This window comes from Paenibacillus sp. NPDC093718 (genome assembly GCF_050279985.1).
In the GTDB taxonomy this organism is placed as follows: domain Bacteria; phylum Bacillota; class Bacilli; order Paenibacillales; family Paenibacillaceae; genus Paenibacillus_AQ.
Genome location: NZ_JBNNUS010000007.1, coordinates 403,700 through 461,370, shown reverse-complemented (window position 1 = coordinate 461,370; position 57,671 = coordinate 403,700). Strand labels below are relative to the sequence as shown.

At 48.3% G+C, this 57,671-nt stretch carries 47 protein-coding genes and 1 pseudogene (1 of these 48 cut by a window edge); 45 read left to right on the top strand and 3 right to left on the bottom strand.

Going from position 1 to position 57,671, the window contains the following annotated elements; genetic code table 11:
• Positions 1–952 precede the first annotated feature (952 nt).
• From ACQKPA_RS22760 to ACQKPA_RS22600, 33 genes and pseudogenes are all read left to right on the top strand, one after another.
• Positions 953–2,092, top strand: coding sequence for a hypothetical protein (locus ACQKPA_RS22760; RefSeq protein ID WP_427494781.1), 1,140 nt, complete (start codon positions 953–955; stop codon positions 2,090–2,092).
• Position 2,093: 1 nt separating this feature from the next.
• A complete protein-coding gene (locus ACQKPA_RS22755) occupies positions 2,094–2,717 on the top strand; it encodes a hypothetical protein (RefSeq protein WP_326098876.1) in 624 nt (207 codons plus the stop codon).
• A gap of 909 nt (positions 2,718–3,626) precedes the next feature.
• Positions 3,627–4,229, top strand: coding sequence for a histidine phosphatase family protein (locus ACQKPA_RS22750; RefSeq protein ID WP_427494780.1), 603 nt, complete (start codon positions 3,627–3,629; stop codon positions 4,227–4,229).
• Positions 4,230–4,305: 76 nt separating this feature from the next.
• Complete coding sequence (locus ACQKPA_RS22745) at positions 4,306–6,900, top strand: LuxR C-terminal-related transcriptional regulator (RefSeq protein ID WP_427494778.1); 2,595 nt, start codon at positions 4,306–4,308, stop codon at positions 6,898–6,900.
• A gap of 158 nt (positions 6,901–7,058) precedes the next feature.
• Positions 7,059–11,501, top strand: coding sequence for an S-layer homology domain-containing protein (locus tag ACQKPA_RS22740; protein WP_427494777.1), 4,443 nt, complete (start codon positions 7,059–7,061; stop codon positions 11,499–11,501).
• A 189-nt stretch (positions 11,502–11,690) separates the two neighbouring features.
• Entirely contained in the window at positions 11,691–12,515 is an 825-nt protein-coding gene (locus ACQKPA_RS22735) for a GNAT family N-acetyltransferase (RefSeq protein WP_427494776.1), read from the top strand.
• Positions 12,516–12,659: 144 nt separating this feature from the next.
• Entirely contained in the window at positions 12,660–13,604 is a 945-nt protein-coding gene (locus ACQKPA_RS22730) for a copper amine oxidase N-terminal domain-containing protein (RefSeq protein ID WP_427494775.1), read from the top strand.
• A gap of 200 nt (positions 13,605–13,804) precedes the next feature.
• Positions 13,805–15,109 (top strand): ABC transporter substrate-binding protein, encoded by a 1,305-nt coding sequence (locus ACQKPA_RS22725; protein ID WP_427494774.1) that lies wholly within the window; start codon positions 13,805–13,807, stop codon positions 15,107–15,109.
• A 33-nt stretch (positions 15,110–15,142) separates the two neighbouring features.
• A complete protein-coding gene (locus ACQKPA_RS22720; protein WP_427494773.1) occupies positions 15,143–16,879 on the top strand; it encodes a histidine kinase in 1,737 nt (578 codons plus the stop codon).
• The gene (locus ACQKPA_RS22715) at positions 16,857–18,503 is read left to right on the top strand and encodes a response regulator transcription factor (RefSeq protein WP_427494772.1); all 1,647 of its coding nucleotides are present in this window, start codon (positions 16,857–16,859) and stop codon (positions 18,501–18,503) included. Before ACQKPA_RS22720 ends, ACQKPA_RS22715 begins: the two co-directional genes overlap by 23 nt.
• A 200-nt stretch (positions 18,504–18,703) precedes the next feature.
• Entirely contained in the window at positions 18,704–20,032 is a 1,329-nt protein-coding gene (locus ACQKPA_RS22710) for an ABC transporter substrate-binding protein (protein WP_427494771.1), read from the top strand.
• 106 nt (positions 20,033–20,138) lie between these two features.
• Complete coding sequence (locus tag ACQKPA_RS22705) at positions 20,139–21,065, top strand: carbohydrate ABC transporter permease (protein ID WP_427494770.1); 927 nt, start codon at positions 20,139–20,141, stop codon at positions 21,063–21,065.
• Positions 21,066–21,077: 12 nt separating this feature from the next.
• Entirely contained in the window at positions 21,078–21,905 is an 828-nt protein-coding gene (locus tag ACQKPA_RS22700) for a carbohydrate ABC transporter permease (RefSeq protein ID WP_127593092.1), read from the top strand.
• Positions 21,905–22,873, top strand: coding sequence for a phosphoglycerate dehydrogenase (locus ACQKPA_RS22695; protein WP_427494769.1), 969 nt, complete (start codon positions 21,905–21,907; stop codon positions 22,871–22,873). Before ACQKPA_RS22700 ends, ACQKPA_RS22695 begins: the two co-directional genes overlap by 1 nt.
• A 40-nt stretch (positions 22,874–22,913) precedes the next feature.
• Positions 22,914–23,843, top strand: coding sequence for a dihydrodipicolinate synthase family protein (locus ACQKPA_RS22690; RefSeq protein ID WP_427494768.1), 930 nt, complete (start codon positions 22,914–22,916; stop codon positions 23,841–23,843).
• Positions 23,844–24,059: 216 nt separating this feature from the next.
• Positions 24,060–24,977: a hypothetical protein gene (locus tag ACQKPA_RS22685; RefSeq protein ID WP_427494767.1), complete on the top strand. Its 918-nt coding sequence runs from the start codon at positions 24,060–24,062 to the stop codon at positions 24,975–24,977.
• 299 nt (positions 24,978–25,276) lie between these two features.
• Positions 25,277–26,307, top strand: a pseudogene (locus tag ACQKPA_RS22680) (alpha/beta fold hydrolase).
• Between the two features lie 314 nt (positions 26,308–26,621).
• Positions 26,622–27,167 carry a helix-turn-helix domain-containing protein gene (locus ACQKPA_RS22675; RefSeq protein WP_216532298.1) on the top strand — a complete coding sequence of 182 codons (546 nt, stop codon included), beginning with the start codon at positions 26,622–26,624 and terminating at the stop codon, positions 27,165–27,167.
• Positions 27,168–27,299: 132 nt separating this feature from the next.
• A complete protein-coding gene (locus ACQKPA_RS22670) occupies positions 27,300–28,817 on the top strand; it encodes a response regulator transcription factor (RefSeq protein WP_427494766.1) in 1,518 nt (505 codons plus the stop codon).
• 17 nt (positions 28,818–28,834) lie between these two features.
• Positions 28,835–30,658 carry a sensor histidine kinase gene (locus tag ACQKPA_RS22665; RefSeq protein WP_427494765.1) on the top strand — a complete coding sequence of 608 codons (1,824 nt, stop codon included), beginning with the start codon at positions 28,835–28,837 and terminating at the stop codon, positions 30,656–30,658.
• 99 nt (positions 30,659–30,757) lie between these two features.
• Entirely contained in the window at positions 30,758–32,134 is a 1,377-nt protein-coding gene (locus ACQKPA_RS22660) for an ABC transporter substrate-binding protein (RefSeq protein WP_427494764.1), read from the top strand.
• A 148-nt stretch (positions 32,135–32,282) separates the two neighbouring features.
• Positions 32,283–33,104: a carbohydrate ABC transporter permease gene (locus tag ACQKPA_RS22655; RefSeq protein ID WP_427494763.1), complete on the top strand. Its 822-nt coding sequence runs from the start codon at positions 32,283–32,285 to the stop codon at positions 33,102–33,104.
• A 6-nt stretch (positions 33,105–33,110) separates the two neighbouring features.
• Positions 33,111–33,941 (top strand): carbohydrate ABC transporter permease, encoded by an 831-nt coding sequence (locus ACQKPA_RS22650; RefSeq protein ID WP_427494762.1) that lies wholly within the window; start codon positions 33,111–33,113, stop codon positions 33,939–33,941.
• A 121-nt stretch (positions 33,942–34,062) separates the two neighbouring features.
• Positions 34,063–35,133, top strand: coding sequence for a M24 family metallopeptidase (locus ACQKPA_RS22645; RefSeq protein ID WP_427494761.1), 1,071 nt, complete (start codon positions 34,063–34,065; stop codon positions 35,131–35,133).
• Positions 35,134–35,155: 22 nt separating this feature from the next.
• Positions 35,156–36,352 carry an NAD(P)/FAD-dependent oxidoreductase gene (locus ACQKPA_RS22640; RefSeq protein ID WP_427494760.1) on the top strand — a complete coding sequence of 399 codons (1,197 nt, stop codon included), beginning with the start codon at positions 35,156–35,158 and terminating at the stop codon, positions 36,350–36,352.
• Positions 36,349–37,350, top strand: coding sequence for a proline racemase family protein (locus ACQKPA_RS22635; protein WP_427494759.1), 1,002 nt, complete (start codon positions 36,349–36,351; stop codon positions 37,348–37,350). The genes ACQKPA_RS22640 and ACQKPA_RS22635 overlap by 4 nt, the downstream gene beginning before the upstream one ends.
• A gap of 24 nt (positions 37,351–37,374) precedes the next feature.
• Entirely contained in the window at positions 37,375–38,394 is a 1,020-nt protein-coding gene (locus tag ACQKPA_RS22630) for a proline racemase family protein (protein ID WP_427494757.1), read from the top strand.
• 41 nt (positions 38,395–38,435) lie between these two features.
• The gene (locus tag ACQKPA_RS22625) at positions 38,436–39,329 is read left to right on the top strand and encodes a dihydrodipicolinate synthase family protein (protein ID WP_427494756.1); all 894 of its coding nucleotides are present in this window, start codon (positions 38,436–38,438) and stop codon (positions 39,327–39,329) included.
• Positions 39,330–39,373: 44 nt separating this feature from the next.
• Positions 39,374–40,810 carry an aldehyde dehydrogenase family protein gene (locus ACQKPA_RS22620; RefSeq protein WP_427494801.1) on the top strand — a complete coding sequence of 479 codons (1,437 nt, stop codon included), beginning with the start codon at positions 39,374–39,376 and terminating at the stop codon, positions 40,808–40,810.
• A gap of 11 nt (positions 40,811–40,821) precedes the next feature.
• Positions 40,822–41,094 carry a (2Fe-2S)-binding protein gene (locus ACQKPA_RS22615; protein WP_427494755.1) on the top strand — a complete coding sequence of 91 codons (273 nt, stop codon included), beginning with the start codon at positions 40,822–40,824 and terminating at the stop codon, positions 41,092–41,094.
• Positions 41,094–41,426 carry a (2Fe-2S)-binding protein gene (locus ACQKPA_RS22610; protein ID WP_427494754.1) on the top strand — a complete coding sequence of 111 codons (333 nt, stop codon included), beginning with the start codon at positions 41,094–41,096 and terminating at the stop codon, positions 41,424–41,426. The genes ACQKPA_RS22615 and ACQKPA_RS22610 overlap by 1 nt, the downstream gene beginning before the upstream one ends.
• The gene (locus ACQKPA_RS22605) at positions 41,423–42,646 is read left to right on the top strand and encodes an NAD(P)/FAD-dependent oxidoreductase (RefSeq protein WP_427494753.1); all 1,224 of its coding nucleotides are present in this window, start codon (positions 41,423–41,425) and stop codon (positions 42,644–42,646) included. Before ACQKPA_RS22610 ends, ACQKPA_RS22605 begins: the two co-directional genes overlap by 4 nt.
• Positions 42,647–42,795: 149 nt before the next feature.
• Positions 42,796–45,090, top strand: a complete 2,295-nt coding sequence (locus ACQKPA_RS22600; protein ID WP_427494752.1) for a beta-L-arabinofuranosidase domain-containing protein — start codon at positions 42,796–42,798, stop codon at positions 45,088–45,090.
• Positions 45,091–45,193: 103 nt separating this feature from the next.
• Here the strand turns inward: ACQKPA_RS22600 and ACQKPA_RS22595 are convergent, their stop codons facing one another.
• A complete protein-coding gene (locus ACQKPA_RS22595; RefSeq protein WP_427494751.1) occupies positions 45,194–46,066 on the bottom strand; it encodes an AraC family transcriptional regulator in 873 nt (290 codons plus the stop codon).
• A 274-nt stretch (positions 46,067–46,340) separates the two neighbouring features.
• Here ACQKPA_RS22595 and ACQKPA_RS22590 point away from each other — a divergent pair, with 274 nt between their 5' ends.
• The 11 genes from ACQKPA_RS22590 (at position 46,341) to ACQKPA_RS22540 (ending at position 56,376) form a co-directional block, all read left to right on the top strand.
• Positions 46,341–46,940, top strand: a complete 600-nt coding sequence (locus tag ACQKPA_RS22590) for a short chain dehydrogenase (RefSeq protein WP_427494750.1) — start codon at positions 46,341–46,343, stop codon at positions 46,938–46,940.
• Between the two features lie 400 nt (positions 46,941–47,340).
• On the top strand, positions 47,341–48,210 hold the full coding sequence (locus ACQKPA_RS22585; RefSeq protein ID WP_427494749.1) for a hypothetical protein: 870 nt from the start codon (positions 47,341–47,343) through the stop codon (positions 48,208–48,210).
• A 109-nt stretch (positions 48,211–48,319) separates the two neighbouring features.
• On the top strand, positions 48,320–48,793 hold the full coding sequence (locus tag ACQKPA_RS22580; protein ID WP_427494800.1) for a GlcG/HbpS family heme-binding protein: 474 nt from the start codon (positions 48,320–48,322) through the stop codon (positions 48,791–48,793).
• 236 nt (positions 48,794–49,029) lie between these two features.
• Complete coding sequence (locus tag ACQKPA_RS22575) at positions 49,030–49,809, top strand: DeoR/GlpR family DNA-binding transcription regulator (RefSeq protein WP_427494748.1); 780 nt, start codon at positions 49,030–49,032, stop codon at positions 49,807–49,809.
• A gap of 6 nt (positions 49,810–49,815) precedes the next feature.
• Positions 49,816–50,997: an N-acetylglucosamine-6-phosphate deacetylase gene (gene nagA / locus ACQKPA_RS22570; protein ID WP_427494747.1), complete on the top strand. Its 1,182-nt coding sequence runs from the start codon at positions 49,816–49,818 to the stop codon at positions 50,995–50,997.
• Between the two features lie 117 nt (positions 50,998–51,114).
• A complete protein-coding gene (locus tag ACQKPA_RS22565) occupies positions 51,115–51,819 on the top strand; it encodes a hypothetical protein (RefSeq protein WP_427494746.1) in 705 nt (234 codons plus the stop codon).
• A gap of 11 nt (positions 51,820–51,830) precedes the next feature.
• Positions 51,831–52,520 (top strand): CD3324 family protein, encoded by a 690-nt coding sequence (locus ACQKPA_RS22560; RefSeq protein ID WP_427494745.1) that lies wholly within the window; start codon positions 51,831–51,833, stop codon positions 52,518–52,520.
• Positions 52,521–52,611: 91 nt separating this feature from the next.
• Positions 52,612–52,986 carry a hypothetical protein gene (locus tag ACQKPA_RS22555; RefSeq protein ID WP_427494744.1) on the top strand — a complete coding sequence of 125 codons (375 nt, stop codon included), beginning with the start codon at positions 52,612–52,614 and terminating at the stop codon, positions 52,984–52,986.
• 277 nt (positions 52,987–53,263) lie between these two features.
• Positions 53,264–53,857, top strand: a complete 594-nt coding sequence (locus ACQKPA_RS22550) for an RNA polymerase sigma factor (protein WP_427494743.1) — start codon at positions 53,264–53,266, stop codon at positions 53,855–53,857.
• The gene (locus ACQKPA_RS22545) at positions 53,817–54,770 is read left to right on the top strand and encodes a hypothetical protein (protein WP_427494742.1); all 954 of its coding nucleotides are present in this window, start codon (positions 53,817–53,819) and stop codon (positions 54,768–54,770) included. Before ACQKPA_RS22550 ends, ACQKPA_RS22545 begins: the two co-directional genes overlap by 41 nt.
• Before the next feature lie 199 nt (positions 54,771–54,969).
• Positions 54,970–56,376 carry a PQQ-binding-like beta-propeller repeat protein gene (locus tag ACQKPA_RS22540; RefSeq protein WP_427494741.1) on the top strand — a complete coding sequence of 469 codons (1,407 nt, stop codon included), beginning with the start codon at positions 54,970–54,972 and terminating at the stop codon, positions 56,374–56,376.
• Positions 56,377–56,492: 116 nt separating this feature from the next.
• Here the strand turns inward: ACQKPA_RS22540 and ACQKPA_RS22535 are convergent, their stop codons facing one another.
• Entirely contained in the window at positions 56,493–56,672 is a 180-nt protein-coding gene (locus ACQKPA_RS22535; RefSeq protein WP_076321652.1) for an H-type small acid-soluble spore protein, read from the bottom strand.
• An 11-nt stretch (positions 56,673–56,683) separates the two neighbouring features.
• Complete coding sequence (locus tag ACQKPA_RS22530) at positions 56,684–56,854, bottom strand: hypothetical protein (protein WP_427494740.1); 171 nt, start codon at positions 56,852–56,854, stop codon at positions 56,684–56,686.
• 307 nt (positions 56,855–57,161) lie between these two features.
• Here ACQKPA_RS22530 and ACQKPA_RS22525 point away from each other — a divergent pair, with 307 nt between their 5' ends.
• Positions 57,162–57,671, top strand: partial view of a phosphotransferase enzyme family protein gene (locus ACQKPA_RS22525; RefSeq protein WP_427494739.1) — the 5' portion only. The gene runs 498 nt beyond the window's last position; the window shows 510 of its 1,008 coding nt (coding positions 1–510); the start codon lies at positions 57,162–57,164; the stop codon falls past the right edge of the window.

Sequence of the window (57,671 nt, the reverse complement as noted above, 5' to 3'; positions counted from 1 at the left end):
ATCCATGGCCTCCGATGTAATCGTTATAAGCAGTTACATCTTTTTACTGGTGTAAAGTGGATTTTTGGCTCGTTAACAGTCACCTGAGACAATAATTCTTTTCAATTCCTAAACTCGGTGCTTGATATCCGAAGATAAACCAAAATCCAAAGTCGTCTATCCGAATATCTTTTGGGTAGAGGATCTTTTCACGACGTAAAGCCTCAATACATTTATTTTGTTAAAGATACTCTTGTCCTCCTCATTTAATCTTTCCGCTACTCCACCAATCTCTAATAAAGATCCGTTAATTTATCAGGGTTTCTTTCCCATAAAAAGCCATTCAATTAATAAGAAGGCTGTATCAAACTCAACTTCTACCCCAAGACTTGTTTTTTTATTTTCATAAACCTTTAAACCATTCAATGGTCGATCATTACATTTGTCAGTTCTGAAGTTTTCACATCTGATCGAGAAAGTTGAGCACGATCGTTCTCAAGGATATCGAGTAGAAGCGGGAGTAGTATATAATCCTTCACTAATTTGGTTTCGTTTAACTTTAATCCGACACTCATATCTTATTACACCTCATATAAGGGAACGTTTGTTTGTTTCATCATCAAACATACGCTCCCTAATCAATGGATGAATTTTGTTATAATTTGCGATGCGTAATTGAGATGCTCAGAGATGCTGTAAAATCATAAAGGAACCAATGAATAATTTCCCTAAAAAATGATTTGGCAATTAGAATAAGCCTATTCTTGTCCAATTTATATGAACACCGAAAAGAATGAATTACTCGGATAATCACGATTGAATTAATATGGTACATAAACACCGAAAAATACTTTTTTATCCAAATTTTATTTTTTGTGTAACTTTTTTGCTTTATTGGTGTTTATTAATATGAATACAATTACTTCCATACCAGGAAAGGGGACCATAACACACATGGAGAAATGAACGCGGCATGGTTGCACCACAAAAAATAAAAATCAAGGGAGAAGTGAAGATGTCTAAGTATCTGAAGGCCATGACTTTAAGCACGGCTATGCTCCTGACCTTATCTACAGGTGTTGTTGTTGCTTATCCAGACGTGTTGCAAAGTTATACCGCAAAAACCGAGATAGAAATTCAAAATGAATTAAAGAAACTTGATAAGCAGGAATTCGTGGCTGAATTTGACGAGGTCTCTAAAAAAATTGATCCCGTGACAAATGTTGATGAATTAATTCCTTTTGCAGCCGAACTTTTTGATCGAGATGATGAATTTTCAAATGAAGAGCTTTTATCTCTAATTAAAGATACGGAAAAAACTACGGTAACAAGAAATGCTATGTTGGAATTGTATCAAGCGAAGAACAAAAACAATGGAAATAATGTATTGAAGGAGCTGTTGAAAGATAAATCTTTTGACAGAGAAATACAGGAAAAAATCATCGCAACAACCCATTTTGAAAAAGCGGATGTTCCTTTATTAGAATCTTTAGTACAGGACCAAGAGGAAATGCTTTCGTTTCAAGCCATGAAACAACTTAGGTCTTTAGACAAAGAGCTGGCGTTAAGCCTTTCGCAGGATATCCTTAACGAATATAAAAATTATCCTGAGGAAAAAATCTCTGCTGCACTGAAGGCAACCTCTCACTATATTAAGAGCAACAACAGTGGAAAGGCCAGCCTATCTCAAAACTCACAAGAAACTGAACTGATTAATATTAGCCTTGATATTATCAATTCAGAAAATTATAGTCCTAAATTGAAAGATTCAGCGTTCTTTGCGACATCGGATTTGAGATCAAAAGAGGCAATTTTAACGATCCTCAAACAAAGCAATGTCGATCATGAGTTAATTGTTTACGCAATTGACCAGAACTTTTATGTTTTAAATGAGATTTTGTTAAATAATCCTAGCTTAGAAGAGATTGAATTAATCATCAATGCTATGGAGATGCACCCTATAACCGATCTCTATGATTCTTTAAATAATGTGATATCGACCGTTGAAGATGATAACTTGCGCGAACATGGAGAAAAGGTGCTTGCTCACATTAAAGAAGAAGGTACCAAAGGAAATCATAAATGGTTGGATAGCGTAGGAGGTGGGAAGTAATATGAAAAAAACAAAATGGGGAATTAAGATTGCTTTGGCTGCATCTTTCATGATTTCTGCTGCAGTTGGTCTCGGATCAAATAATGTCGATGCAGCAACGGGCAATCAAGGTTATGCTATCTATAGAGATGGTGTTTTCTTTAATGCAACAGACCATGCCGGCATTATGAATAAGCCAGATACAAATTCCTACACTAATCCAATCATTCATCATTCGGGCTCAGGTTATGTGGATTTCACCACATATGTAGGTTTTTTAAATGGTAAAAACTTTATTGGGGTATATCGCCCAAATGGAACTGTAACTTCAGCCAACAGAGATACATTTGTTGGAACTGCTAGAACATTGCAAACTGAAAATATCACGTACAGTCTTGCGTTCCAAGTCAACTACAAAGACTTTGAAGTCGGAACTTATGTTGAACCGAGCGAAATCACAGAAATGAGATGTGATGGCGTTGTAGAATACATTTATGAATGGGCAAACTTTAAAGTATTTGGAAGCAGCACAAATTGGGATGTTTCAAAAGCTACACTTGCTAATAAAGATGAGCATAGAGCGACTCAAGTGACCCCACGTACTCAGAAAAATTACCTCACCCTAGTTCAGACAAGTAAACCATGATTTTAAAATTATTTTTAGCGTTACTCCTTAGCGTACCATTCACAATCATTAATTTCAGTGCTTACTTAAAAGGCAATCCACCATCAACTCTGCATTTAGTGAGCACATTACTCTTTTTGCTTTTGTGGATGTTATGGGGTTTTTACATTAATTTTAGGGACAAAGAGAGCACTAGTTTTATGAAGTTTAGCTCCGTTTACTGTCTTGTCTCTATTGCTTGTGTTTTTGTAATGTATCTCATAGATTCAATCCTTTTTTCAATACCTGTAGGAATAATTATCTTAGGACCTGTTTATGGGCTAAGATATTTCTTGCCCTCGGTTTCATATGAAGCATTTGGATACATTTGTGTAATAGTCGTATATGCTGTCAGTCTGATTGGTTCTTTTATAGGATATGTATCAAGCAAAAAAGTCGTGAAATAGTTAAAGCAATAAACGAGCACGTGCCGATTAAGTATCGGCACGTGCTTTTTAAGTTTGGCCTGAAGAACAATGATTTTGGGAGTCATAATTTAATACTTATGTGGGAACTCTTTTAAGTAATTTCAAGCTTTCATCCCGCTCCGCTGTATAACGAAATTCTTGGTAGGGAATGATATTAATCACCTGAAATCCAGGTATTATCAGAGGGCAGTCCGAAAGATGAACGGGCTCGAAGAAACTGAACAGAATGTGTTAACATGGACGTAAACAAGCAGCTGAGATCTGGCCAAACGAAACGAATTAAGGTCAATAACAAAAACTTTTGCAAGCTCGAGCCGCCAATTTGGCGGTTTTTTTGTTTATTATCCGTTAACCGCGGCGTTGTGTCTTTCCATGTAATCCAAAAGAATGTAATATCTAATTAGATGTTGGTTTAATTTAATGATCATCTAATCGATGGATGTATGGAAAGGAATGATGATATATGAGCACAGAGTTTTATCTTGTCAGACATGCTGAGAAAGAAAAGAATGTTGGAGATGTTTCCATCTCACCCGAAGGGATAAAACAGGCTCGTAAAACGGCAAATCATTTTAGTAAAATGCCCATTGATAAAATGATTAGCAGCCCGCTGAATAGAGCCAAGCAGACCGCTCAGATTGTGGCTGAAGCAATTCATTTAACCGTATCAGAGGACAGTCGGTTACGGGAACGTGCGAATTGGGGAGACTCGCCTGGTCAAACGTTTGAGGAGTTTGTTGAGATGTGGAATCGCTGCACAAAGGAACGAGACTATATGCCTCCAGTTGGAGATTCCGCAAGAAGAGCCGGTGAGCGGTTGGCTTCCTGCTTATTAGAGCTGTCCCATCAACATCCATACGAATTCATTGTTATTGTGACTCATGGCGGTTTGATCACAGACTTTATGGTAAACGAATTTGCCGAGGAAGAGTTGAACCGTAAACAACCGAACTTTATCATTGCACAAAGCAATCTGGTTCCAGAATGTTCTGTAACGCATATCAGGTGTTGGGATGGGCGCTTTACATTAATCGATTTTGCCAATTCAGCTCACTTAACCCGTTGACAATAATTCGAATTTCGGGTTTTATCATGAATAAAACCAAATATACGGCCCACAGAGGCTAACGAAAAGAGGTTGCATGATACAAGAGAGAGATGAAAGCCATTTCTTGCTTCTAACTAAATTGAAACTGCCCCAGCCCCATGATCAAACCGTTCCGCGTCCCCGTCTGCATGCGCGATTGAATGCAGGACTAAACCACAGGGCGACATTCGTTACGGCTCCCGCCGGATACGGTAAAACGACGCTGGTCAGTGATTGGGCCAGACAACTGGACCGAGCCGTCGGGTGGTTATCGCTGGATGACAAGGATAATGACCTCATCAGATTTTGGAACTACTTCATGAAAGCGATCGAGCAGGCAATCGGTAGTTTGTCAGACTCCGTCCGTACTTCAAACGCAATGCTGAGCCCGGGCCAATACGAGCCATTTATGGTTGCTCTGTTAAACGAATTGAACGGATTGAATGAGCCGGTTATCCTGATATTGGATGACTGGCATGTCATACATAATACGGATATCCAGGCGTCCGTTTCGTATTTTATAGAGTATTTGCCTTCCCGCGTGCATCTATGTTTCTCAAGTCGAAGCATCCATGGATTTCTGAAGTCGAGATGGATTAGTCGGGACTGGATCCATGAAATCCATACCCAGCAGCTGAGTTTCAATTTGCAGGAGACGGTGAATTTTTTCCAAATCGTTGAAAAGAGCGGGCTGCAAAGGGAGCAGATTGAACAAATCCATATCCAGACCGAGGGCTGGGTGACAGGACTTAGGCTGATCTCGTTGTCTATCCATGATGAAGAGTGGAAGGGAGCTTACAAGCACGTACAGTCTAACCCTGAACGCGTCGAGCTATATTTATTCGAGGAAGTGTTTGAATCGTTGGACGAGCCAACGAGGCAATTTCTGTTGAACGTCTCCATTTTACAGCGGATGAACGGGCAGCTATGTAAGGCTGTAGCAGGCGAACAGGGTGCACAGCTGCTCGCGGAGCTGGAAAAAGGCAACATGTTCCTCATCCCGCTGGATGAAGATAGGGAATGGTACCGATTTCATCATTCATTCAGCGAGTTTTTACTGAAGCGGCAGCGACGCCTGGATCCGGCTAAGACGAATGTGCTCTTTCAATCGGCTGCTGCCTGGTGTGAATCGCAGGGACTGCTCGAAGAAGCGATAGATTACTACTTGGCCGGAACTTGTTATTCGGAAGCGATACGTCTGCTGGAACAGATGAGAAGCTTGATGATCCGCAGAGAATTTTCGACCATGAAGGTTTGGTTGTCGGCGATTCCCGAGGAACTGCTTATGCAGTATCCTTACCTTTATTTTTCTTACATTTTTTCGTTATTGTGGTCCCAGGAACTGGAGCTGTCGGAACGGTATTTACAGCTAGCGGAGAAGCATTATGCTGCTTCCTCGGCAAGCTGGAGTCCGGAAGAGAATGATCGCTATTTGGGATATTTGTATTATGTCAGGAACTTTAAAGCGACCCAATATGACATGGACATGATCAAAGGGCTGGAGTATATCCGTCTGTCACTTCAGCATAGTCCTACAGGAACGGATCTGATCTTTGCATCTCCCCATATGCCTCTATCTCCTTCTATATACAGGTCATACAATGGCAAGCGGGGCCAGCATTTGCCTCGGGGCCTTTCGGATACTTTCTTTTTGAGCATGATCGAATTCATGAAACCAATGGGTCTGCAGGACTCGGTCGTGGTTTGTTATGGCGAATTACTCTACGAACGCAACGAGCTGGAGCAGGCGGAGGATTACTTGAGACTGGGATTACATGGGACGAGCCAGGCGCATTACCAACCAGAGAAGGTATACGTTCCCGCGAGTCTTTTTCTGGCACGGATCAGCACATCCAGGCAGGACATCAGTCAGGCCGAAAAATGGCTGGAAGAAGCCTATAGAAGGGCGATTGAGGATGGTGCTAAGGCAGCCCCTATCTTGCTCGATGTCGAAATGGCTCGTCTGCGAATGGAATCCGGAGACTTGTCCGCAGCTGTGGAATGGAGGGATCGTTACAAGGTCTCGTCGGATGATCCGGTATCCGTTTATCAGCTATTCGTCTATATCTTCCTCGTTAGGGTGTTGATGGAGACCGGCAAGAGCCAGGAGGCGTGGGCGTTATCTGAGAAATTGCTGCAAATCGCGGTGAAAGGCCATCGTCCGATGGACGCCCTGGAGCTCCAAGTGCTTCAGGCGATGATGCTGCAGATGATGGATAAGCCGCAACAAGCGCTGCTCAAGCTGGAAGAGGCGCTTATATTTGCGAAACCCGATGATTATATCCGTGTGTTTGTCGATAAAGGACATCTGGTGGCACAGCTGTTAGGGGAATATGTCCAACATCGTCAAAAAGGGAACATTCGAGACAAAAACGCGCCTTCACTGGCCTATGTGCGAAGAATATTGTCCGCTTTCGGAGGAACAGCCGAATCCTCGGTACAAGGCAAAGCAACATTAGAAAAGCTTCTGACACCGCGCGAATACGCGATATTTCGTTATATGGAGGAAGGGATGGACAATCCGGCGATCGTTGAAACGCTCGGTATCGGAATGGGGACCTTGAAGGCGCACATCAACCGCATTTACAGCAAGCTGCAGGCGAAAAACCGAGTCGAGGCGATTACAAGAGGTAAAGAGTTTCAGGGTTAAACATCATAGGTTGTAACAGCAGGCTCGCCCGCACGGCGGGTCTCTTTTTATGGTGTGATCTATAACCGGGCCTATAACCGGGGTTAGATTCGAACTCGCGAAAAATCCAATATAATGTTCATCGTGGCAACTGAATAACGAAAGGAAGAAAAGACCAGATGAGACGCATCTTCTCTATTTTGATGGCATTATTGCTCGTGATCGGCATCATTCCGTTTCAAGCATTCGCCCTTCCGAATGATCCCATGTCCGGTGATGGGACGGCGAACAATCCTTACGTCATTACAACGTTAAGTCAATTAAACGCCGTGCGTAATGATTTGAACGCTCATTACAAGCTCGGAGCGGATGTCGATGCTTCGGAGACGGCAAATTGGAGCAATGGGGCTGGCTTTGTACCTATCGGCTACGACGGAAACGGGAATAACCCGTTCACCGGTGTCTTCGATGGAGCGGGTTATGCCATCCGCAATCTGACCATTAATCAGCCCAAGATGGACATTGTCGGCCTATTCGGGATGGTAGGCTCCAACGGGGTGATAGAACATATCGCTCTCGAAGGAGGTTCAATCATAGGAAACAACCATGTGGGCGGGCTGGCAGGACGTAGCGATGGAACCATTCACCTATCCTACGTTACCGGAACGGTTAGAAGCCATATGGCCACCGTCGGAGGGTTGGCAGGATACAATGGCGTTCACGGTAAAATAACCTCCTCCTACACTACGAATGCCGTCACCGGAATCGATTATGTCGGTGGTTTGGTAGGGCGTAATGACGGGACGGTGAGTGATTCCTATGCTGCCGGCAGGATCAGTGGCGCCTCTATAGTCGGTGGGTTAGTAGGGGACAATGAAGGTGGGGAAATCATCCGTTCATACGCCACGGGTGCCGTCAGCGGGAGCGCTGGACACGTCGGCGGACTGGTCGGTTATAATATTTCTGCTCTTATTAGTCAGTCATATGCCACGGGAGCTGTCCATGGTGAAAGTGCTGTCGGCGGTCTTGTGGGCAGCACGGGCCACGGATCGATTGTTCAGTCATACGCCACCGGCTACGTTAGCGGGCGCGATCAATCTGTGGGCGGTCTGGTTGGGAGTAATAGTGGGATATTGAGCGGCAGTTTCTGGGATGCTGAAACTGTCGGCTTGAATAGCGCCTGTGGATACGATACATACGGAACATGTACCGCGAGCAGCCTCACGACTGCACAGGCACTAACCCAATCGAGCTATTCCGGCTGGGATTTCAAGAATGACTGGTTTATGGTCGAGAACTCGACGCGACCATTCCTTCGCTCCGAATGGTCGGCGGCAATCTGGAACTCGCATCAACTGCAGTTGATGGCCATGGATCTGTCGACGAACTACAAACTGACGCGGAATATTGATTTTGACACGGCATTCACTGACAACACCCGCTCCGATATGTGGGGGACGAGCACAGGGAACGGTTTTGGCTTTGAACCTATCGGTAATGGCAGCACTCCGTTCACAGGTACACTTGACGGCCAAGGATATGATATTACGGGCTTATATATCAACAGGAGCAGTTTAATGAGTGTCGGGATGTTCGGTAATATTTCTAGTGGTGAGGTTCGAGACGTTCATTTGAAGAACGGGAATGTCACCGGCGGCCTTCAAACAGGCATGCTGTCGGGACAAAACGGGCCCAGCAGTCAGATTATGAAGGTCCATGTTACAGGGAATGTTACCGGAGCAGGCATGACAGGCGGTCTGGTCGGGAATAACGACGGAACGATTGGCCGTTCTAGCTCGAGTGCTACTGTCGGTGGAGTGGACGAAGTAGGCGGCTTGGTCGGAAGGAACGGCACGGGGAGTGTTACTGAGGCTGTGTATGCTACCGGGAGCGTTAGCGGAAACAGCCACATCGGCGGATTGATCGGCTCGAATACGGGCCTGGTATATAACGCATATGCAATGGGCCAAGTCGATGGTCAATTCAATATCGGCGGATTGGTCGGACACAATGATATGAATAGCCAAGTTAACCTGTCCTTCGCCGCCGGGAGCATTACCGGTATGGATTTTGTCGGAGGCCTCGTGGGTCGGAATGAGAGCGGCAAGGTGAATGATTCGTACGCAATCGGTTCCGCTTCCGGTCGTTACGATGTTGGAGGCCTTGTGGGAAGGAATGTCGGTGACATCAAGACTGCTTATGCCGTCGGCAGGGTAACCGGCAGCGGCGAAGTCGGCGGCCTGGTCGGACGGGAATTCGGCACGGTTACCGCGAGCTTCTATAATAAGGAAACGACCGGGCAATCTGATACGGGCAAAGGTGAACCGCGGGTTACGTCAGAAATGAAACAGTATGCACTCTTTGGTACCGAGTGGGACTTCAGCGGAATCTGGGTGTTAAAGGAAGGAGCTATGTTTCCTGTTTTACAAGGAATTGCAGCTAATCTCGAATGGGATGCTGCTCCACCAACCATCTCCAGTGCGAAGATTGAAAGCGGGCATCCGAACAGCGTCATTGTGACCTTTGATGAAGAAGTCAGCCTCACAGACGCCGGGGGAATTGCAATTACAACGGACGGGAAGCCTTCTACTATTACTCGGGTGAACGGATCGGGAACGCATACGCTTGTTTTTAACGTAGAGAAAGCAATTGAAGAAGACCAACAAGTTCTCCTGTCCTACGATCAACCATCCGGAAACATTTCCGACCTAGCAAATAATGCGTTGCTCGGTTTAACGGATCGAACGGTCGATAACCTGACTGGTCCCGTTGACCATACACCGCCATCCATCGCTATTACGATGACCACAGCGGATGGAATGGAATACGTTGATCGCACATGGAGCCATCAAACGGTTAACGTAAGTGCAGCAGCATCTGACGAGTCTGGCGTCACTTCATTTACGTATTCGCTAAATAACGGAGTGTCGTGGAGCCCTTATTTAGCTGATATCACACTCCGCGATGAAGGTGTTCATAACATCTCGTTCAAAGCCGTTGATACAGCGGGCAATGAAACGATTGAAGGGCGCACAGTCTGCATTAGCACGACAGGTATAAACTTGACGCCTACACTAGTGAAGGCTGACGGAGGTGAATATACGAGCGGCGAATGGAGTAGCTCGAGCGTAACCTTGAGCGTCTATGCCGAATCGGCAGTCAGCGATATCACCAATCTGACCTATGCTTTGAACGGGGGGCTTTCGCAAGTTTACGAGAACAAAGCACCCATCGAAATTTCGAGCGAAGGCGAGACGAACATTCGATTTGAGGCGTCCAATCAAGCAGGCAATACGTTATTCCTCGACATCACGGTGAAGATTGACAATACGCCGCCATGGATTACGATTTACCCTAATGGAAGCGAAATGCAGGTTACATCGGTAACACCGAGGGTAACGGTCATTGATTCTGGAAGCAGCGTAGATACAGCCTCGCTGGAGTTTCAGTGGACGACCGATTCGTCCAGGCCAGCCACAGGCTGGAGACCGTTTGCGAACGAGGCCGCGCTTATGAAAAATGGCGTTGACGGTGATTGGTACTTGCATGTAAGAGCACAAGACCAAACAGGTAATGCCGTTGACGTGACGTCCAGCCGGTATCGTTTGATAACCCCGAAGGCGAGTGAAGCAAGCGATTCAAATCTCACTAACGGTAGCCATGGTTATCCGCTGCCGAACAACGCCTTTCTTGTAGGCTTGGAGGGGAGAACCATTGCTTTTGAAGGGGGACAGATTCTCATCCCTGCTAAAGCACTGAATCGACCATTTTATTTATCCATAAATCTAACACTTCCAGAAGGTGATAAATTTTTTCTATCTGAAGGAGAACGAGCAGTTAGTAAAGTCGTTGAGTTTAAGAAAGATGTGCCCGGAAAATTCGATCAAGACGTAACCATCAGCCTGAAATTTGACGCCAACACCATACAAAAAGACAGTCATGAGCTCCTACTTCGTCAGTTTAACGAAGAAACGAAGGAATGGGTAGCGCTGAATAATGTCAACATAGACTGGAATGCGGGGACAATAAGTGGTACTACCGACCACTTTACTCCATTTGCGATTTTTGCGAGAACGATTGTGCCTGTTGAAATCGGTGTTGCGTTTACCGATATAAAAGGTCATTGGGCGCAAAAGAACATTGAGAATCTCGCAGAAAAAGGCGTTGTGAACGGTTATACAGACGGAAGCTTCAGACCTGACCGTATGATTAGTCGAGCAGAATTCGCTGCAATCTTGGTTCAAGCATTGGGTCTCACTAGTAAAGGTAATAAGGAATTCGCTGATACAACGGATCATTGGGCGAGGCAAGCCATTTCAACAGCGTATGCTTACGGAATTATTCACGGATACGATTCGGTTTCCTTTGGCCCCGACGATTTCATTACACGCGAAGAAATGGCACAAATGGTGGTTCAAGCCTATCAATTGGATCATCCCCTTACCAACAAAACCTTTATCGATCAGAATAAGATTGCGGCTTGGGCGCAGAAAGCGATGATGATTGCAGTAGATCATGGAATTATGAAGGGTTATCCCAACAACATGTTAAAACCCAAATCTCATGCTAGCCGTGCAGAAGCGATTACCGTGATTTGGCGCTCCATGGAAGGCATGAATTAACGAGTGCTGAAAAAGAGAAGGACTTGTTGGCATTTAGCCACAAGTTCTTTTTGCTGTGAGCAGTCAGTCAACGCCCCTCATCATGTAAGTATGATAAAGTAGAACTCAGCAGACAAATATGTTGTCTCCCGGCTAGTGTATGAATATATATATCTGAGTTTATTGATGCGACCGTTAAAAGGAGGAAACATGTTAACGACACAACAACTACAAGATATTGAACAATTGCAAAAAGAGTGTGAACTTCATGATCATGTACAACTGAAGCTTAACTGGGAAATGCTAAGAGAACGCAATACGGAGAATCTGGATTTTTTTCATTATGAGGAAAACGAACTTGTAGCATTTCTAGGTTTATACCCTTTTGGTTCTACTGTCGAAGTATGCGGCATGGTAAAGCCTAATGAACGTCGAAAGGGGAATTTCGGGCAATTGTTTCACCTTGCAATGGAACAAGTAGGATCCAATGGATACAAGAAAATCTTGTTGAACGCGCCTGCGGGATCCGAGGCGGCAGCATTCTTTTTGAATAAACAAGGTGCCGAGTATGCATTCTCGGAACATCAAATGGAATGGCACGAAACGCCTCTGGAGGAGACAACCGATATTCTTCTGAGACAGGCAACCAAGGAAGATTACGAAATGAGCGTTCGTTTGTCCGTGACGGCGTTCGGATTGGACGAAGAAGATGCTAGAGCGATGGAGAGCCAAAATTTCGCGGATCATACGGATATGCTCATGATTGACGTGAACGAAGAAACGGTTGGGAAACTTCGGGTGAGCCGTGAAGAGGGGCAGGCGTGGATCTATGGTTTCTCCATATTGCCTGAATATCAGGGCAGAGGGATAGGCAGAAAAGCGCTTCGCCAAGTCGTTAAAGAGCAAAGCTCTGCCGGATTTACGGTACACTTAGAAGTCGAAACAAAAAATGACCATGCTCTGAGGTTATATGAGTCGGTTGGATTCCAATCCGTACATGTACAAGATTATTATAAATATGAATGCAGAAGATAAAAATCGAAATTTGTGCGAAAAAAGTCGCCATCAGGGCGACTTTTTCTTTCAACTGGGATTATTTAATTTAACGTATATCTATTGAAGTCTATTTATTCTGCCGATAATGAAGGTGCGTATATTTTTGATCATTCAGGAGGAATTATGATGAAAAAAACAGTTGTTCTGCTAACCAGTGCGGCACTGATGTTTGCGACCGCCGCTGGCACGATCTCAGCCAAACCGGGTAACACCCCACCTGGCAAGACGAGTAACGTAGCATCGCCAAAGGGACCTAAAGAAAAAGAAACTCGAAATGAAGAGCATCAAATCGAGGAAGTCGAGGCATCGGATACGACCAGCAAAGAAGAAGACCAAGTTGATGATTCCGCACCTTCAGAAACAGAGAGCACAAACGACAGCTCCACCGATAAAGCGGACGCCAAGAACAAAGGACACCAAGGATACAAAGGTTTGCTAAATGCCATACAAAACGTGGGAGATAAACCGGCAGGCGCCGTTTTAGCGAATATTTTGCTTACCGAATATGCGGCCAAGCTGACGGACGAACAACAACAACAGCTGGAAGCCATTATTGAAAAGGACAAGGCGTTAGAAGCGGCTGCGGGCATGCTTGAAACAAACGGCAGCGTGACTGACGCTGTGTATTTGCAAGAAGAAGCCATTCAAGCAAATTTTAAAAATCTGGATTTATACAAAACCATGGGCAAGCTCAACAAAAAGGCAGGTAAAAAGAATGGGGTTAAGCTGTATGTGAACGGCGAAGCTTCTGACACCGAACCTTTTGTCAAAAAAGGCAATACATATGTTCCTTTTCGCGCTATTGCCGAGGCTTTGGAAGCCGAGGTAATCTGGGATCCTGAAAAGCGTTCCATCACCGTCACGAAGGACGGGGTGAGCATTCAACTCCTCATCGGCAGTAAAACAGCAACCGTTAATGGTAAGAAGGTCTCGTTGGATGCCCCGGCTACCGTTACCAAGGGCAATACGTATGTACCCGTACGCTTCATAAGTGAGGCATTGAATGCAACCGTCAAATGGGAATCAGAAAGTCAGACCGTTGTTGTTTATGAAGAGGAAGCAAAATAGGTGAATTTCTTAGCCGTTGATCTGGAATGAGATCAGCGGCTTTTTGAATTAATAAGGTTTTTGTTAAAGATGGGGCCTATCTGCTGTCCTTTATGCATGAAACGCTAAATATGTGTACCATATGTTAAATTTTTTCAGTGTCTTCTTTATTGTAAACGCTTTAATATCGATTTATGACCGACTGAACAGGAGGGGGAGTAATGAAGGTTGCAGGACGTTTCTGTAGGGTTTTATGGATTGTCGTCATCATGGTGTCGGCAGCAGGATGCGTGGCGGGGAGGAACGGAGCTGACAGCGGAATGTCGCAGTCGGAACGCCCGTTTGACAACGTGCGGATTACCGCATATATGGCCAAAAACCCGGTTGCGGATATCCTTCGCGCCCATCTTCCCGAATTCGAGAAGGAGACGGGCATCAAGGTTGATTTTCAAGCGTTGACCAATGAGCAGCTCAGCCAAAAGATGTTCGTGCAGATGACGGTTGGTAGCGAAAGTCCCGACGTGTTCATGATACGGCCGTTGGAAGAGCTAAGTCTGTATGAGAACAATGGCTGGCTAACGCCCTTGGAATCGTATGCCGTATCGGATCCACGTTACGACTTTGCCGATTTTTCTTCAACGGCGTTGGAATCGGTAACGGTGAACGGAAAGCTGCTTGCCGTCCCGCTATCGACGGAGCAGCAGATTCTATACTATCGAAAGGACCTGCTAGAGAAAAAGGGGATCGAAGTCCCGCAGACCTTGGACGAGCTGGAAGCGGCGGTTAAACAGGTGCATGATCCCGAGCATGGCATGTACGGTTTTGTCGCCAGAGGGCAGAGAAGCGCTCTCGTAACCCAGCTATCGTCATTCGTATACTCCGAGGGCGGGAATTTTCTGAGCGCAGATCACGCAGCATTGAACACAAAAGAAACGCTCAAGGGGATTCAGCGATACGTAAGGCTGCTCGGAAACTATGGACCGCCCGATGCGCTGAGTTACAGCTGGCCGCAATCCGCAGATTTATTTGCACAAGGAAAGGCGGTATTTTTCACCGATGCCAGCGCGATCTACTCCCTGCTCGCGCAATCGGGATTGGCTAAGGAGAAGATCGGGTATGCACTCTTTCCGGCAGGCGATGCCGGTCGCAGGCCGTATAGCACCACCGCATGGGCTATAGGCATCAATGCGAATTCGGCCCGCAAGGATGCGGCCTGGGCTTTCATCGAGTGGGCTTCAAGCCGGGACATGGTGCTGCAAGCCCAGAAGATCGGTAACCCGGGAGCCCGGAGCTCGCTGTGGCATGACAAGGAAGGCATCTCCGGCTTTCCGGAGGAGCTGATTCCGGTGATCAATGAATCCATCCCGATCGGAATGAGCTACGATCGTCCGAAAGTCATTCACGTAAAGGAAGCACGGGACATTATCGGCGGCATCGTGGTAAAGGGACTTATCGGCGAAAATGTCGGAGTTGCTGCCGAGTCGGCAAACGTTCAATTGCAACAACTGATCGACAGCGAGAAGTAGAGCGAATCGCTCTGACACGGGGGTATGTTTTTGATGAAGCGGTTAAAAACAAGTACGTTTGCGAAGCTTACAACATTGTTGGCGGTCCTGGTTATACCGATTATTTTGCTGTATGCCTACTCCCATCAGGTCAGCATCAACGTCGTCCGTTCGGCTGTGGAGGAGGGCCAACGGAACCGACTGACGTTCTTCATGAGTCAGATGGACACCATGATCGATCAGCTAACCAAATATTCGGTGATCGCGAGCAATGATGACGGGATCAGGAGTTATCTGGCGGAGCGCTCACGAAGCACCCTCATGGAACGAATTGACAGCCAGCAGCGGATCACGGATATGTTGAATATGCAGATTGCAACTAGCAGCTGGGACAGCCAAATCTTAATGTATCTGACCCAGTATCATGAATTGCTGACGACCGACTTGTCGGCAAGGTATGATGCCGAATACTTGGCTCATGCCCATAAGCAGAACTGGTCTTATCATCGGGATTCGCAAAGACAAGCTTTTTTCAGCTGGATGAGAACGTCCGCTTCTTCGCAGGATCTGATTGTGGAGGTCCGTTTCACCGACCAGAATCTGGTCAATATGCTGAATCGGTTGAAACAGGATGGGGACAGCGAGCCATTTCTATATGCACCTGACGGGACTGTTATTGCCAACAGCACATCGGTTGAGGAGACAATACAAATGGCCGCCGGCATCCTGAACGAGATGCAGCTTGGGGAAGAGGGTAGCCGAATCGTGCAATCCGGGCAGGGCAAATATGTAATGAATTACGTCTTGTCCAACAGTTTGGGCTGGTATCTGGTGGATTTCGTCCGACTGGACAGCGTATATTCCCCGATCACCTTAAGCAGCACCCTCTTTTACATTTCCGTATCGCTCCTGCTTGTTCTCGTCTTACTGCTGACCTTGTTGTTGTATCGCAATGTTCAGCGCCCGATTTCCCGTTTGCTTCATGCGGTAAGAAGGATCAGGGACGGTCAGTATATGACGCGTCTGAAGGATGCGCCGAAGAACGAATTCAAATATCTGTTTCACTCCTTCAATAACATGGCGGAGCAAATCGAGGAGCTCATCGAACGGGTATACAAAGAGTCTTTGCGATCCAAGGAAGCCACGCTTAAGCAGCTCCAATCGCAAATAAACCCTCACTTCCTGTATAACTGTCTGTTCTACATCAAAAACATGGCAAATCTCGGCGAGAAGGAAGCTGTCGTGGCCATGGCCCTGAACTTGGGAGACTATTACCGGTATACGACGCGACTGGAAAAACCGACCGCGCCGCTTGAAGAGGAAGTGAAGCTGGTGGACAATTATTTAACGATTCAGATGCTGCGACTTCAGCGCCTAACCTTCGAGATCGAGGTTCCCGACAGCATGATGCAGCTCGAGATTCCGCGCTTACTGCTCCAGCCTATCGTGGAGAATGCCGTCATCCATGGCGTCGAAGATCAATTGGATTTCGCGATGATTCATATTTTCGGAGAAACTGAAGGGAGTCGATGCAGAATCAGAATTGACAACAACGGCCAGGGCATGGACGTTGGCATCATCGACAAGCTGAAGCGGCAGGTCGAAGAACCCTTGAACGAAAGCGGGGGATTCGGTTTATGGAACATTCATCAGAGACTGATCACCCGGTACGGCAAACATGCGGGCTTGACCTTCTCGGAATCGCCGTCAGGAGGGCTTCGCGTGGAATTATGCTGGGAAGATCCAAGTAAGGCAAGGGGGGATGACGATGTATACATTGCTGATCGTTGATGATGAAGCAAGCGTGGTAGAGGGGTTGGCGCATACGATACCTTGGCGGAAAATCGGGATCGATGAGGTGCACAAGGCATACTCCGCTTTCGAAGCGCTGGAAATACTGCAGACGCAGCCGGTCGACATTATGATTTCCGACATCACGATGCCACGGATGAACGGTCTCGAGCTTGTCGAGATCACGAGATCGAGATGGAAGAAGATCAAAACGATCCTGCTGTCCGGTTATGCCGAGTTTGCTTACGCGAAGGAAGCCATAACGCTTGGCACTTACGAGTACCTGCTTAAGCCCGTCAGCGACGAAGTCGTACTTGAAAAAGTAGGCGGAGCTGTGGAATCGCTGCGGCAGGAGCGTGAGTCCAGCGAAACCTACAACCGTGCGCTTCAGGCTTTTCGGGCAAATCTGCCTCAGATTCGAGGCGAATTCCTGAATCAGCTGCTTCAAGGCATGAAATCACCGAAGAACGTTTGGGCCGAAAAACTGGAGCAGCTTGAAATGAAATCCGCCATCGGCAATCAAGCGGCCTTGATGCTCGTACGGATGGAGGACCGTCTGACGGAAATGAGCCCTTATGACTCCTCTATCATGGAGTACGCGATCGGTAACATGGCGGACGAGATCTTCGGGGAACGGTTTCGGTTGTGGCGATGCAGGGACATACACGGATATCTCGTCTTTTTTGTTTTTGTAAGCGATGAATCGGCGGACAGGATGCACCCCCATGAGCATGCGCAGGAAAATGAACTCAAGCATCTCGCGGCGCATTTACAGATGAACGTCAGCCGTTACCTGAAAGGAACGATCTCCGTCCTGATAGGAAAACGAGGTTCCTTTCCGGAAGATGTCCGAAAGCTGTACCAGGACAGTCTTTTCGCTTTGCGCCGCCATATCGGCAGTCACAGTGATATGTTCGTTTACGCAGAAGATGAAGAGGAGCTTCATCCGGTCCGTTCCTTGCAAAAGTGTTATGAGCCCCCGCTTCTCCCTCATCTGCTGGAATCCGGCAGTTGGAAGCAGATCAAAGAGAAGCTTGAGCAGATCCTGAAGGAATTGTCGCTCGCGCACAGCCAATCGCAGGAGCATGTAATCGAAGCCTTTTTCTTTATATATTCCTCGCTAAGCGCATATGCGCACAAGAACGGACGCAGTCTGGCCGATATCGTCGGAGCGTCCCTTGCGGACGTAACGGGACTATCGCAATGCACGACCGCGGCCACGCTCGGCAAATGGGTGGGCCAAGTGCTGCCTCTACTGGAGTCGAGCGCCGAACAGGCAACGCGCAGCGACCGGAGCGCTGCCGTGTCCCGGATGAAACGGTTCATACGGGATCATCTGTCTCAGGATATTTCCCTGCAAGCCATCGCGGACCATATGTATATGCATCCGGTTCACGTGTCCCGCCTCTTTAAAATGGAGACCGGATCCAACGTGAGTGATTATGTGCTCCGGCTGAAAATGGAGCAAGCGGCCGAGCTGCTGGCCGACCACTCTTTGAAGAACTTTGAAATTGCTCTGAAGCTGGGATACCACAACCCGAACTATTTTATTCGGGTATTCAAAAAATATTATTCCGTGACGCCCCAAGAATACCGAAACAGCCTGGAAGCCGGAAAGCCATAATAAAGCCTGTATACCGTCCGTTTTCAGCCAAGCGTGTACGCTGGAAGCGGGCTTTTTTTGTATAATTCGTCCGCTGCTTTCGTTTGCGGCATCATGTTAAGTAAGGAGAGCGGATGTTAAGCCTATATCATTTAACCCTGTTTATGAAGCCCTTACAATGAATGGTGTAAGGACATTCCACTATATGCTGAGGGGTGAACATGATGAAGATGAAGAAAAACTCCATACGATGGGTAACGGCAGCTTTAGCCATGATATTGATGGCAGGATGCAGCGTTGGGGGAACGGGAGGCAGCGGATCGGGGAATGCCGATCCGGGGAAGGAAACTCTGACATTCTGGATGAAGAAGCAGATGTTCGAAGAGCAAAACCAGATGATCCAAGAGAGGGCGAAGCAGTTCGGGGAAGAGCATGACGTGAATGTCAACGTGGAGTTTATTGCGTACGAGGACTTTTATCCGAAATGGTCGGCAGCCATCGAATCGGGTACAACGCCGGACGTCTCCTTCTTCGGCTACCAGGAAGTCGGACAATTCTATGCCAAGGACGTTCTAGAGGATGTTACCGACGTTGTGGGTAGCGTGGAGAACACGAACGGGGAAATACAGGACAGCTTGAAAACCTCCGTAACGTTCGAGGACAAGTTATACGGAGTTCCGTTCTGGACCGAGTCCACGGCCTTATATTACCGCAAGGACATGCTTCAGGCTGCGGGGTACAGCGAGCCGCCTGGAACCTGGGAGGAATTCCGCGAAATGGCGAAGGCACTCTCGGATCCTTCCAAAGGTATATACGGTGCAGGACTCGGTTACGGGAAAGGCAATTCGGATGCCGAATGGCTGACCCGGGCGATCATCTGGTCCTACGGAGGTTCCCTCGATACCGAGGACGGCAAGAACGTGGCGGTAAATTCGCCCGAAACTCTTCAGGCGGTTCAGCTGATCAGGGACATTTTCATCGAAGATAAGGTTACGCCGCCAAGCTCCATCGGCTGGGACGACAGCGGTAACAACAAATCGTATTTAAGCGGCCAGTCGGCCATGATCTTCAACGTCGGCAGCTTGGCTGCGACGATCAAGAACGATAATCCGGAATTGTACGAGAATACAGGGATCGCCATGCTGCCCGCAGGACCGAAGGGAGCGGTAGTGCCTGGCATTAGCAACAACCTGGGCATATTCAAGGCATCCCCGAACAAGGAGCTCGCCAAATCCTTCATCGAATATATGACGGACAAAACGTGGTACGGCCAGTGGGTGCAGAACGGGGCTCCATTGACCGGTCCGATCTACACGGATCTGGCAAACGAATCCGTCTGGCAGGAGGAGAAGAACAAAGGATTCGTCGACTCCATCGCACATTTCGCTTTCCTTGGATACCCTGGGGAGTATAATCCGAAGGCTGGAGAGATCTATAACCTTCGATATGTCAACGACGTCTTCCAAAAAATGCTGCTGGATTCCGGCTTTACAGCTCAGCAAGCAGTGGACGAATTACAGACCAAGATCGAGGCGGTATACGCGAAGTAGGGTTATGACTTAATCGCGCATCAGGCTCCGCAGTCCGAATACAAGGCATCGATGGAAGGTCCGTGGCTGCGGACGAGCCTGTGGCGACAGAAAGAAGGTGCTATCAATGAAAAGCTTGGAAGTCCAAACAACGCCGGGGAAGACTCCGGCGCCTAGGCGGGAACGAGGCGATACAAGCAGCAGGCTGGCTTATCTCCTCATGAGTCCGGTGCTAATCTATTTGCTGGCTGTCATGGCGCTCCCTTTTTGCTGGGCGGTCTATCTTAGCTTGACGAATAAAGTAGTCGGCGTTCCTGAAACGTTCATCGGCTTGCGGAACTATGCGGAGCTGTTTACCGATTCCGTGTTTTGGAAGGCGGTATGGAACACGGTTGTCTTTACGATGGTGGCGGTCATACTGAAAGCGGTGTTCGGGATGATTATGGCGCTCGTGCTCAACGAGAATATCGTTGCCCGAAACTTGTTCAGGGTGATGCTGTTTCTCCCGTGGACCATTCCGACCATCGTCTCCGTTTTTACCTGGCAGTGGATTTATTCCGACGTCGGCGGCGTGCTGAATGCCATGCTCCTCAAAACAGGACTCATCGACAGTCCCGTCGGCTGGTTGGCCACACCGGACCTGGCCATGTTCTCGGTCATTCTCGTCAACGTGTGGCGCGGCATTCCGTTCATGGGCATTGCCATTCTGGCCGGTCTGCAGACGGTGTCCAAAGAGATGTATGAAGCCGCCATGCTGGATGGAGCGGGAGCGGTCAAGCGGTTTTTCTATATGACGCTCCCCTCGGTAAAAGAAGTGACCATTCTGTCTTCCGTCATCACCACCATCTGGACGCTGAACGACTTCGAGATCATCTGGCTTCTGACACGCGGCGGCCCGGACAACGGCACGCAGGTGCTGTCCACGTTTAGCTATACCGTCGGCTTTCTGAACATGAGTCTAGGCAAAGCAATTGCAATTTCCCTCATTACGCTGCCGCCGCTGATCATGCTGATCCATTATGTGACCAAGCGTTCGCTGGCGTCCGACAAGTAAGGAGTGATCTTGATGAAGAATTCGCTCGGCAAGCAAATTACGGTATACTCGACGCTCGCGCTGCTGCTAATATTCGCGCTCTTCCCTTTATATTGGATGGTGATTACCTCATTCAAGTCCAACGGTGAGATCTATTCCATGACGCCGACGTTTTGGCCGAAGGAATTTCTCGGAACCGCCTACGATAAGCTGATCAACGAAAAGGGCTTCATGACGAATATCAAAAACAGCTTGTTTGTCTCATTGATTGTATCCTTGTTCTCGATCACGGTCAGCATGCTGGCTGCGTATGCGATCTCCAAGCTCAAGTTTAGAGGGAGAAGCTTCATCTCCAAGAGCATCCTCTATGCGTACCTGATGCCGAGAGCCGTTCTGTTTATCCCGCTGTACATGCTGGTGACGGCAATCGGCATCAACAATTCCATTTACGGCCTCATGCTGATTTATCCGACGATCACGATACCGTATGCTACGTGGATGCTCATTTCCTATTTCAAATCCATCCCGGACGAAATCGAGGAAGCGGCCATGATCGACGGATGCTCGCGAATCCGTACGATGACCAAAATCATTTTTCCATTATCGGCACCGGGCATTGCGGCTACCTTCATTTTTTCGTTCACGTTATGCTGGAGCGAATATTTGTACGCTTTGGTCGTTGTCACTAAAGGCGCAGACAAGACGATCACGCTGGGACTGTCGGATATGATCGTTGGCGATGTATTCGCTTGGGGACCCCTGATGGGCGGCTCCATTATTGCATCGATTCCGGTCATCGTGATGTACCTGTTCACATCGAAATATATGGTAAGCGGAATGACGGTAGGAGGAGTTAAATAATGAAGGCGAAAAAGGTATTAGTAACGGCCACGAATTACTCCAAACTGTGCGCGGATGCGAAGCGGCTGCTTGAGAGCCATGGATGCGAGATTATCGAAAATCGTTTCGGACGTCCGCTGACGTTCGAGGAGCTGAAGGAAGTAGTTGGATCGGTCGACGGCGTCATTGCCGGCGTGGACACTTGGAATGAGGCGGTATTCAAGCTTGCTCCGCAGCTTCAAGGCATCGCCCGTTTCGGCGTTGGCGTGGACAATATCGATTTGGAGGCCGCCAGAAAATATGGAATACAAGTGACCAATGTACCAAGAGGCAATGCCAACGCGGTGGCCGAGCTGGCGATCGGATTGATGATCTCGGTCCGCAGGCACATTCCGGCGCTGGATCGATCGACAAAGAACGGCGGCTGGGAGCGCTTTGTCGGCTCCGAGCTTGCAGGGGGAACGATCGGCCTTCTAGGGTTTGGTAATATCGCCCAGCTCACCGCGAAGAAGTTGAAGGGTTTTGATGTCGAGATTATCGCTTATGATAAATATCCCGATACCGCCAAGGCGGCGGAATACGGCGTGAAGTTGACTACCATCGACGATGTGCTGGCGTATAGCGATATCGTCAGCATGCATCTACCCAGCCTGAGAGAGACGCGCCATATCATGAATGACGATGCTTTCGCGAGAATGAAGGCATCCGCTATATTTATCAACACAGCAAGAGGAGCCGTCGTGGACGAACAGGCGCTTTACCGGGCACTGTCGTCCGGACTGATCGCCGGGGCGGCAATTGATGTTTACGAGTCCGAGCCGGTATCCGCTGGTAATCCGATTCTGCAAATCCAGAACCTGATTACGACGCCGCACACCGCGGCCGAAACCGCGGAGACCTATACGAGGGTGAGCATGATTACCGCGCAGGCGCTGCTGGATATTTTCGAAGGACGGGAACCGCAAAATGTACTGACAGCAAAAGGATAATGGTCAACCAGTGTTACGAACCATTCAGGAGGGGACGCATATGTTTCAGATCATTACCGACGGCAACTGGCCGGTTATGCTAACGCCGTTTACAGAGCAGAACGAAGTGGATTACGAAGCCTTGGAGCGGCTTATCGACTGGTATATCGAGCGGGGGGCCGACGGCCTGTTTGCCGTATGTCAATCCAGCGAAATGTATACATTGACCCTGGAGGAGCGCGTATTGATTGCAGCCTTCGTCAAAGCGAAGACTGCCGGCCGAGTCCCGGTCATTGCATCGGGTCATGTATCGGATGCGTTTGAAGACCAAGTAACGGAGCTGAACGCAATCGCGGAAACCGGCGTCGACGCCGTCGTCTTAATCACGAACCGGCTCGCCGGTGCTGAAGAATCGGATGACGTGTGGCTGGCGAATCTCGATAAGCTGCTCGCGCGCATTCCGGAACACGTACCCCTCGGATTGTATGAGTGTCCAGCCCCGTACCGGCGCCTTCTGACGCCCGAGATGCTAAAGAAATGCTCCGATACCGGACGCTTCCGGTTTATCAAGGACGTGAGCTGCGACCTGCAGCTGATCGGGGATAAACTCAAGGCGGTCCGGGGCGGAAGTCTGAAAATCTTCAACGCCAATACGGCGACGCTTTTGGACAGCTACCGGATCGGCGCATTCGGCTTCAGCGGCGTGATGGCCAACTTTCACCCGGAGTTGTATACGTGGCTGTTCCGGAATTGGGAAAGTCAACCGGAAGCGGCAGGGGAACTGTCCGATTTTCTCAGTGTGTCGTCATTTCTTGAAAGGCAGCTCTACCCGGTGAATGCCAAGTATTATCTCATGCTGGAGGGCATACTGACGAACTATCGCTGCCGTTCAAAAAATCATGAGGAGTTCAATGCCACCCACCGGTTGGAGGTCGAGCAATTGTACCGGGTGTCCAAACAATATGCCCGAAAGTATCCCCTCACTATTTAAGGAGATATAGAAAAGCAAAACGTATAAAGTGGAAAGTGAACAGTCGCCCATCAGGGCGGCTTTTTGCTCCTGATCGCTTGTGCTTAGGCGCTTCATTTTGGTGCTCAACAGCCAGAGATGCTAACGAGCAGCAGGAGCATGGGATCTGGTTCACGAATAATTAGAGAGCAGAGACGAATGACAGGAATTTACTCGGAGAGATAAAGGAGATATGGGATGGAAACCAACCAAACGATTCGTTTGGCAATCGAAGAATCTGTAAAATTCCTTGCATCCACTTCGCAATGGGAGACGGCTCACGGCGAGGATACCCGTCGAAAATGGGATGGAGCTTGGTGGCATATGGCTGCCCTTTATGAAATGGGAGAGGCAAAGCTGATTCCCGAGTCTGCGATTATCAAAGCAAAATGGTTACTCGAAACTCAAGTATGGCAGACCTTCGTCATATCCGCCGATGACCGTCCAACCTCGGAAAGCGATAAGATGAAGTTGGATTGCTGCCACTGCGAGCTTGCCGTATACTATATGATTCTAATGGAGTATGGCTGTGATTTGGACAAGGAGTTGCCATGGATTCGCGAATGGCTCTTAAAGCATCAGCTGCCTGACGGCGGATTGAACTGCGAACCTGAGGCGTACACACACTCTAAAAAAAGCTCTATGGTGTCAACGCTTCCTCCGCTTGAAGCCATCTTATGGCATACAAACCGCGAATTTACCGAACAGGAAGCTGCTTTCTTAGACGAAGGCGCACGTTATTTAGTGGAGCATCGTCTTGTATGTTCCAAACAAAACGGGACTGTCATCGATACGGAATGGCTGAAGCCTTGCTTTCCGAGGTTTTTTGAATATGATATATTGCGCGGCATGTCCTTCTTGGCGGAATGGTCCCGGAGGAGGAACAAAGCGCTGCCGGTCGGTCTGCTTGTTGAAGGATTGGAACGATTACACGTCTTTATGACGGCGAAAGGCTTGCGAATCGGCAGACAAGTCTTTGATCATGAAGGCACCTGGGGTGGACAAACCTTTCCTTTGTTAGAAGCAGTGGCCGGCAAGGGTCGGGTTTCGCATTATCTAACCCGACAATTGGACCGAGTTCTCGAGCAATTGGGCCCGCAGTATACCTATGCATAAAGTCTGCCGGTATAAGAACACATGGTTGAAGCGAAATGGACCTGAAATGCGACGGGTCTAGAGGAATAGACCCGTCGGAGACAAGACCATATACATTTTTAAAAAGTCGCCAATCTGGCGGCTTTTTTTATCCACAGGCACTCTTTCGCAGATTCAATTCTTCGACTAAAGGCTAGGTCATTTTCAGCCTCAAGGAGGATTTGGCATAACCGACGGTAAGGTAAGATGAGATGAATGAAATCTACTTTCTTCCAACCCAAATTTACTTGAAGCTTAAAGCAGAAAGGTGTCGCATGAAAATGAAAAACTTCAGAAAAAAATTAAAAATTATAGGAGCGACCATCCTATTGCTGCTCATTGCAGCCCTTTTCTTTCCTACATGGACTTCAGCTATCAAAGGCGAGAAAAGTATTAGCGTATTAGAACAAGTAGACATAAACGGAAGCCGGCATCAAATTATGATTCGGGGCAATGACAGGGATCATCCGGTCATTATTTTTGTGCATGGAGGACCAGGATGTTCAGAGATTCCTTACGCCGCTAAGTACCAAGACTTATTAGAAACCCGTTTTACCGTTGTTAATTACGACCAAAGAGCAAGCGGAAAATCCTATCATTTTTTGAGGACTACGCTAATCTTTCATCCGACTTATTGGTGGAAGACTTATTGGCGCTCACCGATTACGTTTCAGAGCGTCTTGGCAAAGAGAAGGTCATCCTGATCGGCCATTCGTATGGTACATATATCGCAACGCAAGCAGCGCATAAGGCTCCTGAAAAATATGAGGCTTATGTTGGTATTGGCCAGATGAGCGACACAGTAAAAAGCGAGACGGACAGTTTGAACTACATACTTGACCAGGCTCAGCAAGCCGGCAACGTCGATGACGTTTCCTACCTGCAAGGATTAACGGATCAAATTAAAAGTGGCGATACGTTTACCCCGCGGAATTATGTCATGAAATACGGTGGAGCTTCAAGGCTTATTGATAGCCCCGACGGCAATACCTTAGATACGTTATTAAGCAGCGAGTATAACTTATTGGATGTCATACGTTACAACTTGGGAGCATCCTTTTCCCAACAGGTTTTGTTAAAGGAAGTAATGGAACATCCATTGCCTGAACGGGTAACGAAGCTTGAGCTACCGTGCTATTTTATCATGGGGAAATACGACTATATGACTTCCTCTCATGCAGCAAAAACTTATTTCGATCGCATTGAAGCCGATTCAAAAGAATTTATTGCTTATGAGCAATCCGCGCATTATCCACAATTTGAAGAGAAGGAGAAATTTTATACGTGGATGACTGATACATTCGTAAAGTAAATCCAACGGGATGTGTATAAACTGGCCGAAGCGACAACTCCATAAAGATATTTAGCAGCCGATTAGAGCAATCGACTGCTTTTTTCATTCCATGAACGCAGTCCTGGGAACTGTAGCAATTAACTTGAGGAGAAATTACAGATCGAGCGGTTACAGCTGCTCAATCGTAACCGGTAGATCCATAGCTCTTTAATAATCACAGTTTTGTTAAATTGTCTAGGTATATTTGTTAATTTTTATTGACAATTTTGATTTAATATTGTTTCATTTTATTAAACTAGGTTGAATGACACTGTGGACTAGGAGAACAATCTATGGAATTGGGGAGCAAAATCCGAAAGCTTCGAAAGGAGCAAAACCGGAGCCTGGATGACATCGCAAAGGCGTGCGGATTCACCAAAAGCTTGTTGTCCAAAATCGAAAATGGGAAGACGGTGCCTCCCATCGGTACGCTCATCAAAATCGCCGAAACGCTTGGAACCAAAATTTCGATCTTACTGGATGACAACGATTTAAATGGAACAGTGTATACGTCGCAAGCCAGGAGCATGGGGAAAATGGTCCAGACGGATAAAGGGTACTCGTTTTCCGCGATTGCGGCCGAACGGCCGGAGAAATTAATGCAGCCGTTTTATTTTGTTGCCAAGAAAGGGAAGACAGGCAAAAGGACATTTTCCCATGTCGGGCAGGAATTTATTTATGTGCTTGAAGGCACGATGATTTATTACGTAGGGAAAGAGGAATACACGTTAAATGCCGGTGACAGCCTGTACTTTGATTCGGTTGAAAACCACACCTATACACTGGTAACCGAAGAGGTCAAGTATTTATCGGTGTTTTGCTCCGACTCCAATGCTTAGGAGAGGTGATATTTTAAAATTGAATGTTTTGTAAAGCTCATGCTGGACTCTTGTAAACGATGGCAGTTCGAACTTCCCATTTACATGAAATCCGCATGGGCTTTTTTTATCTCAGTACAAGGGGGATGAATCATGTTAAACATTTTGGTTGTCGATGACGAACCGAAGCACAGAAAAGGAATGTCCCGGATGCTGAAGGCGCTAAAACCGGAGTATAACATTTTTCATGCCAGGGACGGAGCGGAGGCTCTGCAGAGTATGGAGCTTCAGCGGATGGATCTGGTTTTTACGGACATTCAGATGCCGGTCATGGACGGACTTGAATTAATGGAGCACCTGTCCCGCCGCGGAGGGAATGAATGCATCATTATTATGAGTGCTTATTCCGATTTTGCATATGCGCAGCGCGCGCTCCAGTTGGGAGCAAGCGATTATGTGCTGAAACCGATTGAAGAACAAAACGTTCTGCCGCTGCTTGCGAAAGCGGAGCACAAAGCGAGCGCTGTACGCCTTGCGTCCGTAGAATCCTCGCTTTCCGAGATGTTGGAGGGATGTCCGTCCGATGAGGATTATCGGTTATTGGAGAGTTTGTTCCCGGAATTTAAGCGCGGTATCGTGCTCACCGCTGTTTTTGGCGAGGTGAAAGATCATAAACTTCTGCTGAACGGACTCAAAGAGATACTTGCCCCGATGATCGGGGAACTTGGGTTTTCCAGCGCTTTTTGCATACAGGACAAAATGCTCGCTGCCTTGATCATGAGCTCCGAGCGTTCATCCATGGTGATTTCCGGCTTTGAAGCCAAGCTGCAGAAGGTCATTCAACACTTCCAGCAGGAATACGGGGCAGAATTAACGTTTGGGTTTGGCCGTTATTTTACGGAATGGAGGCAGGAAGCCAAACAAGCTTACCAGCAGGCCTGTCATGCGCTCAAAACACGATTCTATAAAGGCGGTGGGGCGGTGTATGAAGCCGAGCCCATGAATAACGGTGTCCGTCCCGCCGTCGTTAAGTTTGAATTCATCGAATTAACCAAAGCGGTACTATCCGGAAACAAACCGGAAATCGAAGCCTGTTTGGATTCGGCAGTTCGCCAGGCCGTCGATAGCGGTTTTCCCGAGCCGGAAAAATTGAAGTACTTTCTTGCCGCTTCTATCCATCAAGCAACCGCCCTCCTCATGGAGAAAGGAATCGCTCCCTTACATAGCGCCGTCTACGAGGAAGCATTGCTGCATTGTCATACCGTCGATGAATTAATTAAAGCGGCCAGGCAATGGATATTCGAGCTCACGGATCGCCTGGAGCAGCGGCGGCAGTACAAAACCGGGTCCATCATCGACAGCTGTAAAGCCTATATTGATACACATTATAGTGAAGATGATTTGTCACTGAGCACGCTGGCGATAAAATTCCATTTTAATCCCTCGTATTTTTGTATGCTGTTCAAAACGCATACCCACATGACTGTCCATCAGTACATCACTCAAACGAGAATGAAGGTAGCCGCAGGCCTGCTGCTGCAGACCTCTCAGAAGGTTTACCAAATTGCCGAGCTTGTAGGGTATAAGGATGTAAAGTACTTCATTCGGCTGTTTCGTAAGGAATTTGGCACAAGCCCGGAAGAATACCGCCATTTATCCGCTACTCGTTAATAAGGAAGGGATGTCATTTGAGAGGACGTTATTCATTATCACGGTTTAAAGATCTCAGCTACAGGTTTCAGCTTTTTCTTACCTATGCCCTCATTGTTTCGATACCTCTTGGCATCCTGAGCTGGAAATACTTTAACTCCAGCAGAGAGTTTGTCTCCGAATTTGCCCGGCAAAACCTTTATTCCATCGTCAAACAAAACAATGAAATTATGGACACGGAGCTTGCACGGGTGGAAGAAAGCAGCCTAGCCCTCATTGCGGAGCAAACGTTGTATGAGCAGTATTTGCATGCAAACCCGCATGACGAATACAGCATGATCACGATGGAGAAAAAGGTCAGCCGGGCGTTAAACAAATACTTTACGGATCTGGAGCAAATCTATTCCATCCACCTCATGACCAGTTATTCCAACATTGGCCCCACGGGCGCCTCCGCCTTCATCCCGTATGAGAATTTTAACCAAACGGCTTTATACCAGGCTGCATTGCAGGGGGACGGGGCCATGCAGTGGGTGCCTACCTTCTCATTTGATCAGATGTTTAATCAGGATATCAGCCGCTCCAAGCCTCCCGAATATGTTCGCCTGCTGGCGGGTGTCCGCTTGCTCAAGCTGTTCAACATCAATCATGGCGAAGTCATTGAACTGCAAGGCAAGGCTGAGCTTCCAGTGCTGGTCGTTGTTTACCATCCGGAATTCTATCGTTCCCGCTTTGTCGACACGCTCCCTTCCACAGGAGCTTCTTTTTTTATTGTCAGCCCGGATGGAAAGCCTGTGGCGGGCACGTCCTTAGAGCAGGGAGAAACCGGAGTCGATCCCGTTTGGCTGGACGAAATGAAGGAAATGAAGAGCGGGACCTTAACCGTTACGCAGGATGGAAAGCCACTCATCGTTTGTTTTGATACGTCTGAAGTGACCGGCTGGATATCGGGTGTCACCATATCGCCTGAAGCGTTGGCGGCCGCTTTTTTGCCGGAGATTAAATCCTACACTGTATACTTGGCCGTCGCTCTCCTGTTTATTTCGCTCCTGCTTGCGTTTATTTTTGCCAATACCATTATCAGGCCCATTCATCAGCTGCTTCAAGCGATCAAAAAGACGGGTGAAGGTGAATTTGATACCCGGATACCGGTGGAATCCTACAACGAAATGGGGCTGTTAATCCACAAATTTAATCAAATGAACGTCAAAATCAACAATTTGATTGAAGAGAATTACAAAGTAAAGCTTCGAGAAAAAGAAACCGAGATCATGTCGCTGAACATACAATTGAATCCTCATTTTTTATACAACACGCTGAACATCATGAATTGGACAGCACTTGAAAACAACCAAAGAGAATTAAGCCGCATGATTGTCAGCTTGTCCTCCATGCTGCATTACACCTCCGAGAACAGCCAGGATACCGGTGATTTGGCCGAGGAACTGAACTGGTTGAAACATTATATTTTCATCACGAATCAGCGTTTCGAGGACCGGTTTACTGTCGAGTACGACATTGCCCCCGAGCTCTATGCATACCGGGTTCCCAAGCTCTTCCTGCAGCCGTTTGTTGAAAACGCGATCGTCCACGGATTTTCCCGTCTGCACAGTGGGGGAAGGATTGCCATTCGGGGATGGATGGCTGGCGAGACGCGCATGTTTACGGTGGAGGATAACGGCACGGGCATTCCTCCCCGCAAATTAGAACAGCTGGCCAAGCTCGAAGGGGATTCCATCGGCATCCGGAATGTGGATAAAAGAATCAAACTCATCTATGGAGAAGCATTTGGCATCACACTGACATCGGCGGAAGGAGAGGGCACCACCGTAAACATCAACATGCCTTTATCGAATAACTGAAAATACTCCACCAATACAAAAAAGTTGGAATTTTTTTCGCGACGGCTTCTTTTTACAATAAATATATAAGCTATCAGCCAATGAATGGAGGGTGAGTAGATGAACATAGCTAAACGTCTTGCAGGAGCGGTTTTATCGGCAGCTTTGGCAATCAGCGTATTGCTGGCGGGCTGTTCGGACAGCGGAGGAGCTACAGAAGGGGGAGTGGGCAAGGAAGGCCAAGGCCAGGAGGAGCCGGTCACGCTTAAATTTTCCTTCTGGGGAGACACGATTGAAAAAAAAACGGTTACAGAAGCGCTTGAGCGCTTCGAGAAGGAAACTGGCATCCAGGTGGAGCCGATGCATGTCCCCGCCGATTATTTGACAAAACTGACAACGATGGTGGCAGGAAATGTCGCACCGGATCTCGGTTATTTGTCATCGGGAGCTGCTTTGAGCTGGGGGCGCGACGGGAAACTGTTGAACCTCACACCGCTTATGGAGAACGACCCTGATTTTAACAAAGAGGATTATCTGGACCAGGTATGGTATGAAATTGATCCAGGCAATACCATCGGGATGAGCACCGCCGTCGAAGGCTACGGTCTGATGTACAACAAACAATTGCTGCTGGAAGCGGGCGTCGAGCTGCCTCCGACGGAAGCGGATAAAGCTTGGGATTGGGACACGTTTGTCGAATATGCCAAAAAGCTAACGCTGGACGACCAAGGAAGAAATGCGCTGGATCCGAATTTCAACCCGGATAAAATCAGGCAGTTTGGCCTTCAATACGATCCATATAACATGATGGCAGCCGTAGTCTCCAACGGCGGCAACTTCCTGACCGAAGACGGCAAAGGTTTCGGTCTTGCCCAGCCGGAGGCAATCGAAGCGATTCAAAAGCTTGCGGATTTGATGTATGTACACCATGTTTCCCCTACCCCGCTGCAGACCAAAAACCTGCCGGACACGGCGCTGCAGACAAAAAAAGTCGCCATGACGGTGTCCGGCAACTGGGCTCTTCAAGCCTTTGCGGAGCAGGACTTTAATCTCGGCGTTGGAGTACTTCCGAAGCTGAAGGTCAGCAACACGCTGCTGGATGGCGCACCGACGGTCATTTTCGCATCAACAAAGCACCCTGAAGAGGCGTGGCTGCTGTATAAATATATGGCGGATCCCGAATCGGTGCTGCCGCTGATCGAAGGCGGGTTATGGATGCCACTGAAGAAAGAGTGGTACACGGATCCTGAGAAGATCAACAAGTGGGCGGCAGGGAACAAGGCGCATCCGGAAGGCTACACGGAAGCTTTTATGAAACAAACGATTGAAAGCGGTATCCGCACCCCGGGCTTTGAAGTGAAGAACCTGGACAAAATCAACGCGCTCGTCACTCCCGCCCTTGATTTGGTGTGGACGGGGAAACAAAGCGCAGAAGAGGCGTTAAGAGGCGTAGAGCCCAAAGTGCTGCCGCTGATCGAGGGATATTACGGAAGATAATCCTTTTCTAGAGGCCGCAGTAAACCGTGTCCTGTTTCCGACCTGTACGATATTCATTCAAGAGAGGGGGGGGATTCCTATTCTTCACAAACGCCGGATTGCAATGGCGGGCATCCTGTTTGCCCTACCCAGCATCTTGGGGCTGATCATGTTTGTCATGCTGCCAATGATCGCCAGCTTGCTGCTCAGCTTTACGGATTACCGCATCGTCAATACGCCCAAATTTATCGGATTCACCAATTATACCCGGCTCTTTGACGGAACGGATCCCTATTTTTACAACTCGTTATGGGTCACCTTCAAATATGTGATCCTCCGTGTTCCGCTGGGGCTTGTGTTCTCTTTTGTCGCCGCGTTCTTGCTGAATATGGGGTTTATCCGCGGTAAATCCGTCTTCCGCACGATCTTTTACTTGCCGTCCATCGTACCTGCGGTGGCCTCTTCGATGATCTGGCTTTGGCTGTTTAGTCCCGATCTGGGGTTGTTCAACAGCTTTCTTGAAGCCTTGAATCTGCCTACGCTCGACTGGCTCTACTCCGAACAAACCGTGGTGCCTTCAATCGTCTTGATGAGCCTTTGGGGAATGGGGAGCACCATCATTATTTTCTTGGCGGGCCTGCAAGGGGTGCCGAGATCCTTGTACGAGGCGGCTATCGTGGACGGCGCTGGCGCCATCCGGAAATTCCGGCATATTACGATTCCCATGATGACGCCCATTATCTTCTTTAATTTGATCATGGGATCGATCGGAGCTTTTCAGGTGTTTACCGAGGCGCTGATTATGACGCAGGGAGGTCCCAATAACGCCAGCTTGTTTTATAACTATTACATTTACCGGCAAGCCTTTCAGTTTGGCGAAATGGGGCAAGCTTCGGCCATTGCATGGATTCTGTTTATCATCATCCTTTTGGTCACCGTTATTTTCTTCCGGACCTCGAAGTCCTGGGTATTTTATGAAAGCGAGGTGTAGCTCCCTGTGAAAAAAAGCCGTCGGATTTCGCAGATTATCGTTTACTCGGTCCTCATTGTGGGAGCTGCCTTCTGTTTGCTGCCGCTGTTTTGGCTGGTGCGCAGTTCGATGATGAATTCGCTGCAGATTTTTGAGATGCCGCCGAAATGGATTCCTTCGCCGTTTCGGCTTCAAAATTACGTCGAGGCGCTGACAACCATTGACTTTTTCCGGTTCTTCCGCAACACGCTGATCATCACCGTCAGCTGTCTGTTCGGCGCTCTCTTCAGCAGCTCGATCGGAGCGTACAGCTACGCCAGGCTGGATTGGCCGGGAAGGAAACTGTTTTTCAGCTTGCTGCTGGCCAGCATGATGCTTCCCGGCGCCGTCACCTTGATTCCCACTTTTATCGGCTGGAGGTTTGCCGATCTGATTAACACCTATGTGCCGTTAATTTTGCCGGTATGGTTCGGTTCGGCCTTTGATATCTTCCTGCTTAGACAGTTTTATTCCACGATACCGAAAGATATGGACGAAGCGGCGTATGTGGATGGAGCCGGCCCGTGGACCATCTTCTCCCGAATTATTATTCCTTTGTCCAGACCGCCCCTCATTGTGATCGGGTTGTTTTCCTTTATGAACTCATGGAATGACTTTATGGGACCGCTGGTGTACTTAAATGAGGAGAGAAAGTTTACGCTGGCGCTTGGCCTGCAAATGTTTCAGTCGCTTCACAGCGCGCAGTGGCATCTTCTGATGGCAGCTTCCACCGTGGTGATTCTGCCGGTCATCGTGGTTTTTTTCATAGGCCAGCGTTATTTTATCGAGGGGATTACGTTGACCGGAATAAAAGGATGAGAGGGGCGTTTGCATAACTATAGTTCAACTCTGTTGAATATAAATCAAATTAGTTTCATTTAAATGCTGTAAGAACTTACGAATTTTTGATTTGTCACCATACGAAGGGAGTGCGAAGCATATGGAGTCACAACGACTTAAAAAGGCAAGGGAGGCACTTGAGCGGCACGAAATTGACGCACTGTTGATTTCCAGCCCGTATAACCGGAGATATGTTACCGGCTTTACGGGGACCGCCGGTTGGGCTGTCATTACACAGGGTCAGGCGTGGCTGGTGACCGATTTCCGCTACACCCAGCAAGCGGAGCAGCAGGCCAGGGAATTTGAGGTGGTGCAGTATGAGGGCCAGCCGCTGGAGCTGATCCGGGAGAAGCTAAATGCCGTTGGCGCCAAGAAATTGGGGTTTGAAAAACATCATGTTCCTTATGCGGATTATGAATCGTATGAGCGGACGTTTGGGGGTATTGAACTCTTGCCCACCGGGCACATCGTTGAAAAGCTGCGCGGCATCAAGGACGAGGCGGAGCAGCGGTGTATCCGAAAAGCGATTGAGATTACGGAAAAGGCCTTTGAGTTTATTCTGGGTTATATGAAGCCTGGCGTTTCCGAAAGGGAGGTGGCGGCGGAATTGGAATATTTCATGCGCAAAAACGGCGCGGTCTCATCGGCGTATCCGGCCATCATCGCTTCCGGCGCACGCTCGGCGCTGCCGCACGGAATAGCCAGCGACAAGCTGCTGGGAATGAATGAATTCGTGACCCTTGATTTTGGAGCGAATGTTGAAGGATATTGCTCCGATTTGACGCGAACGGTTTTTATCGGCAAACCGACGGAACGCCACCGGGAGATTTACCGGGTCGTGCTGGAAGCCAACCGGTCTACCCTGGAGGGGCTGAAACCGGGAATGACCGGGAAGGAAGGAGACTCGCTAGCCAGGGATTATATTTCCAGCTGCGGGTACGGAGAATATTTCGGCCATGGTTTAGGCCACGCCTTTGGTTTGGAGATTCATGAGCCCATGCGGTTCTCCCAACAAACGGAAGATATACTTGAGCCCGGCATGATTATGACGGTTGAGCCTGGCATCTATCTTCCTGATTATGGAGGCGTCCGCATCGAGGATGACATTCTGGTCACGGAAACCGGCATCGAAGTACTGACAACATCGAACAAAGAGCTGATCGTTTTATAGAGGGGAGGGAAGGAATCCATCCATGAATGCTGAATCTGCGGAAGTTGTCGTGATCGGCGGAGGGATAATCGGCATGTCCATCGCTTATTATACGGCGAAAGCGGGAATGGACGTGATGGTAGTGGAGCGCGGAGAAATCGCCGGGGGAACTTCCTCCAAATGCGACGGCAACATTTTGGCGATTGACAAGGATCCGGGCTTCGACAGCCAGATGTCCTTAAAATCGCAGGAGCTGGTGGCGGAATGGGCTCAGGAGCTCGACGAGGAATTTGAGTATCGGGCTCCCGGCAGCATCCTTGTTTGCGAGACGGAAGAAGAGATGCTTGCAGCCGAAAACTGGGTTATGCGGCAACGGGAAGCCGGGCTTCCGTTCCGCATGCTCGACCAAAAGGATCTGCGCGGCGAATGGCCCCATATGGCCGAAGATTTGCTCGGAGGCCTGGAATGCGCCACGGATTCTACGGTAAATCCGGTTTTGCTCACCTACTCGCTGGCATCCGCTGCCCGCCGATATGGGGCCAGACTCCAGGTCCATACACCCGTCACGGCGATCCTGCGTGATACAGCCGGGAGAATCCGTGGCGTGGAGACATCCGGCGGCACGATTCGCACAAATACCGTCATCAATGCCGCCGGGGTATGGTCGAAGCATATTGGGCGAATGGTCGGGCTCGATATTCCGATCGAGCCCCGCAAAGGGCATATCCTGGTAGCTTCCCGTTGGGAGAGCATCGGCAAACGGAAGGTGATGGAATTCGGCTATCTGATCAGCAAATTTGGCGGGAAGCGCTCCGTCGATCCGAAATTTGATCAGTACGGGATCGCGCTCGTGTTTGAACCGACCGCTTCGCAGAATTTTCTGATTGGCTCGAGCCGCCAATTTGCGGGGATGGACACCCGCGTGGATCAGGAGGTCATTCGGCTTATCGCTGAAAGGGCGATCCGCTTTTTTCCTGTACTGGAGCATATCCCGCTGCTTCGAACCTACGCCGGATTGCGTCCCTGGACCCCGGATCATCTGCCGATTGTTTCCCCCGTCGATGAAATCCCCGGATTCTATATCGCGGCGGGACATGAAGGCGACGGCATCAGCTTGGCCGCCGTCACGGGGAAAGCGATTTGTGAAATGCTGAGCGGAGCGGCAACCTGCATTCCCGTAGAGCCGCTGCGTTATGACCGTTTCCGCTGTGGGACGGTTCGTCAGGAGGTCATCTTGTGAGAATATCCAAGCTCGTGAGTACAATCGACACGCACACGGGGGGAAACCCGACCCGAACCGTGACAAGCGGAGCGCCGGAGCTGATCGGCCGCACGATGACCGAGAAGATGGTGTACATGTCCGAACATTACGATCATTTTCGCCAGGCACTGATGCTGGAACCGCGGGGACATGAAGTGATGTCAGGCTGCATTCTGACCCCTCCGTGCGACAGAAGAGCCGATATCGGGGTTGTTTTTATAGAAAGCGGTGGATATTTGCCGATGTGCGGTCACGACACGATCGGCCTATGCACTGCACTGATCGAGGGAGGGATTTATCCCGAGAGCAAAAGGGTCATCAGGCTGGATACACCGGCAGGTCTTGTTGAAGCAAGGCTTACGGTGGAAAAGGGCAAGGTGAAGCAGGTTTCGTTCACCAATATCGCTTCGTTTTTATACAAGCGGGATGTCCGTGTTCACGTAGGGGACCTCGGCGAAATCTCGGTCGATATTGCGTACGGCGGTAATTTTTACGGGCTTGTGGATGCACGATTGCTTCATCTGCCGCTGGTTCCCGGACGGGGCTCGGAAATCGTGCGGCTGGCGATAGAAATACGGGAGGCGATCAATCGCGAGGTGGAGGTGGTTCATCCCGAAATCCCTGTCATTCGCGGGCTCACCCATATTGAGTTTTACAGCGAACCCGTATCACCGTCGGCCCGCTGCCGGAATACGGTAGTGGTTCCACCCGGAGGCATCGACCGCTCTCCCTGCGGGACGGGAACCTCGGCGAAAGCTGCCGTGCTGTACGCCAAGGGGGAGCTTGAAAAAGGGGAGGAATTTCTGCATGAAAGCATCGTGGGCTCCCTGTTCCGGGCCAAGGTTATGGAGGAAACGACGGTGGGCGGTTTGCCGGCGGTCATCTCCGAAATATCCGGTTCGGCATGGATCACAGGCTTTCATCAGTTTGTATTGCAGGATCAGGATCAGCTGAACCAAGGCTTTTTCCTGCTCTAATGAATAGAACCGGAGGCCGGCATTATGGAAACAACGAAATGGTACTCGGCGCTGGATACGCATTCCTGCGGCGAGCCGCTGCGGATCATTACCGGCGGCCTGCCGCAGCTAAACGGCTCCTCGCAGCATGCAAAGTCTCTATTTTTCAAACGGCATTTCGATACCGTCAGAAAGCTGCTGCTGGCCGAACCGCGGGGGCATCGAGAGATGACGGGAGCAATTGTTACGGCGCCGTCAACGGAAGCCGCGCGCTTCGGGCTGTTGTTCCTCAATCAGGAAGGTCTCGCTGCTGTGAGCGGTCACGGCATCATCGCGGTGGTCGCAGCCTGGACGGCGACGGGGCAGCTGGATTCTTCGGATGCGGCAAAGGGGATTATGATCGATTGCCCGGCGGGGACGGTGACCGCTTTTGTCGATTGCGAAGGGCATGAAGGCCGGTCCGTTTCCTTTTTGAATGTTCCGAGCTTCGTCTATGCCAAGCAGGTTACGGTGAATATTCAAGGTGTGGAGGCGAGGGTCGACATCGCTTTTGGCGGCGAATTTTATGCTGTGATCGATACAGCCGCATTGGGACTCGGGGGCGCTTTCCCGCTTTCGAAGCTGCGGGAGTGGGGTAGGCTGATCCGCGAGGAGATCGAACACCGGCTTGAGGTGAAGCATCCGTACTTGGATTGGATTTCCGGGATTCATGGCGTGTTTTTCTATCAAAGGGTTGAAGGGCGAGAGGGCCGAAACCCGAACCAGCCCGCATATCGCAGCGCGGCTGTATTTGCCGGAGTCCAGCTTGACCGTTCGCCGGGAGGCGCCGGCACCGGTGCCCACATGGCGGTTTTACATTCCCGCGGCTTACTTGAGCCGGAACAGCAGGTCATTTATGAGGGGATAACCGGCGCTCAAATGGTAGGAAGCATCGCGGAGGAAACGGAAACGCACGGGTACAAAGCCGTTATTCCCCGGCTTACAAGTACCGCTTATATTTTGGGGTTTATGAATTTCGTGCTGGATCCGACCGATCCGCTGCCGGAAGGATTTGTTCTTTACTAATGGATATGGAATGAACAAGAACAGAGGGGAGAAATGTCGATATGGCAACATTTGAAGGAGTTTATGTCGCCCTTGTCACGCCGTTTACACCGGAATACGAGGTTGATTACAAGCGTCTGGCTGAGCTTTGTGATTCACTTATCTCACAAGGCGTCCATGGCCTGATCCCGAACGGATCTTTAGGAGAATATGCGACCTTGACCCAGGAAGAGCGGGCCAAGGTTGTAGATACGGTAATCGAAGCCGCGGCAGGCCGAGTGCCGGTAGTGGTTGGCTCTGCAGCGCCTTCCACCAAGCAGGCGGTCGATTGGGTACAGCATGCCAAGGATGCGGGAGCTGCCGGCGTCATGGCATTGCCTCCGATCAATTACCGACCGCTTGAGTTTGAGGTCGTCGCTCACTATGAAGCGATCAATAAGGTGGGGCTGCCGGTTATTGTTTATAACAATCCGCACGATTACAAGGTCGATTTGACGCCGCAGCTGCTTTCCAGACTTTCCAAGCTCGAACATGTAGTTGCCGTCAAGGAATTTTCCGGGGATATCCGCCGTGTACACGACATTTTGGCGTATACGGATCTGGAGGTGATGATCGGCGTTGACGATTTAGCCATGGAAGGTGCGCTGTTCGGGGCAACGGGTTGGATTTCCGGCGTGCCGAATGCCCTGCCGAAGGAAGGCGTGGAGCTGTTTAACCTGGCGAGACAAGGTAAGCTTCAGGAGGCGTCCGCGCTGTATCGCCATCTTCTTCCGCTGTTCCACTTCGATGCCAGTCCGCAGCTGGTTCAATCGATCAAGCATATGATGGAGCTGGCCGGTTTTCCGGTAGGCCCTACGCGCCCGCCTCGCCTTCCGCTGCCTGAAGCCGATTATGCAGCGATTAAAGAAGCGTATGAGTTTGCCGTAAACCGGAATCAGCCGGCGATGAAGCCATAGGTCAAAAGTTAAGGATGAATCCGCAATAGGAGGGAAGGCAAATGATTAACAGCCGCAATTGGATCGGGGGAGAGTGGATCAAGCCTTCGGTGGGGGAAATCGCCGTGATCAATCCATCCAACACCAAAGAGCAGGTGGGGGTACTCCATTTATCGGACCCATCACAAGTTATTCAGGCCGAACAGGCGGCGCGTGATGCTTACGCCTCCTGGTCCCGCATGAGTGGCTCAGCCAGGGCAGGGCATTTGGACCGCATGGCGGATGTACTCGAGTCAAAGTCAGAAGACGTGGCTATTCTTGCAAGCATGGAGATGGGGAAACCGATTGCTGAAATGCGTGGGGAAGTCAAGCGGGGAGTGAATCTGCTTCGTTATTACGCCGCGGAGGGGGTCCGGGCAAACGGGGTGGTCATCCCTTCCAGCGAGCAGAACGTGCTGCAGTACACCCGGAAGATTCCTCTCGGCGTGGCGGGCATCATTACGCCGTGGAACTTCCCGGTCGCTATTCCGATCTGGAAAATAGCCCCCGCGTTGATATGCGGAAACACGGTAGTATGGAAGCCGGCAGAGCTTGCGTCATTAACCGCGACCCGGCTCGCTGAAGTTTTTTTCGAGGCAGGGCTTCCGCCAGGCGTTATCAATTTGGTTGTCGGCAAGGGCAGTCAGATCGGTAATGTCCTTCTGGAGCAGGTTCCTTTGGACGCCGTAAGTTTTACCGGCTCAACATCCATAGGTCTAAACATCGCTCAAATCTGTGCCAAACGAAATATCAAATATCAAACCGAAATGGGCGGTAAAAATGCCGCCATCGTGTTAAACGACGCCGATCTTGAAAAGGCGGTGCCGCTCATTGTCAGCGGGGCGTTTCGATCAGCAGGCCAGAAATGCACCGCAACAAGCCGAATCATCGTTGAATCCGGGATCTGCGAATCATTTATCGAGGCGTTGACGCATGCCGTATCCAGCATCAAGCTTGCTCATGCTCTCGACTCCGAGGCTTACCTCGGTCCCGTGGCATCCGCAAGCCAGTATGAAACGGTGATGTCTTATGTGCATATGGCCCATGAACAAGCCGAGATTTGGGCTCAAGGCCCCCCAGCAACTGGAGATCTGGAAGGCTACTATATTCGGCCGATGGTGGCCGGAGGTTTGAACGCCGGGCACCCGCTGATTCAAGAGGAGATTTTCGGACCTGTCGCCGCGGTGCTGGAAGCCGCCGATTTTGATGAAGCGGTGGCCTTATGCAATCAATCGATTTATGGGCTGAGCGCTTCACTGTTTACTCAAAATTTATCTTATGCCCACCGGTTCCTGGACGAGGTCCAAGCTGGAATGGTCCGTGTCAACCAGGAAACGGCGGGAGTCGAATATCAGTCCCCATTCGGCGGCATGAAACTGTCAAGCTCCCATACGCGCGAACAGGGGCAGGCTGCGCTGGATTTCTATACCGAGCTAAAGACGTGCGCCATTTCTTATGGATAGGAGGCTTTTTGATGAATTGTTCTTCTATGATCATGTGCCGCTGTGAAGAAGTGACCCTCGTCCAATTGGAGGCCGCCTACGAGGCAGGATGCCGCACCTCGCGGCAATTAAAAATGAAAACGCGGGCCGCTATGGGAGCTTGTCAAGGCAGAGTATGCAAACAACTCCTCGAGGCCTGGGTTATTGCCAAGAATCCGGCGTCGCCTCGGGATCCGGAGCTGCTGTCGTACCGTCCTCCAGTGCGGCCCGTGACCTTCGGCCAGCTGGCAAAGGGTGATTTGTAATGGAGAGAATTACCTTTCATCCGATTTTGGGACCGCAGAGGATAGAGCGGGAACCGGTGAGCTTTACGTTTAACGGCAGGAAGCTGACCGGACTCCAAGGCGAGCCGATCGCGGCGGCCCTGCTGGCCTCCGGCATTCGCACGCTGCGTAGGCACGAGGAGAGCGGCACGGCCCGTGGGCTGTACTGCGCCATCGGCCACTGCATGGAATGCCGCCTGAACCTGGAAGGGAGGGGGCCGGTGCGCTCCTGCCTTACCCCGCTCGAAGAGGGAATGCGTATAACCGAAGGGCACCAGCTACCTAATGAGATTACGGGGAGGAAGCTGTTTTGACCAAGACACCGGCATACGATCTGTTGATTATTGGGGCCGGTCCGGCGGGATTATCCGCCGCAGCGGCGGCGGCCGAGCATGGCCTGGGCGTAGCTGTGCTGGATGAATTCTCAGAGCCGGGCGGACGCATGCTGGGGCAGTTTCACGAGGAAAAAGGCCGCTGGTGGGTAGGAAGGCGGGTTGCGGAACAGCTAATAGAAAAATGCCGCGATTTAGGGGTGGACATCCGCTGCGGCGTTTCCGTACACGGCATGCTCCGAACGGACCACCGCTGGGTCGTTAGAACCGCAAGCGGATCGATCGCGGCCGCAAGGGTGCTGCTCGCGACCGGCGCAGCTGAAATTCCGCAGCCGATTCCAGGTTGGACGCTGCCCGGGGTCATGTCGATCGGGGCCGCTCAGGTGATGGCCAACGTTCATTACGTGAAGCCGGGCCGCCGTGGGCTGATCATCGGCGTGAACGTACTCGCCATGGCGATTGCCCGCGAGCTGTCCGTCAGCGGAGTTACGATTGCGGGGATCGTGCTGCCAGATAGAAATTCTGTATCCGGTCAAGACGCCTTACCTGAAGAAGCGGTGAAACGATTGCTGAACCTTGCTCATTTGGCGCCGTCTCCACTGTTGAGAATCGGAGGGAAGCTTGGCGCAAGCCTTGGAATGGCCGGTACGGTATGCCGTTTTTTTCCCCGGGCCGGAATGAAAATTTGGGAAATTCCTTTACAGCTGCGCACTGCCGCGATATCCATCAACGGTCAACATCATGTGGAATCCGTGACGCTGGCGGATGTAACCAGAGCAGGTGAAATCATTCCTGGAAGCGAGCGGGAGGTACAGGTGGATTTTGTGGCGCTTGCCGGTGGCTTGTACCCGCTCGCGGAATTGGCTGCGGTGGCTGGCTGCCCTTTTGTGTATGTAAAGGAACTGGGCGGTCATATTCCACTTCACAATGAGAACATGCAAACGCCGGTGAAGGGCTTGTATGTCGCCGGTAATATTACGGGCATTGAAAGCGCGATGGTGGCCATGGCACAAGGCAGGGTTGCAGCCGCCGCCATTTGCCGCGATGCCGGAGCGCTGGGGAAGGATCGGGAACATAACCTGCATGAAGCGACGGAGCATGTCCGCCAGGTTCGCGCCGCAGCTATGATTCAGTTTCATTCGGGCATTCCGGATGCCAGAGAGCAATTATACAAGAAATGGGAGGAGGAGGCGTGGATGTGAAACAATCATTCTCCTAACGGGAACACCAGCCTCATCTCCGGGTTCACAGCTGGCTGACTAACTCGGGCCGCATGAAGCCTCCATCGCGTTTTTAAGCGAAGCCCGCAGCCTGTCCGACATACCACAAAGTGAATAGGGAGGGGATGAAAATGAGTACGGTTCAAGAAGACGAAAGCATTGTGATGAAGGATATAGAGTCGCTGTATCTTGGCAATCTGGCAACGGTGGAATTCGATCTCCACTTACCCCGGAAAGGAAAATACGGCTCGAAGATCACTTGGACATCGGGGGATTCCCGCTTTCTCCATAATGACGGCATGGTGACTCGGCCGAAATATGGTATCGGCAAACGTACGGTTCCGCTGCGCGCATCGTTTCAGTATGGCGGCTGCGTCAAGGAAAAAGTCTATGAAGTGACCATTTTGGAGGAAGAAAACAACATTCAAGTGTCCCGGATTTATCCGACTCGTCTGAAAGCGGAGCTGGGCAGGACGTTTTATCTGCCGGCGGTCGCTGTGGTTGAAACGGTAGAGGGGGGAGTCATTTCCCATGCCGTGGATTGGGAACTAGGGGAAGAGCGCTTTTTTGAAGAGCCCGGTTCCTTCATGATCAAAGGGGTGCTAAAAGACACGACGATTCCGGTAACGGCGGAGGTGTTGGTGGCAGCCAAGCTGGATCGGGAAATGATCGACACGGCTCCCGCCGCGAGCAGCTTTCCCGCCGGCGCAGTTATTCTGAAGGATGGCACCGCCATCAAAGCGGCTCAAGACAGAAGCCTCGCTTTCTTGAAGAAGGTCAATGACGACCAGATGTTGTATAATTTCCGTGCTGCCGCCGATTTGGATACGCGCGGAGCCCCGGAGATGACCGGCTGGGATTCGCCGGACTGCCTGCTGAGAGGGCATACGACCGGACATTACTTGTCTGCGCTAGCATTGTGCTATGCGGCAACAGGGGATGAAGACATCAAGCGGAAGGCGGAGTATGTGGTCGCTTCACTGGAAGAATGCCAGCTTGCTTTTGCGAGTAAACCCGAATATCATGCCGGTTTCCTCAGCGGATACTCTGAGGAGCAGTTTGACCTGCTTGAGAAGTTTACCCGCTATCCGGAGATATGGGCGCCTTACTACACCTTACACAAAATTTTTGCCGGACTGCTTGACTGCTACCGCCATCTTGGAAACAGCACGGCACTGGCGATTGCCGATAAGCTTGGCGATTGGGTGTACCGCCGCCTAAGCAGGCTTCCAAATCGTGTTTTGAAAAAAATGTGGGGTATGTACATCGCCGGCGAATTTGGCGGCATCAACGAATCGCTCGCTGAGCTGTATACCGTTACGCATAAGCCTGAACATCTCGCTGCGGCAAAGCTGTTCGACAATGACCGCCTGTTTGTCCCGATGCGTGCGGAGATTGACGCCATCGGCGGGCTTCATGCCAACCAGCATATTCCACAGGTCATCGGCGCCCTGAAAATATTCCAAGCCACCGGGGAAAAGGAATATTACGATATGGCCCGCTTTTTCTGGCAGGCCGTAACCGAAGCCCATACGTATTCAATCGGCGGTACCGGCGAAGGCGAAATGTTCAGGCAGCCGGGCAGGATCGGCGAATATCTCAGTGACAAAACCGCGGAAACCTGCGCCTCCTATAACATGCTGAAACTGACAAAGGATTTGTTTGCGTATCACCCGGCTGCGGAATATATGGATTATTACGAGCGGGCGATGTTTAATCACATTTTGGCCTCCTGCGATCATCAGCCGACGGGAGGGAGCACCTATTTCATGCCGCTGGTACCCGGCGGAGAGAAGTCCTTCGACGTTTCGGGGAACACCTGCTGTCACGGCACCGGATTGGAGAATCATATGAAATATTCGGAAGCGGTTTATTTTTACGATGAATCTACGGTGTATGTGAACCTGTTTGTCGCTTCCGCTCTCCACTGGAAGGAACGAGAGGTGAGGCTGACGATGGACGTAGATGGTCACATTCCCGGGAATGTGACGCTGAGGGTGGAAGGGACGGGGGACTTCGTACTGAAAGTTCGCCGTCCATACTGGAGCGGGCCGGGGAGCCGTATGGAGATCAACGGCCGGCAGGCCGACATGGCCGCAAACTCCGCCGGGTATGTCTCCATCAGCCGGAATTGGCAGAGCGGGGATGAGATCCAACTCTTCTTTGACTGCCGGATCCGTTTGGAAGCAGCGCCCGATCGGAAAGAGCGTGTATCGCTGGCCTATGGTCCGTACATCTTGGCCGCGCTCTCCGAAGCCAAAAACTATCTGCGGCTACCACTTCGCGAAGAGTCGTTGCAGGAAAGTTTTGTGAAGGAAACAGGGCCGCATGGGTTTGCTTTCCGCTATATTGAGGATGATTTGTTGTTCATCCCGCTTGCTGATGTGTTTCATGAACGCTATCACGTGTATGTTGAACGGGTTTAACCTCAATATGAATTCTAAGACATATTTAGAGAAGATAGGATTCTAGGTCAAACTGAATGAAGACAGCAGCACGAGTGATAGTCACCCGTGCTGCTCTTCCGTTCTAAGATCCAGACTTCTCAATGACAGGGATCCAAACTTCCATTTCATACATGCTGGCACCTCTATCATAGGTCATTTCAAACTCAGGGCCATTTGCCGGTTCGTAATTGCAGGTGGGAAACCACTCTGCCCAAATGCGCTTCCACAATTCGTGAATCCCGCTTTGCCCGTCGGGGTAGAGGCCGGTTGAGAATATCGCGTAGGTTTGAGGCGGGATAGATAGCCTTTCAAACCCGTCTGGCATGCCACTCTGGGGCATGAAGTAACCGATCATGTAGGAAAATTCCCCACCTTGCTTGTTGTATAGTATCCCATGCATCTGACCATTCCCCCCCAAACCCGCAGCTGTGCGGATTCGATCAACGGTGCCGTCGGATATGCACTTCGTCCAAAAAGCGGGTATATCTATAAATGGATGATCGCCATCGCCATTTACAACAGTCGTTACACCGAACATCTCAAAAGCCTGTTTTTCCTCCATTCTGTAATTCATCTCAACATCTCCTCGTATCGAAATATGAAAGGATAACCGAGGATAGGCCTTCAGGGTAACCCCTTTGTCGCGCGCTGACACTGGCATCACGCCGTGCATTTTTTTAAACGCTCTAGAAAAAGCCTCAGGCGATTCGTAACCATACTTTAAAGCGATGTCGATGACCTTAGTGCCGCTCTGCTGCAGTTCAAATGCGGCGAGGGTCAGCCGTCTGCGTCTAATATACGCTGAAAGAGACACATTCGTTATGAACGGAAACATTCGTTGAAAATGGTATGTTGAGCAGCAGGCAATTCTAGCTACGATATCGTAATCAATCGTATCAGACAGATGTGTTTCTACATATTCCATTGCGTTGTTCATACGATCCAGCCAATCCATACAGACCATCCTTTCAAGATTAAGTATAGGGGATGGTAACCCATGAAACCTTGCAATCCGTGCACCGAAATATCATGTTCGAGATAATATGAATAAATCCTTTATTGTTGATTATGAATTCAACGATTATCTGCCTGGTTACAGTTTTTTCCAAGGCGTATGAAAACAAGATCCATATTGAATTTATTCATCAGCTATGGGATTCTTATCTCCAAGGGGAATTCCCAAAATGAATCAAAGTGCAAGTTTTTTATAGATGGAAAGGAGAGCAAACATGAAAATAATCATTGTTGGGGCAAGCGGTACGATCGGACAAGCAGTCGCCCAAGAACTAGGTAAAGACCATGAAATTATTCGTGCTGGAAGAAACGGAACAGACGTAACGGTTGATATTACATCGATGGATAGCATCAAAAATATGTATGAGCAAGTTGGGAAAGTAGATGCAGTCATTAGTGCAACAGGAGGCGCTCATTTTGCTTCGATTACAGAATTAACGCCAGAGTTAAACCAAATAGGAATTGAAAGTAAACTTAAAGGACAAATCAATTTAGTCCTGTTGGGAATGGACTATGTTAATGACAGCGGAAGCTTTACTTTAACAACGGGTATCATGATGGATGATCCCATTCCTCTAGGTGCATCGGCAGCCATGGCAAATGGTGGTGTTAAAGCATTCGTTAAGTCCGCCTCGATTGAAATGCCTAGGGGAATCCGTATAAATAGTGTCAGCCCTAATGTCTTACAAGAATCACTAGGGAAATATGGCAAGTTTTTTCCGGGCTTTGAAGCAGTTCCTGCCAGTCGCGTAGTCCTTGCTTTCAAAAAAAGCGTAGAAGGCGCTCAAACGGGACAAAATTATGAAGTTTATTAATCAAAACTCTTGATATGAATTTGTTGCCGGAGGATAAGTACATACAGGCATTGAAAGTCGCGGAAATCGCGGCTTTTTTTGTTTTAACGATGCCGAAAATCATGGAAGACCAGGACTTCATGTTTTAAGCTCAAACCAGCCAGTCACTGCCAAGTGACCCAAAAGTCCCTCTTCCTGTGCCCATAAAAACCTGATTGTTTGGGCTGTTTTGTATGACCAAGCGAAGCATACCTTTCGGACGAGCTACGTCAAAACTTTATAGACGAAAAGCATCATTTTTCCGGGAAGTTTGATGAAATGGGTGTACGCTGCGTGTTGGATATAATACGATCAGACAAAGTGTTTTTTGCTCTTGAACACGAATAAACTCGAATCATATCGATAAATGGAGGGAAACAACGTGAAATTATTAAGGACGATGATGATTATAATGGGGAGCTTCTTCTTGCTCGGCATAGGATGTACGGATCAGAAACAGGGAGTGACAACAAAGCTTGGGCAATCCGAGCAAAACGGCGACGATATACGCGTTCCGCACAATGAACGGCTTCATTTGTCCACCGACAAGAAATGGATCGAGCAAGAAGGACATCAGTCCGATCTGATTCGATTGCAATGGACGGCGGAAAGGGCCAAGCCGGCGGTCGTCTGGATGGACGAGAATGGAAAGGACAAGACGGCGATCATTTCCCATGATAAGGCAAACAATCCGGAGCAGCAGGATCATAAGCATATCTCGTTCGAGACGAGCATGTCCCCGACAGGTCAATACCCCAACCAGTTGTTTACCCGGTTTGAAATTCCGTTCGACACCGATATAAGCGAGATCCGTACTCATTCATCCAATTTCAATGTAATGAGCGGTATTTTGCGGGTAGCCGGCGAAAGCGGGACGAACCGGGACATTCAGTTAAGTGCAGTCGGCAAGGATAATGAGACGACACCGAGGTGGGCCGTCCGGGCCGACAGTTTAGAGGAAGCTGGCGACAATACGGGAGCCAACCTTCAGTTCGTACGATATGGGGATGACGGCGAAGTGCTCGATTCCCCGCTCACCATGCAGCGCAGCGACGGTAATATCGGGATTGGCACGAGCGAACCCGACACCAAGCTCGATGTAAACGGGGATATGCTGCGTCTTCGTGAAAAGTATACACCTGCTTCGTCCACTGCTGCCTGCAGCCAGGGACAGATCTCTTGGGACGACCAATATGTATATGTTTGCGTTGCCCAAAACAATTGGAAGAGGACTGAACTATCCACTTGGTAATTTCTACGCCGCCGATCTGTTCAAGATCAGCGGCTTTTTTTGTCCCATTCACCACTATAGGCATATGACAATATAATGCAGTATTTCTATTAAGTAAAGGGGAGCTATGATGTACAAACTCACTTTAACGACAGCCAAGAAGTTATTGGAAATCGCTGAAGATCGTGCCAGACAAATGGGACTTAACTCTGACATAGCGATCGTAGATGAGGGGGCAAACCTAATTGCTTTCTATAGGATGGAAAATGCCAAAATAGCAGGTATCGATATTGCCATAGGCAAGGCTTGGACCAGCGTAGCGATGCAAATGCCGACAGCGAATTTAGCGCAAACAGCGCTTCCTGGCGGAGCGACATTCGGAATTAATACAACGAATCAGGGGGAAGTCGTTATCCTAGGCGGGGGAATTCCTTTGGTTCATGACGGAAAGGTTGTCGGTGGCATTGGTGTAAGTGGAGGAACAAGCGCACAAGATATTGACGTTGCCAATGCAGCAGTGCAGGCGTTTGAAAGTATGAGATGTCATGATATCCAATATGCAAAAGCACGGATTGGGGCGGTAAAACAATCGTTTACTTATTAACGGCTCTCATGCTTCGATGGTAAGGGCAGGCAGCTTCTATGTAGAAGCTGCCTGCCTGTTTTCTATCAAATCGTGAATATAGGCTCACGATTTGATAGTCGGAATAGAAAGTTCAAAGGGCTGCATATGTTTACTTGAAACACAATAATAAACTTACATATACTTATTGTTTATTATTAACTACTTATATATACTTATAACTAAGATGTAAATGCTTAAGCAGGGAGGGATTGGATGTGTTCCAAGAGGAACGATTAGTAAAAATTCTGGATTACTTAAAACAACATAAAACGATGAGTGTAGGAGAGATGTGCTCGTTCTTTCAAGTGTCGCGGGATACCGCACGCAGGGATATTGTCAGATTAGTTCAAGAAGGAGTGGTTGTTCGAACGCACGGAGGGGTAGCTATGCCTGAACTGCAGAAGGAACTGACTTCTTACCAGGAACGACTTATTGATGAGCCGACGAGCAAGAACGTAATCGGCGAGCATGGTGCTAAACTGATTCGGGACAACGAAACGGTCTTCTTGGACGTATCTACGACCGTACAATTTGTTGCGGAACATATTCAAGCGAAACAGATCACAGCGGTTACGCATTCCATCGATAATGTAGGGATTCTCTCCAAACGAGAAGATATGAGCATCTACGTGCTCGGCGGTTATCTGCATACCCAAAACCGATTATTATACGGTCCTTCCGTCATCGATAAAATCAGTGAGATCCGTGCGGACAAGGTGTTCATCGGTGCGACTTCAATCCAGCCTGACGGACTCTATTATCCATATGAAGATGATGTCCGGGTGAAGAGGGAAATGGCCCGGCGCTCGGATCAGGTCATACTAGTTGCGGATCATACCAAATTCGCGGTGAAATCGAGGTTCAAGTTAGATTTTGATCACGTAGATATTATTGTAACCGATCAATCGATTCCCATTGAAATACAAGAAATATTAGACAACAAAAATATTACGCTTATAGAATGTCAGACTCATAACCAACAGGAAGGAGCCTAAGTAGTAATGAACAACAAAATCATTCGACATGTTAAAGTCCACCTGCCTCATCAAATACTTCCTTCTGCAACGGTCTGGATTTCGAATGGAAAGCTGAAGAGAATAGAACCGACGCAAGAGCTTGATAGAATCGAAAGTGATGCAGAACTGATTGATGGGAACGGAATGTGGCTCATACCAGGAATGATCGATGTTCATATTCATGGGGCCAATGGCTATGACATGATGGATGGAACCGAGGACAGCATTCAAGAAGTATCACACGCTTGTGCGGCAACCGGATGCACCTCGTTTCTGGCGACTTCAGTGAGTTCGACGATAGAGGACCTGCTGAACATGATTCGCAGTGTCAAATCTGTAATCGGACGAGAACAAGGGGCAAGGATTGCCGGCATTCATCTGGAAGGACCCTATTTGAATCCGAAGCGTAAGGGGATGCAAAATGAGAAATATCTTCGCCACCCGAATCTGGATGAAATGAAGTTCATTTTTCAGGAAGCGGGATCGCTCATTAAAATGGTAACGATCGCACCAGAATTGCCTGGAGGCTTGGAGCTCATATCCTTTCTGAAAGAGCAGGGTGTTGTGATTGCCGTGGCTCATTCCGATGCCACATACGAGGAAGCTATGCTGGCTTTTGCAGCCGGTGCGAGTCATGTAACCCATTGTTTTAACGGCATGAGACCGATTCACCATCGAGATCCCGGATTAATTGTAGCCGCTTTCGAAGAACCGCATGTAAGCCTGCAAGCGATTGTTGATCAAGTCCATCTTCATCCAGCCATTGTCAGATTAATGCATCGTCTCAAAGGGCCCGAAGGTATGGTGCTTATTACGGTTGCGCTTCAGGCGATGGGACTAGGCGATGGTAATTATATATTTGGTGGTCATCACGTCACCGTATCCGAGGGGATAGCAAGGCTTGCGGATGGCACGTTAGCATCGAGTACCGTGACTATGAATGAAGCGCTGCGTCTGACCGAAGCTAACGGAATTTCAATGGAGGATGCCGTGCACATGGCTTCAACAACGCCGGCCCGTATTCTAGGTTTATCTCACAAAGGAAAAATCGAGGTAGGATACGATGCGGATCTCGTGCTGATGGATGAAAGGTATCAAGTGCAGTGGACGATGATTGAGGGTAAACTTTATTGTGAGAATGGAAGTAATCACAAGAGGCGGGTGTAAAGTTGACTAAACCTATTCGTTACCTATATCCGATACATGGCCAATGTTATCATTACCCCATATCAGGTGCGCAGCTGATGTGTGTATAACAATTGTTGGTGTAAAGGAGATACGAACATGAGTAAAGACAGTATAATCAAGTCCCTGCTTTCGGATCAGGTAAGCATGACACCCAATGGATTTGTCGCAGATGAAATAAGCCCAAATCAGTTTGCAGATTGTTACGAGTTGTTTTTTGACAAAATCTTGGAAATTAGTGCATCGGACATAGCGGGAGTAGAAGGTTATGGTGAGTTCAACGAGGATTGTAAAACGGAGTATAGTACCTGCAGGCAATTTCTGATCGACACATTTGCAGAAGATAAAGAAGGATATTGGTTTAATTGGAAGGAACTCTATGATACAACGATTTTAGATCGTGACTTTGTCGAAAAATATATGATGGAGATGGAATCCAGAATTGATTATTGTGAAGGAAAACGGTATTTAGTTAATAATAACACGTTTTTTGAAATAATGATCACAGATGGAAAAACGACGGTTGGTTTCCCAGACTGGAGCAGATCCGGCATATGCGATTTCCTTTTAGATTTTGCCATTATGGACTTAAATAAGCCTTACTTAAACATCCCTGAATTGTTATTCGAGTATTGCCAAAAAAGGAACATTGTCATACCGGATTTTAAAGAAAGATTTTTATGTATGGCGTATTATAAGGGAATCGATGTTTTGCGGTGGCATGCGTCGATCGATGACATAGAATCTTGCAATTCAATTATGAAATCTATCGGTCAATTGAAGGATCGAATATACGCCTTATAAAGGGTGATCCTATGAATTATGAAAATGCCAGCGATATCATACCTGAGAAGTTATTGAAAGAAATTCAGAAATACGCTGCCGGGAAACTCCTTTATATTCCTACCGAGGACAAAAGGGCTTGGGGCGAGAAGTCGGGTTATCGAAATCAATTACAGAGGCGTAATATTATGATTCGCAACAAGTATGCCAATGGGGTAACGGTTTCGGAACTTGCGGACGAGTACTTTTTATCTTTGGATTCCATTAAGAAAATCATTTATTCGAAGAAAGATGACCGACAATTCGCTTATGCTCCAATTGTACGATCCGCTGTACAGTATGCGAATATCGGAATGCTCGAAGAATGGATATATTGTTATTTGCTTCACACCCGAAATGTAGCTCCTGGTTTACATGATTTGATGAGCAAAGAGTGTTTGTATTTCGGTGTCGTTAAGTTTCCCTTGCGTCTCATCGAACTTAATGGAATCATGCCTGGGAATGACTGTACCGATGAAGCAAGCGCAGATGTTCTTCCACCGCTTCTTATTCAGTATAAAGAAGGCAAATTTTATTGCATTGAACAGAAGAACGTATTAGCTGCACTAAAACAACGCAAAGTAAATGCTTATCCAACTATAATTGTACTGAAGGAAACAACGGATTATAAAAGGTTTATGAAACACTATGAAAATGTTTTATTTTATATTAATCAAGCATGACTTTACTAAACGAACCTCCTCATGGTAATCCTACGGTGACCCCTGAATTTCTAACGTTACAAACAATGATTGAAATTTGTGGCAACAGTGAGTGGAGGAAGAGAAGGGGCTGGAACACTGGCTAGCGGAGAGCGGTTATTTCCAAATTGCGTTTGGCAGCTCTTCTCGCGATATAAGAATTACAGAGCGATTGTATTGTGATTTTGGGAAGGAAGAAGTATCATTTCATAAATTCAGCTTGATTAGCGATTGGATTAGCGATCCTGTTGCGAAATCGGTATTGGAAGAATGCCTCGATGAGATGAACCAGCATGTCGTAGAAAAGATTTATCTCAATGATGATTTCGTCGGATTTTGGGAAGATGGTCCACTCATTAAAATATTGCAAATGTATGGTCAAACCTGGTTGGGTGACCGGTCACCTGATGAAGTTATTGAAGAGCTTATAAGTCGAGTTTATGAGTGACGCATTAACGTGTAAGACAAGACAATATTCCTCATAAGAGCCTGGGAACCTGTTTGGGATCCCAAGCTCTTTTTAATATCCCAAATGGCGCAGCCACCATAATTAGGCCTTGTATTGCAGATTGTCAGAGAACCAGCTCTGATGCAGCAGTTGTGCAGAACATGGAGATCACCTGAACCAACTCCTTGCGAAGTTCGTTTTAAGTTGTAGTGATTTATCGTGGTGTCACATTATATGTCGAGTTGTTCGTTGTATAGAGTGAAAGGGGGGAGAGGGCTTGAATGACACGGAGATAAGTCAGATCATTGCAGATGTGTTAGATGGGAGCACAGAAAAATTCGAGAAAATCATGAAGGTTTATCAAAAACCGATTTTTCTCTACTGTTATCATATGCTGGGCAATTATGCCGAAGCCGAGGATAACGCACAGGAAGTATTTTTGAAGACATTTCGCAACTTGCAGAAATATACCCAATATGAGATGGATTTTGGCGCGTGGTTATACAAGATTGCCTATCATCAATGTATTGACATCATCCGTAAGCGAAAATTGGTGAAATATTTGCCTTTCTTTTACCGGGATGAAAAAGATAATAATGATGTCGATATGCATATTGAGGCCAACTATTTTGATGAATCCGTACATCAGGCCATGGCGAAATTATCGGCGGAAGAGCGTAATTTGTTAATCTTACGTTGTGTCGAGGATAAAAGCTACCAGGAGATCGGTTTGATTCTCGGCAAGAACAGCGCAAGCCTTCGTAAAAAATACGAACGTACATCTGCAAAATTCCGAAAGTACTATGCTCAAGTAAAGGGAGTGGGAGTGTATGAATATGGACAGGGATCGGGATTTGAAAAAACTGTTTGATGACCCGCGCATTCCCGACACCGACCTGACAGGAAAAGTAATGAGAGTACTACATGCTGAGAAAAAAGAAAAGGAGAGGTTTTTTGTGAAATATAAAGTTGCTTTAACTGCGTTTGTAGGAATGATGTTAATGGCATCCACGGGTTATGCTGCCGTGCAGTATCATTCTTTGAAGAATAAGGATGGCGAAGTCGTATATGAGACTAAATCGACGAAAGAGTTCGGAAAAACAGAATCGAAAGATGAAATAGAGCGTTTTAAGACATTTTTTGAACTTAAGGAGAAGGTGCTAAAGAACGGGGAAGCTGGGCTGTTCTATATGGTTGCCAATAACCCGAATCATCAAACTGATCTGGGAACGAAGGTGGCTATCTTCCAAAATCTTTCTCACTTGCGTGAGAAGATTACGGATAAATCCATTAAGGTCGCAGACAAAGTCAATGGAAAATATACATTCCAAAAGGCGGAAGTGCTCTTTAAAAATGTTCAGGAAGTAAATCCGCCTTCTCCGGAAGAAAAAGCGGCGATGGCTAAAAAACTGAGAAAGCAGGCGGAAGAGTCCAATAAGGGATATGCCATGATACCTGTTGAAATGACAGATCAGATTTCCCTTCTCTTTGCTACATATCAAAATGGCGAGGATAAAATCGAGGTAATGATCAATAATTTGACCGGGAAGAGCAACCCAACATCGTATATTGACGAGAAAGTAGAATTTAAACAGGAAAAGGTTCATGTGAAGGGGGTAGAAATGCTGCTAACAGAATTTGGTCCTTCGCGTGCGAGCGAGTTGAAATGGGTATACGAAAGCCCGGACAAAAAACAAAGATACAGCTATACTGTGCAGGTAAATACGGATAAAGTAAGCAAAGAAACCTTGATGGAAATTGCCGAAAGCTATTTGGAAATATAAATACCAAAACAACGGGAATCTTCTCCAAGCCAATTGGGGGTGATTCCCGTTTTGGCATGATAAACAGGCTTTTTATGTAGGCAATCATGTGATGACTAGAAATATAAAGATTATTTATAGTTCGCTTGGAACTTTATCCCTTCATTGAGCGTTATATTGGTCGTGAAGCAAGAAGCCATAACAAATGGGAGGGCTATTCATGCTTAAAATCAAGAAGAAACAATCAAGTATAAGCCTCAAAGCTCGATTACGACGGCGTCTCATTGCAAGCATCGCTGCAGGCATACTTACTGTCCAGAGCGTGCTTTTAGTACCACCTTCGCAAGTGAATGCAGAAACTGCCGATGTTTCGGTACGCAACTGGCATTATTCATCAACAATCGAGGTACCCGAACTGAAGCCTTCCTGGACGGTAAAGGTGGACAATTATCTGAATATGGGCGAGAACGATGTTTCAGGTCACCACGCAATTGCTGAAGAGGGCAAGGTATTTGCATTCGCGGGAAACAAACTCATCGCAATGGATGCGAGGACAGGCAAGCGGCTGTGGAGCTACGGTAAAGACCTGAAACCTTATATTGTTTATGATAAAGGCGTTATTTACGGCCTATCGGCAGGTCAGAAGCCATACGCGCTGAATGCGAAGACAGGAAAATTGAAATGGCAGTCGAACACATCCATCTTTATGGATGCGCACCTACGAACGGAAGCTCTGGTGCCGACTTATGATACGCTCTATGCAATCAAAGGGAGCGCAACTTTCGCATTTGATAAGGCAACAGGAAAGCTTCGTTGGAAAATGAATGAGCCGTCGGGAGAAGGAAACGGCACCGATTACCTTCAGGAGGCGGATGGAGTCATCCTTCGGACGTTCTATGTACAAGGAGCGCTCACGTCCATTCAACTGACTGCCTATGACAAGAAGACGGGCAAGAAGTTATGGGACCATTTTGGTCAGGGAGCAGCGCTTCAAATCAAAGACGGTCTCGTGTATTCGGTTGACTATTATTCTCCATTGCTGACTGATTATCAGTCGCTTCCGGACCGCAAATGGGTCGTAAATGTATATAACCTTAAGACAGGCGTAAAGAAGAGCAGCCGAGAGTATAGCTGGAAAATGTCGGGGGAGCCGCCATATGAGTACAGCAGAGACGGCTTATTTATAAACCAAGGGAAGTTATACATGGATCAGGGCAATAAGGTGGCCGAATACAAATTTGACACCTATAAGAAAGGTGAAGTTCCTCTGCGTACTTTTCCTCGCCCATATGGGGGGGACTGGGAGTTGATCGGACTGGTTCAGGAACGGTTGATTTTCAATAACAGAATGACGGGGGAACTGGCCGGCATTAAACTTGCAAATGGTCAACGGATCGGATGGAACGGCGATGCACCTGCTGCACAGATTGATGTGCATGGGAAAGGGTTATACCGGGCACAGCGTAACGGCACACTGCTCGGCATCAACTTGATGACGTCCCGGCCAGTCTTTAAAGTAACAACTGGAGCAGATTTACACGAGTCGACCCTAAAGACGAACGGTATGATCATCATCCAAGCAGAGGGGAAGCTCCTCGGTGTAAAGGTACCGGCATCGTTGAAATAAGGGAATAGCTTATACTTGAATCCTATTTCGTTTAAGAATAACAAAATCCCACCGACGAGTCTGGATGGGATTTTGTTATTTCAGGTTTGATTATATTAGGGTGAATATCTTCTATCTTATGGATGCTCGGTGAGACTGGATAAAGGGACGGTCATTTCCTGCTCCGAGTTTCCGATCGGATAGACCCGGGCGGTTTCATCCTCATTGACATGCTGGATAAAGATAGGGGTATCCTGATAAGTTACATTTTTCATAATGGCCGATTCCGAAATTTCAATCGCTCTTTGTTTGTTCATGACATACCTCCTTATTTCGAAAGGTCTTTCAATGGATCAACCCGACGTTGAGAGGCTTTTTTTATGTCTTGATCCAGTTTCGATTGTCCTTGAATGTCTTCGGCAGCCTCCATTTGATTATTTAGCTGTTGTTCTACTTGTCCAATCCCATGCGCTTCTTGATGCTGTTTGCTCTTCGCCAAAACGATCCCTCCATGTTGTCATAAGTCCTTTGTAATCTCTGCATTACTACAATGCACCAAACGAATCGAACTTATACGGCTGTTTGCGTGCGTTCGCGAAGGGTATCTTTCGAAATCATAAGAACAATGGTATCATAATGGTTGGATAATAATTCCAAAACAGGAGTGCACGAACTCCTTAACGAATACTTCTTCGAATGAAAACATTGTCGTAATCGAGTTTACAATAATCAATACAAAGTCGCTCGCATGAGCGGCTTTTATAATTATTTCTCTATAGACTCTTAAAAAGATGGGGGCATCATTCATGGCAAGCTCGAAGATATTGCTTCAAACCGCGGAATCTTTTGAATTTAATATAGGGACGTTAATCTTCCTGAGTAACTCGACCAATGAAGTATATCGTTTTACTAAGGATGATAAATCCTATATCTTACGGTTATCTCAGAAATCACACGAGTATGTACCGAAGATCAGGGCGGAGATGGATTGGCTTTATTACTTAGTGAAGAACGGAGTACGTGCTTCATTACCCATTCAAACATGTAATCATGAATTAATGGCCGTGTTCTGTGATGAAGATAAGTGGTATATAGCAACAGCTTTTCACGAGGCAACAGGTCGCTTTTTTGATAAACACAATGAGCAGCTATGGGGCCCGAAGATATTCAGGAATTGGGGAGAAACCATGGGAAGGATGCATAGGCTGTCGACATCATATGAACCATCGGACATCCTTGTGAAGAGAGATAGTTGGAGCAGAAGAAATATGGATAATCCTCATCTGCAGCGAGGCAGTTTCTATGTACTTCTTGAA

What these genes read in the sequence shown, in the direction of transcription:
- ACQKPA_RS22760 (WP_427494781.1), top strand. Translation starts at nt 953, where the DNA reads ATGGTTGCACCACAAAAAATAAAAATCAAGGGAGAAGTGAAGATGTCT.
- ACQKPA_RS22755 (WP_326098876.1), top strand. Translation starts at nt 2,094, where the DNA reads ATGAAAAAAACAAAATGGGGAATTAAGATTGCTTTGGCTGCATCTTTC.
- ACQKPA_RS22750 (WP_427494780.1), top strand. Translation starts at nt 3,627, where the DNA reads ATGAGCACAGAGTTTTATCTTGTCAGACATGCTGAGAAAGAAAAGAAT.
- ACQKPA_RS22745 (WP_427494778.1), top strand. Translation starts at nt 4,306, where the DNA reads ATGATACAAGAGAGAGATGAAAGCCATTTCTTGCTTCTAACTAAATTG.
- ACQKPA_RS22740 (WP_427494777.1), top strand. Translation starts at nt 7,059, where the DNA reads ATGAGACGCATCTTCTCTATTTTGATGGCATTATTGCTCGTGATCGGC.
- ACQKPA_RS22735 (WP_427494776.1), top strand. Translation starts at nt 11,691, where the DNA reads ATGTTAACGACACAACAACTACAAGATATTGAACAATTGCAAAAAGAG.
- ACQKPA_RS22730 (WP_427494775.1), top strand. Translation starts at nt 12,660, where the DNA reads ATGATGAAAAAAACAGTTGTTCTGCTAACCAGTGCGGCACTGATGTTT.
- ACQKPA_RS22725 (WP_427494774.1), top strand. Translation starts at nt 13,805, where the DNA reads ATGAAGGTTGCAGGACGTTTCTGTAGGGTTTTATGGATTGTCGTCATC.
- ACQKPA_RS22720 (WP_427494773.1), top strand. Translation starts at nt 15,143, where the DNA reads ATGAAGCGGTTAAAAACAAGTACGTTTGCGAAGCTTACAACATTGTTG.
- ACQKPA_RS22715 (WP_427494772.1), top strand. Translation starts at nt 16,857, where the DNA reads ATGTATACATTGCTGATCGTTGATGATGAAGCAAGCGTGGTAGAGGGG.
- ACQKPA_RS22710 (WP_427494771.1), top strand. Translation starts at nt 18,704, where the DNA reads ATGATGAAGATGAAGAAAAACTCCATACGATGGGTAACGGCAGCTTTA.
- ACQKPA_RS22705 (WP_427494770.1), top strand. Translation starts at nt 20,139, where the DNA reads ATGAAAAGCTTGGAAGTCCAAACAACGCCGGGGAAGACTCCGGCGCCT.
- ACQKPA_RS22700 (WP_127593092.1), top strand. Translation starts at nt 21,078, where the DNA reads ATGAAGAATTCGCTCGGCAAGCAAATTACGGTATACTCGACGCTCGCG.
- ACQKPA_RS22695 (WP_427494769.1), top strand. Translation starts at nt 21,905, where the DNA reads ATGAAGGCGAAAAAGGTATTAGTAACGGCCACGAATTACTCCAAACTG.
- ACQKPA_RS22690 (WP_427494768.1), top strand. Translation starts at nt 22,914, where the DNA reads ATGTTTCAGATCATTACCGACGGCAACTGGCCGGTTATGCTAACGCCG.
- ACQKPA_RS22685 (WP_427494767.1), top strand. Translation starts at nt 24,060, where the DNA reads ATGGAAACCAACCAAACGATTCGTTTGGCAATCGAAGAATCTGTAAAA.
- ACQKPA_RS22675 (WP_216532298.1), top strand. Translation starts at nt 26,622, where the DNA reads ATGGAATTGGGGAGCAAAATCCGAAAGCTTCGAAAGGAGCAAAACCGG.
- ACQKPA_RS22670 (WP_427494766.1), top strand. Translation starts at nt 27,300, where the DNA reads ATGTTAAACATTTTGGTTGTCGATGACGAACCGAAGCACAGAAAAGGA.
- ACQKPA_RS22660 (WP_427494764.1), top strand. Translation starts at nt 30,758, where the DNA reads ATGAACATAGCTAAACGTCTTGCAGGAGCGGTTTTATCGGCAGCTTTG.
- ACQKPA_RS22655 (WP_427494763.1), top strand. Translation starts at nt 32,283, where the DNA reads ATGTTTGTCATGCTGCCAATGATCGCCAGCTTGCTGCTCAGCTTTACG.
- ACQKPA_RS22645 (WP_427494761.1), top strand. Translation starts at nt 34,063, where the DNA reads ATGGAGTCACAACGACTTAAAAAGGCAAGGGAGGCACTTGAGCGGCAC.
- ACQKPA_RS22640 (WP_427494760.1), top strand. Translation starts at nt 35,156, where the DNA reads ATGAATGCTGAATCTGCGGAAGTTGTCGTGATCGGCGGAGGGATAATC.
- ACQKPA_RS22630 (WP_427494757.1), top strand. Translation starts at nt 37,375, where the DNA reads ATGGAAACAACGAAATGGTACTCGGCGCTGGATACGCATTCCTGCGGC.
- ACQKPA_RS22625 (WP_427494756.1), top strand. Translation starts at nt 38,436, where the DNA reads ATGGCAACATTTGAAGGAGTTTATGTCGCCCTTGTCACGCCGTTTACA.
- ACQKPA_RS22615 (WP_427494755.1), top strand. Translation starts at nt 40,822, where the DNA reads ATGAATTGTTCTTCTATGATCATGTGCCGCTGTGAAGAAGTGACCCTC.
- ACQKPA_RS22610 (WP_427494754.1), top strand. Translation starts at nt 41,094, where the DNA reads ATGGAGAGAATTACCTTTCATCCGATTTTGGGACCGCAGAGGATAGAG.
- ACQKPA_RS22600 (WP_427494752.1), top strand. Translation starts at nt 42,796, where the DNA reads ATGAGTACGGTTCAAGAAGACGAAAGCATTGTGATGAAGGATATAGAG.
- ACQKPA_RS22595 (WP_427494751.1), bottom strand. Translation starts at nt 46,066, where the DNA reads ATGGATTGGCTGGATCGTATGAACAACGCAATGGAATATGTAGAAACA.
- ACQKPA_RS22590 (WP_427494750.1), top strand. Translation starts at nt 46,341, where the DNA reads ATGAAAATAATCATTGTTGGGGCAAGCGGTACGATCGGACAAGCAGTC.
- ACQKPA_RS22580 (WP_427494800.1), top strand. Translation starts at nt 48,320, where the DNA reads ATGTACAAACTCACTTTAACGACAGCCAAGAAGTTATTGGAAATCGCT.
- nagA (WP_427494747.1), top strand. Translation starts at nt 49,816, where the DNA reads ATGAACAACAAAATCATTCGACATGTTAAAGTCCACCTGCCTCATCAA.
- ACQKPA_RS22565 (WP_427494746.1), top strand. Translation starts at nt 51,115, where the DNA reads ATGAGTAAAGACAGTATAATCAAGTCCCTGCTTTCGGATCAGGTAAGC.
- ACQKPA_RS22560 (WP_427494745.1), top strand. Translation starts at nt 51,831, where the DNA reads ATGAATTATGAAAATGCCAGCGATATCATACCTGAGAAGTTATTGAAA.
- ACQKPA_RS22545 (WP_427494742.1), top strand. Translation starts at nt 53,817, where the DNA reads ATGAATATGGACAGGGATCGGGATTTGAAAAAACTGTTTGATGACCCG.
- ACQKPA_RS22540 (WP_427494741.1), top strand. Translation starts at nt 54,970, where the DNA reads ATGCTTAAAATCAAGAAGAAACAATCAAGTATAAGCCTCAAAGCTCGA.
- ACQKPA_RS22535 (WP_076321652.1), bottom strand. Translation starts at nt 56,672, where the DNA reads ATGAACAAACAAAGAGCGATTGAAATTTCGGAATCGGCCATTATGAAA.